This window comes from Methylobacterium sp. Gmos3 (assembly GCF_056430985.1).
Genome location: NZ_JBWJYL010000005.1, coordinates 168,343 through 224,242 on the forward strand (window position 1 = coordinate 168,343; position 55,900 = coordinate 224,242).

General features: G+C 70.6%; 52 protein-coding genes (2 of these 52 running past the window's edge). 21 read left to right on the forward strand and 31 right to left on the reverse strand.

Annotated elements, in window-relative coordinates:
* Positions 1–265 carry the 5' portion of an urease accessory protein UreD gene (locus ACS5Q7_RS12000; RefSeq protein WP_478339538.1) on the reverse strand. 584 nt of this gene lie to the left of the window's left edge, so only the first 265 of its 849 coding nucleotides appear in the window; its start codon is at positions 263–265; its stop codon lies off the left edge, out of view.
* Between the two features lie 5 nt (positions 266–270).
* Entirely contained in the window at positions 271–1,236 is a 966-nt protein-coding gene (gene rocF, locus ACS5Q7_RS12005) for an arginase (RefSeq protein WP_478339539.1), read from the reverse strand.
* 172 nt (positions 1,237–1,408) lie between these two features.
* On the opposite strand from rocF, the gene urtA reads away from it, so the two are divergent.
* The 6 genes from urtA (at position 1,409) to ACS5Q7_RS12035 (ending at position 9,766) form a co-directional block, all read left to right on the forward strand.
* A complete protein-coding gene (urtA, locus tag ACS5Q7_RS12010) occupies positions 1,409–2,704 on the forward strand; it encodes an urea ABC transporter substrate-binding protein (RefSeq protein ID WP_478339540.1) in 1,296 nt (431 codons plus the stop codon).
* A 251-nt stretch (positions 2,705–2,955) separates the two neighbouring features.
* Positions 2,956–4,530 (forward strand): urea ABC transporter permease subunit UrtB, encoded by a 1,575-nt coding sequence (urtB, locus tag ACS5Q7_RS12015; RefSeq protein ID WP_478339541.1) that lies wholly within the window; start codon positions 2,956–2,958, stop codon positions 4,528–4,530.
* Between the two features lie 196 nt (positions 4,531–4,726).
* Positions 4,727–5,872, forward strand: coding sequence for an urea ABC transporter permease subunit UrtC (urtC, locus tag ACS5Q7_RS12020; RefSeq protein WP_478339542.1), 1,146 nt, complete (start codon positions 4,727–4,729; stop codon positions 5,870–5,872).
* A gap of 14 nt (positions 5,873–5,886) precedes the next feature.
* Entirely contained in the window at positions 5,887–6,672 is a 786-nt protein-coding gene (gene urtD / locus ACS5Q7_RS12025) for an urea ABC transporter ATP-binding protein UrtD (RefSeq protein ID WP_478339752.1), read from the forward strand.
* A gap of 139 nt (positions 6,673–6,811) precedes the next feature.
* Positions 6,812–7,507 carry an urea ABC transporter ATP-binding subunit UrtE gene (urtE, locus tag ACS5Q7_RS12030; RefSeq protein WP_478339543.1) on the forward strand — a complete coding sequence of 232 codons (696 nt, stop codon included), beginning with the start codon at positions 6,812–6,814 and terminating at the stop codon, positions 7,505–7,507.
* A gap of 102 nt (positions 7,508–7,609) precedes the next feature.
* Positions 7,610–9,766 (forward strand): methyl-accepting chemotaxis protein, encoded by a 2,157-nt coding sequence (locus tag ACS5Q7_RS12035; RefSeq protein ID WP_478339544.1) that lies wholly within the window; start codon positions 7,610–7,612, stop codon positions 9,764–9,766.
* Positions 9,767–10,114: 348 nt separating this feature from the next.
* Here the strand turns inward: ACS5Q7_RS12035 and ACS5Q7_RS12040 are convergent, their stop codons facing one another.
* The 3 genes from ACS5Q7_RS12040 to ACS5Q7_RS12050 all read right to left on the reverse strand — a co-directional run bounded on the left by ACS5Q7_RS12040 (position 10,115) and on the right by ACS5Q7_RS12050 (position 12,903).
* Positions 10,115–10,663 carry a hypothetical protein gene (locus tag ACS5Q7_RS12040; RefSeq protein WP_478339545.1) on the reverse strand — a complete coding sequence of 183 codons (549 nt, stop codon included), beginning with the start codon at positions 10,661–10,663 and terminating at the stop codon, positions 10,115–10,117.
* A gap of 129 nt (positions 10,664–10,792) precedes the next feature.
* Positions 10,793–12,187, reverse strand: a complete 1,395-nt coding sequence (locus tag ACS5Q7_RS12045; RefSeq protein WP_478339546.1) for an ATP-binding protein — start codon at positions 12,185–12,187, stop codon at positions 10,793–10,795.
* Positions 12,184–12,903, reverse strand: a complete 720-nt coding sequence (locus tag ACS5Q7_RS12050; RefSeq protein ID WP_478339547.1) for a response regulator — start codon at positions 12,901–12,903, stop codon at positions 12,184–12,186. The genes ACS5Q7_RS12045 and ACS5Q7_RS12050 overlap by 4 nt, the downstream gene beginning before the upstream one ends.
* Before the next feature lie 137 nt (positions 12,904–13,040).
* On the opposite strand from ACS5Q7_RS12050, the gene ACS5Q7_RS12055 reads away from it, so the two are divergent.
* The 3 genes from ACS5Q7_RS12055 to ACS5Q7_RS12065 all read left to right on the forward strand — a co-directional run bounded on the left by ACS5Q7_RS12055 (position 13,041) and on the right by ACS5Q7_RS12065 (position 18,118).
* A complete protein-coding gene (locus ACS5Q7_RS12055; protein ID WP_478339548.1) occupies positions 13,041–14,267 on the forward strand; it encodes an acyl-CoA dehydrogenase family protein in 1,227 nt (408 codons plus the stop codon).
* A 108-nt stretch (positions 14,268–14,375) separates the two neighbouring features.
* Positions 14,376–16,244 (forward strand): glycoside hydrolase family 15 protein, encoded by a 1,869-nt coding sequence (locus ACS5Q7_RS12060; RefSeq protein ID WP_478339549.1) that lies wholly within the window; start codon positions 14,376–14,378, stop codon positions 16,242–16,244.
* Between the two features lie 182 nt (positions 16,245–16,426).
* Positions 16,427–18,118, forward strand: a complete 1,692-nt coding sequence (locus ACS5Q7_RS12065) for a methyl-accepting chemotaxis protein (protein ID WP_478339550.1) — start codon at positions 16,427–16,429, stop codon at positions 18,116–18,118.
* A gap of 313 nt (positions 18,119–18,431) precedes the next feature.
* Here ACS5Q7_RS12065 and ACS5Q7_RS12070 read toward each other — a convergent pair whose 3' ends face one another.
* The 4 genes from ACS5Q7_RS12070 to ACS5Q7_RS12085 form a co-directional block, all read right to left on the reverse strand.
* Positions 18,432–19,910, reverse strand: coding sequence for a DUF2336 domain-containing protein (locus tag ACS5Q7_RS12070; protein WP_478339551.1), 1,479 nt, complete (start codon positions 19,908–19,910; stop codon positions 18,432–18,434).
* Positions 19,907–21,001: a lytic transglycosylase domain-containing protein gene (locus ACS5Q7_RS12075; protein WP_478339552.1), complete on the reverse strand. Its 1,095-nt coding sequence runs from the start codon at positions 20,999–21,001 to the stop codon at positions 19,907–19,909. Before ACS5Q7_RS12075 ends, ACS5Q7_RS12070 begins: the two co-directional genes overlap by 4 nt.
* 95 nt (positions 21,002–21,096) lie before the next feature.
* Positions 21,097–21,726: a flavin reductase family protein gene (locus tag ACS5Q7_RS12080; protein ID WP_478339553.1), complete on the reverse strand. Its 630-nt coding sequence runs from the start codon at positions 21,724–21,726 to the stop codon at positions 21,097–21,099.
* Between the two features lie 7 nt (positions 21,727–21,733).
* Positions 21,734–22,297 carry a nitroreductase family protein gene (locus ACS5Q7_RS12085; protein WP_478339554.1) on the reverse strand — a complete coding sequence of 188 codons (564 nt, stop codon included), beginning with the start codon at positions 22,295–22,297 and terminating at the stop codon, positions 21,734–21,736.
* Between the two features lie 131 nt (positions 22,298–22,428).
* On the opposite strand from ACS5Q7_RS12085, the gene ACS5Q7_RS12090 reads away from it, so the two are divergent.
* Together ACS5Q7_RS12090 and ACS5Q7_RS12095 are read left to right on the forward strand one after the other, a co-directional pair.
* On the forward strand, positions 22,429–23,385 hold the full coding sequence (locus tag ACS5Q7_RS12090) for a hypothetical protein (RefSeq protein ID WP_478339753.1): 957 nt from the start codon (positions 22,429–22,431) through the stop codon (positions 23,383–23,385).
* Between the two features lie 165 nt (positions 23,386–23,550).
* A complete protein-coding gene (locus ACS5Q7_RS12095) occupies positions 23,551–23,955 on the forward strand; it encodes a PRC-barrel domain-containing protein (RefSeq protein ID WP_478339555.1) in 405 nt (134 codons plus the stop codon).
* A 156-nt stretch (positions 23,956–24,111) separates the two neighbouring features.
* Here ACS5Q7_RS12095 and ACS5Q7_RS12100 read toward each other — a convergent pair whose 3' ends face one another.
* The 8 genes from ACS5Q7_RS12100 to ACS5Q7_RS12135 form a co-directional block, all read right to left on the reverse strand.
* Complete coding sequence (locus tag ACS5Q7_RS12100; RefSeq protein WP_478339556.1) at positions 24,112–25,131, reverse strand: YcjF family protein; 1,020 nt, start codon at positions 25,129–25,131, stop codon at positions 24,112–24,114.
* A 19-nt stretch (positions 25,132–25,150) separates the two neighbouring features.
* A complete protein-coding gene (locus tag ACS5Q7_RS12105) occupies positions 25,151–26,590 on the reverse strand; it encodes a YcjX family GTP-binding protein (protein ID WP_478339557.1) in 1,440 nt (479 codons plus the stop codon).
* A 216-nt stretch (positions 26,591–26,806) separates the two neighbouring features.
* Positions 26,807–27,916, reverse strand: a complete 1,110-nt coding sequence (locus ACS5Q7_RS12110; protein ID WP_478339558.1) for a hypothetical protein — start codon at positions 27,914–27,916, stop codon at positions 26,807–26,809.
* Between the two features lie 31 nt (positions 27,917–27,947).
* Positions 27,948–28,736: a histidinol-phosphatase gene (gene hisN, locus ACS5Q7_RS12115; RefSeq protein ID WP_478339559.1), complete on the reverse strand. Its 789-nt coding sequence runs from the start codon at positions 28,734–28,736 to the stop codon at positions 27,948–27,950.
* A 68-nt stretch (positions 28,737–28,804) separates the two neighbouring features.
* Positions 28,805–30,847 (reverse strand): AI-2E family transporter, encoded by a 2,043-nt coding sequence (locus ACS5Q7_RS12120; protein WP_478339560.1) that lies wholly within the window; start codon positions 30,845–30,847, stop codon positions 28,805–28,807.
* Positions 30,848–30,974: 127 nt separating this feature from the next.
* Positions 30,975–32,432, reverse strand: coding sequence for an MmgE/PrpD family protein (locus ACS5Q7_RS12125; RefSeq protein WP_478339561.1), 1,458 nt, complete (start codon positions 32,430–32,432; stop codon positions 30,975–30,977).
* A 66-nt stretch (positions 32,433–32,498) separates the two neighbouring features.
* Positions 32,499–33,794, reverse strand: coding sequence for a nicotinate phosphoribosyltransferase (locus tag ACS5Q7_RS12130; RefSeq protein ID WP_478339562.1), 1,296 nt, complete (start codon positions 33,792–33,794; stop codon positions 32,499–32,501).
* Between the two features lie 263 nt (positions 33,795–34,057).
* The gene (locus ACS5Q7_RS12135) at positions 34,058–34,558 is read right to left on the reverse strand and encodes a pyridoxamine 5'-phosphate oxidase family protein (protein ID WP_478339563.1); all 501 of its coding nucleotides are present in this window, start codon (positions 34,556–34,558) and stop codon (positions 34,058–34,060) included.
* A gap of 157 nt (positions 34,559–34,715) precedes the next feature.
* Here ACS5Q7_RS12135 and apbC point away from each other — a divergent pair, with 157 nt between their 5' ends.
* A complete protein-coding gene (gene apbC / locus ACS5Q7_RS12140; protein WP_478339564.1) occupies positions 34,716–35,864 on the forward strand; it encodes an iron-sulfur cluster carrier protein ApbC in 1,149 nt (382 codons plus the stop codon).
* 239 nt (positions 35,865–36,103) lie between these two features.
* Positions 36,104–36,712, forward strand: coding sequence for a molybdenum cofactor guanylyltransferase MobA (gene mobA / locus ACS5Q7_RS12145; RefSeq protein ID WP_478339754.1), 609 nt, complete (start codon positions 36,104–36,106; stop codon positions 36,710–36,712).
* Between the two features lie 41 nt (positions 36,713–36,753).
* Here mobA and ACS5Q7_RS12150 read toward each other — a convergent pair whose 3' ends face one another.
* The 6 genes from ACS5Q7_RS12150 to ACS5Q7_RS12175 form a co-directional block, all read right to left on the reverse strand.
* The gene (locus ACS5Q7_RS12150; RefSeq protein WP_342165504.1) at positions 36,754–37,215 is read right to left on the reverse strand and encodes a peptidylprolyl isomerase; all 462 of its coding nucleotides are present in this window, start codon (positions 37,213–37,215) and stop codon (positions 36,754–36,756) included.
* Positions 37,216–37,260: 45 nt separating this feature from the next.
* Entirely contained in the window at positions 37,261–37,761 is a 501-nt protein-coding gene (locus ACS5Q7_RS12155; RefSeq protein WP_478339565.1) for a hypothetical protein, read from the reverse strand.
* Positions 37,758–38,303: a peptidylprolyl isomerase gene (locus ACS5Q7_RS12160; RefSeq protein ID WP_478339566.1), complete on the reverse strand. Its 546-nt coding sequence runs from the start codon at positions 38,301–38,303 to the stop codon at positions 37,758–37,760. Before ACS5Q7_RS12160 ends, ACS5Q7_RS12155 begins: the two co-directional genes overlap by 4 nt.
* 30 nt (positions 38,304–38,333) lie before the next feature.
* A complete protein-coding gene (gene coaD, locus ACS5Q7_RS12165) occupies positions 38,334–38,834 on the reverse strand; it encodes a pantetheine-phosphate adenylyltransferase (RefSeq protein ID WP_478339567.1) in 501 nt (166 codons plus the stop codon).
* A gap of 253 nt (positions 38,835–39,087) precedes the next feature.
* A complete protein-coding gene (gene thrS, locus ACS5Q7_RS12170) occupies positions 39,088–41,115 on the reverse strand; it encodes a threonine--tRNA ligase (protein WP_478339568.1) in 2,028 nt (675 codons plus the stop codon).
* A gap of 266 nt (positions 41,116–41,381) precedes the next feature.
* Positions 41,382–42,725, reverse strand: a complete 1,344-nt coding sequence (locus ACS5Q7_RS12175) for an RsmB/NOP family class I SAM-dependent RNA methyltransferase (protein WP_478339569.1) — start codon at positions 42,723–42,725, stop codon at positions 41,382–41,384.
* A 56-nt stretch (positions 42,726–42,781) separates the two neighbouring features.
* Between ACS5Q7_RS12175 and ACS5Q7_RS12180 the strand changes: the two genes are divergently transcribed.
* A complete protein-coding gene (locus ACS5Q7_RS12180; RefSeq protein WP_478339570.1) occupies positions 42,782–43,000 on the forward strand; it encodes a DUF1674 domain-containing protein in 219 nt (72 codons plus the stop codon).
* A 66-nt stretch (positions 43,001–43,066) separates the two neighbouring features.
* On the forward strand, positions 43,067–43,375 hold the full coding sequence (locus ACS5Q7_RS12185; RefSeq protein ID WP_478339571.1) for a cupin domain-containing protein: 309 nt from the start codon (positions 43,067–43,069) through the stop codon (positions 43,373–43,375).
* Between the two features lie 7 nt (positions 43,376–43,382).
* Here ACS5Q7_RS12185 and ACS5Q7_RS12190 read toward each other — a convergent pair whose 3' ends face one another.
* The 3 genes from ACS5Q7_RS12190 to bluB all read right to left on the reverse strand — a co-directional run bounded on the left by ACS5Q7_RS12190 (position 43,383) and on the right by bluB (position 45,673).
* On the reverse strand, positions 43,383–44,240 hold the full coding sequence (locus ACS5Q7_RS12190) for a DMT family transporter (protein ID WP_478339572.1): 858 nt from the start codon (positions 44,238–44,240) through the stop codon (positions 43,383–43,385).
* 113 nt (positions 44,241–44,353) lie between these two features.
* Complete coding sequence (locus tag ACS5Q7_RS12195; protein ID WP_478339573.1) at positions 44,354–44,851, reverse strand: L,D-transpeptidase; 498 nt, start codon at positions 44,849–44,851, stop codon at positions 44,354–44,356.
* 177 nt (positions 44,852–45,028) lie between these two features.
* Positions 45,029–45,673 carry a 5,6-dimethylbenzimidazole synthase gene (gene bluB / locus ACS5Q7_RS12200; RefSeq protein ID WP_478339574.1) on the reverse strand — a complete coding sequence of 215 codons (645 nt, stop codon included), beginning with the start codon at positions 45,671–45,673 and terminating at the stop codon, positions 45,029–45,031.
* Positions 45,674–46,041: 368 nt separating this feature from the next.
* On the opposite strand from bluB, the gene ACS5Q7_RS12205 reads away from it, so the two are divergent.
* Positions 46,042–46,416, forward strand: a complete 375-nt coding sequence (locus ACS5Q7_RS12205; RefSeq protein WP_243953229.1) for a DUF2794 domain-containing protein — start codon at positions 46,042–46,044, stop codon at positions 46,414–46,416.
* Between the two features lie 9 nt (positions 46,417–46,425).
* Here the strand turns inward: ACS5Q7_RS12205 and ACS5Q7_RS12210 are convergent, their stop codons facing one another.
* The 4 genes from ACS5Q7_RS12210 to ACS5Q7_RS12225 all read right to left on the reverse strand — a co-directional run bounded on the left by ACS5Q7_RS12210 (position 46,426) and on the right by ACS5Q7_RS12225 (position 51,920).
* Complete coding sequence (locus ACS5Q7_RS12210; protein WP_478339575.1) at positions 46,426–47,301, reverse strand: dihydrodipicolinate synthase family protein; 876 nt, start codon at positions 47,299–47,301, stop codon at positions 46,426–46,428.
* 156 nt (positions 47,302–47,457) lie between these two features.
* The gene (locus ACS5Q7_RS12215; protein WP_478339576.1) at positions 47,458–48,231 is read right to left on the reverse strand and encodes a Bax inhibitor-1/YccA family protein; all 774 of its coding nucleotides are present in this window, start codon (positions 48,229–48,231) and stop codon (positions 47,458–47,460) included.
* A 247-nt stretch (positions 48,232–48,478) separates the two neighbouring features.
* Positions 48,479–51,046, reverse strand: coding sequence for an ABC transporter permease (locus ACS5Q7_RS12220; protein WP_478339577.1), 2,568 nt, complete (start codon positions 51,044–51,046; stop codon positions 48,479–48,481).
* A gap of 172 nt (positions 51,047–51,218) precedes the next feature.
* Positions 51,219–51,920, reverse strand: a complete 702-nt coding sequence (locus ACS5Q7_RS12225; RefSeq protein ID WP_478339578.1) for an ABC transporter ATP-binding protein — start codon at positions 51,918–51,920, stop codon at positions 51,219–51,221.
* Positions 51,921–52,064: 144 nt separating this feature from the next.
* On the opposite strand from ACS5Q7_RS12225, the gene ACS5Q7_RS12230 reads away from it, so the two are divergent.
* Both ACS5Q7_RS12230 and thpR read left to right on the forward strand, forming a co-directional pair.
* Positions 52,065–52,688 (forward strand): arylesterase, encoded by a 624-nt coding sequence (locus ACS5Q7_RS12230; RefSeq protein WP_478339579.1) that lies wholly within the window; start codon positions 52,065–52,067, stop codon positions 52,686–52,688.
* Positions 52,688–53,227, forward strand: a complete 540-nt coding sequence (gene thpR, locus ACS5Q7_RS12235; RefSeq protein WP_478339580.1) for an RNA 2',3'-cyclic phosphodiesterase — start codon at positions 52,688–52,690, stop codon at positions 53,225–53,227. Before ACS5Q7_RS12230 ends, thpR begins: the two co-directional genes overlap by 1 nt.
* A 5-nt stretch (positions 53,228–53,232) precedes the next feature.
* Here the strand turns inward: thpR and ACS5Q7_RS12240 are convergent, their stop codons facing one another.
* Positions 53,233–54,693, reverse strand: coding sequence for a methyl-accepting chemotaxis protein (locus ACS5Q7_RS12240; protein WP_478339581.1), 1,461 nt, complete (start codon positions 54,691–54,693; stop codon positions 53,233–53,235).
* 327 nt (positions 54,694–55,020) lie between these two features.
* On the opposite strand from ACS5Q7_RS12240, the gene ACS5Q7_RS12245 reads away from it, so the two are divergent.
* The 3 genes from ACS5Q7_RS12245 to ACS5Q7_RS12255 all read left to right on the forward strand — a co-directional run.
* Entirely contained in the window at positions 55,021–55,440 is a 420-nt protein-coding gene (locus tag ACS5Q7_RS12245) for a hypothetical protein (protein ID WP_478339582.1), read from the forward strand.
* A 156-nt stretch (positions 55,441–55,596) separates the two neighbouring features.
* Positions 55,597–55,752, forward strand: coding sequence for a hypothetical protein (locus tag ACS5Q7_RS12250; RefSeq protein ID WP_478339583.1), 156 nt, complete (start codon positions 55,597–55,599; stop codon positions 55,750–55,752).
* A 118-nt stretch (positions 55,753–55,870) separates the two neighbouring features.
* Positions 55,871–55,900, forward strand: partial view of an ABC transporter permease gene (locus ACS5Q7_RS12255; RefSeq protein WP_478339584.1) — the start only. It continues 774 nt past the right edge of the window; the window shows 30 of its 804 coding nt (coding positions 1–30); it begins with the start codon at positions 55,871–55,873; the stop codon falls past the right edge of the window.

The window sequence follows — 55,900 nt, forward strand, 5'->3', positions numbered from 1 at the left end:
CCGTGGTGGTGAAGACGAGGTCGCTCCCGGCGGCGAGGTCGAGCGCGACGTGGAAGACGTCGCCGCAGGCGATGCCGCCCGCCGTGTTGACCAGAACCGCCTCCGGCGCGCCCGCGACGCGGGGGAAGCGCAGGCGCGACGGGCCGGATTCCGACAGGTCGCGGATGCGCGTCGCACCGCCCTCCCCGCTCGGCCCCACGACGAGACGGATCGTGCCCACGGAGCGCTGCCGCCCGGCGACGCCGCCTGCCTGTTCCGTGTGCATCACCCTCACCCGCGCGTTGCCTGTTCCGTAGGCAATGCCTCCGTCGAGGATGGCCTGTCGAGGATGCGGCGGCCGAACAGGCTCGCCACCAGTTCGACGAGCACCCGCGCCGAGCGCCCGCGCTCGTCCAGGAACGGATTGAGTTCGACCACGTCGAGGGAGCGCACCAGCCCGCAATCGTGCAGCATCTCCATGATGAGATGCGCCTCGCGGAAGGTCGCCCCGCCCGGCACCGCCGTGCCGACGGCCGGCGCGATGGAGGGGTCGAGGAAGTCGATATCGAAGCTGACATGGAGATGGGCCTCCACCTCGGCCGCCCGTTGGAGCACCCGGCGCAGGGGCGCCACGACGCCGAACTCGTCGATCTCCCGCATGTCGGTCACGCCGACCTTCCGGGCGCGGACCAGGGCGCGTTCCCCGGCATCCACCGAGCGCAGGCCGAAGAGATGGACAAGGCGCGGGTCGAGCGGCGGCGGCGCCGGCTGACGGAACAGGCCGGCGAAGCCCGGCTCGCCGCAGAGCGCCGCCAGCGGCATCCCGTGGACATTGCCCGAGGGGGAGGTCTCCGGCGTGTTGAAATCGGCATGGGCGTCGAGCCACAGCACCATGAGGGGTCGCCCCGTGCGGGCGCAGTGGCGCATCGCCCCATCGACGGAGCCGAGCGACAGGCTGTGGTCGCCCCCGGCGGCCAGCGGCATCGCCCCTTCGTCGAGCGCCGCCTCGACGGCCTCCGAGAGCGCCTGGGCCCAGGCGGCCACCGCCGGCAGGCCCGTGGCGCCGGGCGCGAGATCGGCGGGCGCGACATCGCCTCTATCCTCGACCTCGTGGCCGAGATCCCGCAGCGTGCGCACGATCCCGGCGGTGCGCAGGGCCGCCGGACCCATGAGCGCCCCCGGCTCGTGGGTGCCGACCTCGATCGGCGCGCCGATCAGGGCGATGCGCTGCGGGGCCGCGTCGGACTCAGGCGTCATCGATCTCTCCGGGCTTTCGTGCCGGGGCTTAGCAGGGACCGGACCGCACCGTGATGACGGCTTCGGCCGTGCGCGTCATCGCCTCCGGCCTTGGAGGATCGTTTTTGCCCAAAAAACTGGCATGACCATTGCCTGGGCTGGGGCGTCGCGCGCAGACGACAAGGGGACGATCGTGAAGACTTGGAAGACCTGGAGTTCGGCCGCCGCGCTGGCCGCCGGCCTTGCCCTGGGCCCGCTCTCGACGGGCGCCGCACGGGCCGAAGAGACCATCAAGGTCGGCATCCTCCACTCGCTGTCGGGCACGATGGCGATCTCGGAGACGACCCTCAAGGACGTCATGCTGATGCTGATCGCCGAGCAGAACGCCAAGGGCGGCGTGCTCGGCAAGAAGCTGGAGCCGGTGGTGGTCGATCCAGCCTCGAACTGGCCGCTCTTCGCCGAGAAGGCCCGCGAGCTGATCAGCAAGGACAAGGTTTCGGCCGTGTTCGGCTGCTGGACCAGCGTGTCGCGCAAGTCGGTGCTGCCGGTGTTCAAGGAACTCGACAACATCCTGTTCTACCCCGTCCAGTATGAGGGCGAGGAGAGCGAGCGCAACGTGTTCTACACCGGCGCCGCCCCGAACCAGCAGGCGATCCCGGCGGTGGATTACCTGATGTCCGAGGATGGCGGCGGCGCCAAGCGCTGGGTGCTGGAAGGCACCGATTACGTCTATCCCCGCACCACCAACAAGATCCTCGAAGCCTACCTCAAGTCCAAGGGGGTCGCGGCCGAGGACATCATGATCAACTATACGCCCTTCGGCTTCTCCGATTGGCAGACCGAGGTCTCGAAGATCAAGGCGTTCGGCTCTGCCGGCAAGAAGACCGCCGTGGTCTCGACCATCAACGGCGACGCCAACGTGCCGTTCTACAAGGAACTCGGCAACCAGGGCATCAAGGCCACCGACATCCCGGTCGTGGCCTTCTCGGTGGGCGAGGAGGAACTCGCCGGCATCGACGCGAAGCCGCTGGTCGGCCACCTCGCGGCCTGGAACTACTTCGAGTCGATCAAGACGCCGGAGAACGAGGAGTTCATCAAGAAGTGGCAGGCGTTCAAGAAGAACCCCAAGGCCACCACCAACGACCCGATGGAGGCGAGCTACATCGGCTTCAACATGTGGGTGAAGGCGGTCGAGAAGGCCGGCACGACGGATCCTGACAAGGTCATCGCCGCCCTGCCGGGCACCGAGCAGAAGAACCTCACCGGCGGCACGGCGACCATGCTGCCGAACCACCACATCACCAAGCCGGTCTTCATCGGCGAGATCGAAGGCAACGGCCAGTTCGACGTGGTGTGGAAGACCGACAAGCTGATCCCCGGCGAGGCGTGGTCGAAGCAGCTCGAGGGCTCGAAGGACCTCGAGGCCGATTGGGTGAAGCTCAATTGCGGCAACTACAACACCAAGACCAAGAAGTGCGGCGGGGCGTGAGTGGGATCCCTCTCCCCGCCAGCGGGGAGAGGGCTTCGGCGACCTCGTCGTCGCCGAAGCGAGGCGGCAGCCGGGGGTGAGGGGGCGGGACGGACGAGACTCATCCGTCGAGCCCCCTCACCGCCGCTCCGGCTTCGCCTGCGCTTCCCACGGACACGACACGGTGTCCGTGGGCCTCTCCCCGCAGGCGGGGAGAGGGGTACCGGTGCCCTGTCCTGAGAGGGCGTCGGCTCATCCGAGATGACAAACGCATGATCCGCCTTCTCACCCTCCTGTTCCTGCTCCTCGCCGGCCCGGCGCTCGCCCAGGCGCCCGACCCCTACGCGCAGCTCGCGGGCGACGGCTATGCCGAGATCGAGGCCGGCGTCGCGGGGCTCGCGGCGAGCGGCGATCCGCGGGCGGGGGCGATCCTCTCGGCCCTGTCGGACGGGCGGCTGCTGGCGCGGCCCTCGGACAAGGCGCTGTTCATCCGCCAGGGCAACGCGCTGACCGACGCGAGGACCGGCGCCGCCGCGCCCGACGATTCCTCCCTCAAGCCCGTGCGCGCCAACAACCGCGTCCGCCGGGGCATCGAGGCGGCCCAGGGTCAGCTGAACCTCGTGAGCCCCGATCCGGCCAAGCGCCGGGAGGCGGCCGATGCCGTGTTCAAGGCCCGCGACGCCGCCGCCCTCCCCGCCCTCGACACGGCGCTCGCGCGGGAGAAGGATGCGGGCGTCAAGCAGGTGATGAGCGAGGCCCGCGCCGCTGTCCTCCTGGCCAAGCCCGGCACGTCCGAGCCCGAGAGGCTTGCCGCAATCCCCATCATCCAGGCGCGGGGCGACGGCGACGCGATGGGCATCCTGCGCGGCCTCAACGCCGATCCGAGCGAGGCGGTGCGCGCCGCCGCGAACCGGGGCATCGCCGCCATCGAGACCCGCCTCGCCATCCTCGGGGCGCTGCAGAACGTCTGGTACGGGATTTCGCTCGGCTCGGTGCTGCTGCTGGCGGCGATCGGGCTGGCCATCACCTTCGGCGTGATGGGCATCATCAACATGGCCCACGGCGAGATGGTGATGCTCGGGGCCTACACGACCTACCTCGTGCAGGAGGCAATCCGCACCAAGGCGCCGGCCCTGTTCCCGTGGTCGCTCGCCATCAGCATCCCCTGCGCCTTCCTCGTCGCCGGGCTCGTCGGTGTGCTGATCGAGCGGTTCATCATCCGCTTCCTCTACGGGCGGCCGCTGGAGACCCTGCTCGCCACCTTCGGCGTCAGCCTCGTGTTGCAGCAGGCGGTGCGCTCGATCTTCGGGCCGACCAACCGCGAGGTTGGCGCCCCGGCCTTCATGAGCGGCGCCGTCGATGTGTTTGGCCTCGCCGTCACCTGGGGCCGGATGTGGATCATCCTGTTCTCGCTGGCCGTGTTCCTCGGCCTGCTGTTCGTCCTGCGGAAGACATCGTTCGGGCTGAAGACCCGCGCCGTCACCCAGAACCGGCGGATGGCCGCCGCGATGGGCATCCGCACCCCCTATGTCGACGCCCTCACCTTCGGGCTGGGCTCCGGCATCGCCGGCATCGCCGGGGTGGCCCTGTCGCAGATCGACAACGTGTCGCCGAATCTCGGCCAGGGCTACATCATCGATTCGTTCCTCGTGGTGGTGTTCGGGGGTGTCGGGAACCTCTGGGGCACGCTCGTCGCGGCGCTCACCCTCGGCGTCGTGAACAAGCTCGCCGAGCCCTATGTCGGCGCCGTACTCGCCAAGATCGGGCTTTTGATCTTCATCATCCTGTTCATCCAGAAGCGCCCGCGCGGATTGTTCGCGCTCAAGGGCCGGGGGGTGGAATCGTGAGGTACGCGACCGCACTCCCCTCCCCCCTCTGCGGGGGTGGGTGGCCCCCGAAGGGGGTCGGGAGAGGGGAGCGACGCTGGCGGATGGATCGCGCCGCGCGCTCATCCGGCACCGTCGCTCCCCTCTCCCCCCCTGCTCCGCAGGGTACCCTCCCCCGCAGAGGGGGGAGGGAGATGTGCGCGCGAGGAGCCGCCCTATGACCCGCCTCATCGACCTCAAGGGCGCGATCTTCCTCGGCGTGCTGGCGGCCTTCTGCCTCGCCGTATCGGTGTTGAACCTCGCCGTGCCGGAGGGCTCCGGGCTGCATCTGCCGACTTATCTCGTCTCGCTGTTCGGCAAGTATCTCGCCTATGCCCTGCTGGCCGTCAGCCTCGATCTCGTCTGGGGCTATTGCGGCATCCTCTCCCTCGGCCACGGGGCGTTCTTCGCCCTCGGCGGCTACGCGATGGGGATGTACCTGATGCGCCAGATCGGTGCCCGAGGCGTCTACGGCAATCCGGTCCTGCCCGACTTCATGGTGTTCCTGAACTACAAGGAACTGCCCTGGTACTGGCTCGGCTTCGATCACTTCGCCTTCGCCGCCGTGATGGTGCTGCTCGTGCCGGGGCTGCTCGCCTTCGTGTTCGGCTGGCTCGCCTTCCGCTCGCGGGTGACGGGGGTCTACCTCTCGATCATCACCCAGGCGATGACCTACGCCCTGATGCTTGCCTTCTTCCGCAACGACATGGGCCTCGGGGGCAACAACGGCCTCACCGACTTCAAGGATCTTTTGGGATTCAACGTCCAGGCTCAGAATTTCCGCGTCGGCATCTTCGTCGCGACGGGGATCGCGCTGGCGCTGGGCTACCTGATCGCCCGGGTGATGACGGTCTCGGCCTACGGCAAGATCCTGATCGCCGTGCGCGACGCCGAGAGCCGCACGCGGTTCCTCGGCTACCGGCCCGAGCACTTCAAGACGCTGGCCTTCACCGTGTCGGCGATGATGGCGGGCGTGGCCGGCGCCCTCTACGTGCCGCAGGTCGGCATCATCAATCCCGGCGAGTTCGCGCCCGGCAACTCCATCGAGGCGGTGATCTGGGTCGCGGTCGGCGGACGCGGGACGCTGGTGGGCGCGGCGCTCGGCGCGGTGATCGTCAACTACGCCAAGACCATCCTGACCGGGGCGATGCCCGATGCGTGGCTCTTCGCGCTCGGCGCCCTGTTCGTGGTGGTGACGCTGTTCATGCCGCGCGGCATCGTCGGGACGCTCATGGAGAAATTCGGCAGCCGCCGGGCGGCGGCGAAACTCCCGCCGGAGCCCGAGATCGCCCCGAAACTCGCGGAAGAGGGACAGGGCTCGTGAGCGACACCGCCGTGATGGACCGGCCCGCGACCGCCGCCGGCCCGGCCAACAAGACGAAGGTGACGGGGGCGCTGCTCTACGTCGACGACCTGCGCGTGACCTTCGATGGCTACAAGGCCCTGCGCGGCCTGTCGCTGACGCTGCTGCCGGGGGAGATGCGGGCGATCATCGGCCCGAACGGCGCCGGCAAGACCACGATGATGGATTGCATCACCGGCAAGACCAAGCCCGACAGCGGCGTCGCCCTGTTCGACGGCAAGCACGACCTGCTCGCCCTGGACGAGCCGGCCATCGCCGACCTCGGCATCGGCCGCAAGTTCCAGAAGCCGACCGTGTTCGAGAGCCACACGGTGGCCGACAACATCCTGCTGGCGCTGAAGGGGCCGCGCGCGGCGGCCGCCTCCCTGTTCGGCTGGCGCAACCGGGTGGCGGCGGAGCGCATCGACGCGATCCTGACGACGGTCGGCCTCATCGCCCACCGCGCCCGTCCGGCGGCCGACCTCAGCCACGGGCAGAAGCAGTGGCTGGAGATCGGGATGCTGCTGGCGCAGGACCCGAAGCTCCTCCTCGTGGACGAGCCCGTCGCGGGCATGACCGACGCCGAAACCGCCCAGACCGCCGAACTCCTGCGCCGGATCGCGGGGGACCACGCCGTGGTGGTGGTGGAGCACGACATGCACTTCGTGCGGGCGCTGCAATGCCGCGTCACCTGCCTGCACGAGGGCGCGGTCCTGGCCGAGGGCTCCATCGATGCGGTCTCGGCCGACCCGAAGGTGGTCGAAGTGTATCTGGGGCGGTGATGACGTGTCGCCGCGTCATTGCGAGCGCAGCGAAGCAACCCAGGGCAGCGGGACGCCTCCGACCGTGGCGGATCCCTGGATTGCTTCGCTCCGCTCGCAATGACGGAGTGGGGCTTCAACCGTCAGTGAGAGTGACATCATGCTGAGCGTCGAGGGCATCGACCTGTATTACGGCGCGGCGCAGGCCCTGCGCGGCGTCTCGCTGAAAGCCGAGGCCGGGCGGGTGACGACCGTGCTCGGCCGCAACGGCGTCGGCAAGACCTCCCTGCTCCGGGCCATCGTCGGGCAGCAGCCGGTCAAGGGCGGGGCGATCCGCCTCGACGGCCGCGAGATCCAGGGGCTCGCCCCCTACGACCGGGCGCGGGCGGGCATCGCCTTCGTGCCCCAGGGGCGGGAGATCTTCCCCCTGCTCACGGTCAGGGAGAACCTGGAGACCGGATTCGCGCCCCTGAAGCGGCGGGACAGGCACGTCCCGGCCGAGATCTACGACCTGTTCCCGGTCCTGAAGGACATGCTGCACCGGCGCGGCGGCGACCTCTCCGGCGGGCAGCAGCAGCAGCTCGCCATCGGCCGCGCCCTCGTCACCCGCCCGAAGCTCCTCGTCCTCGACGAGCCGACGGAGGGCATCCAGCCCTCGATCATCAAGGATATCGGCCGCGCCATCACCTACCTGCGCGGCAAGGGCGAGATGGCGATCGTGCTGGTCGAGCAGTATTTCGAATGGGCACGCGACCTCTGCGACAGCTACGCGGTGATGGATCGCGGGCAGGTCGTGCTGTCCGGCCCGCGCGCGGCGATGGACGAGGCCGAGGTCCTGAAGCGCATGTCGGTGTGAGCGAAATTCGCTCACCGCTTCGCCGCTACGTTGAGGTGATTAAAGCTCTCTCAAGACCGAGCATATAGCGTCGCGGACAGTTGTCGCTTGCAGGTTTCTGTCATGATTCTGTCCTCCCGGCTGAGTGCGCGCCTTCCAGCGATGACGATCGGGCTCGCGCTGATGAGTGCCGCGACCATGGGGGGCATGAGCTGGTACTCGGCACGGACGAGCCTGCTGAAGGCGGCGGGCGAGCGGCTTCACCTCGCCGCGTCGGCCCGGCGGGATAGCATCGAACTCACCGCCGACCGGATGCAGGCGGATTTCGTCGCGGTGGCGGCGCATCCGCAGGTGGTGTCGAACTTCCCCGACCTGATCGAGACCCTGGACCCCACCAAGCCCGATACGGCCGCGATCGTGGACGCGTTCCGCGCCCCGAAGACCGTGGCCGAGCGCATCGCCCTCGATGGCGGCCCGGCCACGGGCATGTATGGGCGCCGCCACGGCAAGGTGCAGGAGGTGGCGCGCAAGCTCGTGGCCCAGCCGGGCTATGCCGATCTGATGTTCCTCGATGAGGCCGGCCGCATCGTCTACACGACGACCAAGGGCGAGGATTTTTCGGGCACCGTCGCGGACGGCCCCTTGAAGGAGACGGGCCTCGCCCGCCTCGTGGAGCGCCTGAAGGCCGCCGAGCCGAGCGCGGTCCTGTACGAGGATTTCGCGCCCTACCCCGTCGGCGGCGGCACCTCGGCCTTCGTCGGCCGGGCGATGGCGAAGCGCGCCAACGTCGCAATGGGCACCTCGCAGGCGGTGGAGCGCATCGGCTTCGTCGTCATGCGCGTGACGCCGGCCCTGTTCGATCAGGTGCTCGCCAAGCGCACCGGCCTCGGCGAGACCGGGCAGGTGCTGGCCGCCGGGCCGGACGGAGCCTTGCGCAGCAACCCGCCCCTGAGCACGCAGGCGAAGGCCGGCTCGCCCGTGACCGGTCTCGGCATCAAGACCGCCGGCCTCACCGGCCGCGAGGGCTTCACCTATGAATCCGCCGACGGGCCGCATATGGGGGCCGCCGCGACGGTCTCGGTCCTGGGCGCGCCCTGGACCGTGATCGCCGAGCAGTCGCAGGCCGAGGCCATCGAGGACGCGCAGGCGCTCTCGCGCACCCTGGTGATGATCGGCCTGATCGTGCTCGCGGCGACGGCCGCGCTCGGGCTGTGGCTCGCCCGCTCCATCGTGCGCCCGCTGGGCGCCCTCACCCGCGCCCTGAAGGCGCTCGCCGCCCGCGAGGATCTGGCCGAGGTGCCGGGCAGCCGCCGGGCCGACGAGATCGGCGACATCGCCCGCGCCGTCGTGACCATTCGCGACATGACGCTGGAGGAGGCCGCGCAGCAACTCAAGACCACCGAGGCCGCGCGCCTTCGGGAAGAGCAGGCCCGCCGGGCGATGCTGACGGACCTCGCGGACCGCTTCGAGCAATCGGTGGTCGGCATCGTCGGCGAGGTGACGGGCGCGGTGTCGAGCCTGGAGGGCACGTCGGGCACCATGCGCCACGCGGTCGGGGAGACGTCGAGCCGCTCGGCCAACGTCGCCAGCGCCGCCCACCAGACCGCCGGCAGCGTCACCACGGTCGCGGCGGCGGCGGAGGAACTCGGCGCCACGGTGGCCGAGATCAGCCGTCAGGTGGAGCAGGCGGCCGGCATGTCGGACGCGGCGGTGCACGAAGCGCAGCGCGCCGGGCAGACGGTGGCGGACCTCTCCGCCGCCGCCACCCGCATCGGCGACGTGGTGCGGATCGTCTCGGCCATCGCCGGCCAGACCAACCTGCTGGCGCTGAACGCGACCATCGAGGCCGCCCGCGCGGGCGAAGCGGGCCGCGGCTTCGCCGTCGTGGCGAACGAGGTGAAGGAACTCGCTGCCCAGACCTCGCGTGCCACGGACGAGATCGGCCAGCAGATCGCCTCGATCCAGACCGCCAGCGGCGGCGCCTCGGAGGCGATTCACTCCATCGCCGCGCAGATCGAGGCCATGAACCGCACCACCACCGGCATCGCCGTCGCGGTGGAGCAGCAGGGGGCGACGACGCAGGAGATCGTGCGCAGCATGGGCCAGGCGTCGCAGGGCACCAGCGCCATGACCTCGGACATCGCCGAGGTCGCCCGCGTCGCCGACGAGGCCGGCCGGGCCGCGGCATCGGTGGCCGCCGTGACGGGGCAGCTCTCCGCCCAATCCGAGCGTCTGCGGGCCGAGGTCGCGCAGTTCCTGCAGAACGTCCGGGCGGCCTGAGGGCCATGGCTGGAGGGGCGGATCGCCCCTCCGCCCGCACCCACCCTCCACCTCATCCCGAATGTCTCGGCCGAGAGACGAATACCGCCCCCGTCCTTGCGAGCGCAGCGAAGCAATCCAGGGTTCCGCCAACGTCGTGAGACGTCCCGCTGCCCTGGATTGCTTCGCTTACGCTCGCAAGGACAGGGCGGGAGGGAGGGGCCGCTCAGGCTCTCCGGGAGGACGAGGGTGGGTTTGGGGTAGGGATCGGAGAACGCTACAATCCGCACCGGCGTAGAGAGGGGACAACAAAACTAAGTAGAGGAATGACCGCAAGCCAAAAAGAAGTTTCGACGATGAAAAATTCAATTACTCAGATTGGCGATTTAAATCAGCTCGAATTCGCTCTTCTTTCAGCAATTTATTAATTTTTAATCTCTCAAAAATCGATACCGACCTTTGATCAATCTTCATATACGGCTCGAACAATATCGGCATTATAGTATGAAACTCGGAAACTCTTATTAAATGCTTCCGTCTCCCCTCGATATGTTTTGGATCATAGGGTGGGCCGTCCTTCATCATGGCAGTATGAACGCTCAGCTGAGCTATTGCTTTAGTAATCTCGTCGAATTCCGTCACAACCTCCTTACCAAATAAAAATCTTGCTTTATCATAACTAATCTTAAATTTAATGATGTTCTCGGCTTCGGCTCGGCCTTCTCGCAGTACTGGAGCTAAAGCAATTCTTGCATTTTCATATAAATCGTATCTACGATCAAATAAATCTATTTGCAACTTTCTAATCGCCGCCCTCCATTGTTGATACGCAATCCAAGAAGCAACCAACCCCAGCACTACTGCCGGAACAGCCTGAAGAATAGCAATATACAATTTATATTCAGCATCATGAAGCATTAAAATATAATCCGTTCAAAAATGCGATGAGGCGCAAAATGATTTTATCAATTTTATATTATCGAAAAGTGCCGCCGCACGCTTTTTAAGCCTCTGCAATGCGCTCACTATCACTTGGAAATAGCTGTGCTATGCCGCCTCGGCGGGCCGTCGTTCCGCTTCATGAAGTGTCTTGCCCGCGAATTCGCGGGCGGCCAGCGGCAGCTCGATGGCCGCGCAGAGGCCGCCCTCGGGACGGTTCTCCAGGATCAGGCGCCCGTCATGGGCCTCCACGATGGCCTGGACGATGGACAGGCCGAGGCCGAAGCCGCTCGCCGCGTTGAGGTTGCGCGCCCGGTCGCCGCGCACGAAGGGCTGGAGCATCGTCTCCCGCTCGGCATCGGGGATGCCCGGCCCCGGATCGATCACGCAGACCCTGACCCCGCGCGGAGACCCCTCCATGGCGAGGCGCGCCTGACCGCCGTACTTCACGGCGTTGTCCACGAGGTTGGTGATCGCCCGCTGCAACTCGTCGGGCTGGCCGCGCACGAGGACGTGGCGGCTCTTGTCCACGCTCACCGGGGCGCCGATATCGGCGAAGCCGTCGCAGACCGTCTGCACCACCGAGGCGAGGTCCACGAGGCTGTGGCTCCCCGCATCCCGCTGCTGCCCGTCGCGGACGAAGGACAGGGCCGCCTCCACGAGGCCGTTCATCTGGTCGAGGTCGCGCAGGGTCGCGGCCCGCGCCCCCTCGTCCTCGATGAATTCGGCCCGCAGGCGCAGCCGGGTGATCGGCGTGCGCAGGTCGTGGCTGATGGCGGCCAGCATCTGCGTGCGGTCGTCGATGAGGCGGCGCACGCGGGAGCGCATCCGGTCGAGCGCGCTCGAGACCGCCAGAACCTCCTGCGGCCCGGCCTGCGGCAGGGCGACGTAATCGTCGCGCGCGCCGAAGCCTTCCGCCGCGCTGGCGAGCCGGGCGAGCGGCGCCGTAAGCGCCCGCGTGGCCCAGACGCAGAGCAGGGCCAGCGTCAGCGCCAGGAACACGACGGTGAAGATCAATGCACCCTGCCGCGGCGGGCGCAGGGGGTCGTCGGCGAGCGTCGCGCGGAACATCGCGCCGTTGCCGGTGGCGATGCCGACATGCAGGTAATCGCTGTCCTCGGACGGCTTCAGGCTCGTCACCGTCACCGGGCGCCCGGCGGCGGCGCGCAGGCGGCGGATCACGGCCCGATCCGGCGCGGGCCTGGCCCCCTGCGGCGCCACCCCGTCCCAGGGCTCGACATCGACGAGCGGCAGGGAGCGTGCCCCCGCCGCGATCAGCGCGGGCCGGGCGGAGGGCTCGGCCACGTCGAGGAGGCGGGCCAGCACGCCGACCCGCGCCGCCGCGACGCCGGGCAGCGCATCCGGGTTCTGCGGCTCGTGCAGCAGGAAGAACGAGGCCGTGGCGACCACGTGCGCCACCGCGATGCCGGCCACCACGAGAAGCGCGATCTGCCCCGCGATGCTGCGTGGGCGCAGGCTGGCGCGAAGGCTCCCGAGGGTCATGACCGCGTGACCTCCGGCGTGAACAGGTAGCCGCCGGAGCGGATGGTGCGGATGTATTCCGGGTTGCGCGTATCCACCTCGATCTTCTGGCGGATGCGCGAGACCAGCACGTCGATGCTGCGCTCGAACGGACCCGCCGCCCGCCCCTGCGTCAGGTCGAGGAGCTGGTCGCGGGAGAGCACACGCCCTGGCCGCAGGCAGAGGGCGTGGAGAAGGTCGAACTCGGCGCCGGTGATCGCCACCCGCGCGCCCTCGGGGCTGAGGAGCTGGCGCAGGGAGACGTCGAGCGTCCAGCCGGCGAAGTGCAGGCGCTTGCGCTCGTCCTGCTCCGGCGCCTCGGCCGAGACCCGGCGCAGGATCGCGCGGATGCGGGCCAGCAACTCGCGCGGGTTGAACGGCTTGGCGAGGTAATCGTCCGCCCCGAGTTCGAGGCCGAGGATGCGGTCGACCTCCTCCGACTTGGCGGTGAGCATCAGGATCGGGACCTGCGAGGTCTCGCGCAGGCGGCGGCACAGGCTGAACCCGTCCTCGCCCGGCAGCATCAGGTCGAGGACGATGAGGTCGATCCGCGCCTCGGCGAGCGCCCGGTCCATTTCGCGGCCGTCGCCGGCCAGCGTCACGCGGCAGTCGTTGCCGCGCAGGTAGCGCGCCACGAGGGCGGAGATCTCGCGGTCGTCTTCCACCACAAGGATGTGGGGCGTGGCGGGAGCGGTCATCGCGCGGGATTCTAGGAGTGGATCGGCGAGCGTCATCCCCCGATTATGGACCGCCCGCGCCGATATTCGAAGATCGCGCAGGGAACCATTTTGTAAACCGGTGTTTCCGACCCCGCGAGATCAATCGGGGACCGTCCATGACAGGGACCGCACGCATCGAACCGCGCCCGCCGGAACTGGCCTCTCCGTGGCGGACGCAGGCCCGCGCCGCGCTCCAGGCCGAGGCCCGCGCCTTCGCCCGCGACACCGTGCTGCCGATGGCCGACGAACTCGACCGCCAGAAGGCCGAGATGCCGCGCTCGCTGATCGCGGCCATGGCCGACAGGGGCTGGTTCGGCATCACCATCCCCAAGGAGCATGGCGGGCTGGGGCTCGGGGTGTTCGAGTATTGCCTCGTCTCCGAGGAATTGGCCCGGTCGTGGCTGTCGGTCGGCTCGATCCTGGCGCGCGGCCAGGGGCTCGGCACCCAGACCCTCGACCCCGACCGCCGCGCCGACCTGATGCGCCGCTCGGCGCGGGGCGAGTGGATCGGCTCGATCTCCCTGTCCGAGCCCAATGCCGGCTCGGACCTCGCGGGCGTGACGACCAAGGCCGTACGCGAGGGCGACACCTGGGTGCTCACCGGCCGCAAGCGCTGGGCGGGCTTCGCCAAGGGGGCGCATTTCATCGAGGTCCTGGCCCGCACCCGCGAGCCGGCGCCCGGCGAATCGCGCTCGGCGGGGCTGGAGCCCTTCCTCGTGGTGAAGGAGCCCGGCACCTTCCCTGAGAACATGACCGGCCGGGTGATCGACAAGATCGGCTATCACGGCTTCGAGACCTTCGAGCTCGATCTCGACGGCGTGCGGGTGCCGGAGAGCGACCGCCTCACCGGCCTCTACGGCGACCAGGGGGCGGATGCCGATTCCGGCGGGTTCGCCGCCGTGCAGCGGGGCCTCAACATCGCCCGGGTCCACACCGCCGCGCGGGCGGTGGGCGTGGCGCGGGCGGCGGTGGAGGATTGCCAGCTCTACCTGCAGGAGCGCGAGCAGTTCGGCCACCCGATCGGCGACTTCCAGGCGCTGCGCTTCGCCCTTGCCGACATGGCCGCCGAGGTGACGCAAGCCCGCGCCTTCTGGCAGCAGGTGGCCCACCTCCTCGATGAGGGCGAGCCGGCCGAATCGGAATCCGCGATGGTGAAGCTCACCTGCACCGAGATGGCGGTGAAGGTGACGAACCAAGCGATGCAGTTGCACGGCGGCAACGGCTACACCACCGAGCGCCGGGTGGAGCGCTACTGGCGCGATGCCCGCCTCACCACGATCTTCGAAGGCACCAGCGAGATCCAGCGCCGGATCGTCAGCGACCGGATGCTGCCGCGCCCCTGAGTCCATGCGGCGAATCGTCGAGCCGGACTCCTCACCACCCCGCTGCCGGCTACCTGAGCAGCGGGGGATGTCATCCGCTGCCCGTGCGGCGGCCCAGCCGGAATTCCAGTGTCCAAGCCCATCAGCGATTACGCCCTCGTCGGCGATACCCATTCCTGTGCGCTGATCGCCCGTGACGGCTCGGTCGACTGGCTGTGCTGGCCGCGCCACGATTCCCCCGCCCTGTTCCTGAAGCTCCTCGACGACGAGAAGGGCGGCTCCTGCGCCATCGCGCTCGACGGGCTCGACCGGACCGATCGCCGCTACCGGCCCGAGACCAACATCCTCGAGACGACCTTCGAGACGCGCACCGGCCGCGCCCTCCTCACCGACGCGATGCCCGTGAGCCCGCCCGCCCCCGAGCCGGACGAAGGCCCGGACGGCGAGGGCGAGAGCCGGCTGATCCGCCTCCTCACCTGCGAGGAGGGCACGATCGAGGGCCGCTTCACCGTGCGCCCGACCTTCGATTACGCCCGCCGGGCCTGCGAGCCGATGGAGGACCGGGGCTCGGTGCTGTTCGAGGCGGGGGATTGGCGCCTGCGGGTCAACGCCTCGCCGGCCCCGCGCATCGCGGACGAAACCGCCGTCGTGACGTTCCGCCTGAAGGCGGGCGAGACCGCCTACCTCGTCCTCACCCATGGCGAGGACGACGAGGGCGCCGGCATCGAGGATTTCGCCGGGGCGGAACGGCGGATCGCGGTCACGGAGGAATATTGGCACCGCTGGAGCGCCCGCTGCACCTATCGCGGCCCCTACCGGGACACGGTGCTGCGTTCGGCGCTGTGCCTGAAGCTCCTCACCTATTCGCCCTCCGGCGGCATCGTCGCGGCGGCGACCGCCGGCCTGCCCGAGGCGGTGCCCGGCAACCGCAACTTCGACTACCGGTTCACCTGGATGCGCGACGCCGCCTTCACGGTGACGGCCTTCGTGATGCTCGGCTATGTCCGCGAGGCCTCCGAATTCCTGCGCTTCCTGCGCGAGCGCGACCCCACCTACGGCCGGGACACGAGGCTCATGTACGGGGTCTGCGACACGATCCCGCCGGAGGAGGCGCTGACCCATCTCTCCGGCTGGAACGGCATCGGGCCGGTGCTCATCGGCAACGCCGCCGAGGATCAGGACCAGCACGACATCTACGGCGAGTTGCTGCGCGCCCTCTGCGTCTTCCTCGAAGCGGTGGATTACGACCCGCCGGAGAAGGTCCACGACCGCCTGCCGAAGGTGCTCGACAACCTCACCGCGCGGGCGATCCGCCATCGGCACGATGCCGACAACGGCATCTGGGAATTGCGCACCGGGCCGCGCCAGCAACTCCACACCAAGGCGATGCTCTGGGTGGCGCTGACCGACGCCGCCCGCATCGGCCGCCACATCCGGGGCGTGCCGGAAGACAGAATCGCCGAATGGGAGCGGGTCGCCGCCGAGATCCGCGCCGAGTATCTCGAGAAGGGCTGGAGCGAGGAGCAGGGCGCGTTCACGGGCGCCTACGGCTCGCACCATCTCGACGCGGCGGTTCTGCGCGTCGCCCTGTTCGGGGCCATCGACCCCTCCGACCCGCGCCTGCGCTCCACCCTCGCGGCGGTCGAGCGGGAACTCGGCGTCGGCGACCTGATCTACCGCTACCGGATGGAGGACGGGTTCGAGGGCGACGAGGGCGCCTTCACCGCCTGCGCCTTCTGGCGGGTCGGCTGCCTCGCCCTCGACGGGCGGACCGGCGAGGCCAAGGCCGCCTTCGAGCGGCTGGTCGCGCGCGGCAACGATGTCGGCCTGTTCGCGGAGGAGATCGACCCCGCCACCGGCGAGCAGCGGGGCAATACTCCGCAGGGCTTCTCCCACATGGCGCTCATCAACGCCGCCCTGCGGCTCGATGCGTCCATCGCCAAGTTCGGACTGCCCGGCGACGGGGCCGCCGAGCCGGAGCGGCGCGCGGCGGAATAGCCGAATACAACTTTAGATTGTGGATACCACAACCGCATCGGTCATCGGCAATTCATCAACAACCCGTGAGCGATTGTGCGAATGAAACGATTCTGATCATCGCGAACTCTGTTCTGAACACCGGATCATCTTGTCTTTAATTTTTACCGCTCACCGTCGCGGAAGGAAATTGGAGACTGAAAATGCTTCGGCTGGCCGATTTGAAGGTTTTGACCAAGCTCACGGGCGTGATCGGGATGATCGCCGTGATCGTCGGTGGCTGCATCTGGTACGCGCAGGGGCGCATGGCCCAGATCGACGACGCCTATAGCACGTTCGTCGAGCAGGAAGCGGAGGCCGCCGCCGTGGCGCGGCGCGCCAACCGGATGATCTTCGAACTGAACTACTGGGTCTACCGGGTGATCGCCGAGACCGAGGACGGCCAGATGCAGGCCGCCGGCCGTGGCTTCGAGTCCGCCCTGCGCCCGATGAAGGAGACGATGGCCGAACTGCGGTCGAAGGCGCCGACCTTCGGCGCCCGCATCGATGCCCAGAATGCCCGCGTCGAGCGCTTTTTGCAGGACGTCGGCGAGGTCCGCGATCTCGGCATGGCCAACCACAATGCCGAGGCCATCGAGGTCGTCCACCGCAAGATCGACCCGACCTTCAGCGCGATGGTCGAGGAGGGCAACAAGCTCGGCGACGACCTCAGTGCGTATGTACGCCAGGGTTCGTCCGACCTCACCAACCAGACGAACGCCACCCGCCACAGCCTGATGGCCTTCAGCGGCCTCGGGATCCTGGCCGGGTTCCTCGTCGCGGTCCTCGTCTCCGTCTACGGCATCACCCGCCCCCTCGGCAGCCTCGTCACGGTGCTGCAGCGCATGGCGCAGGGCGAGATCGACGCGCAAATCGCCGAGGCCAAGCGCGGCGACGAGATCGGCGCCGTCGGCAAGGCGGTCGAGGGCATCAAGGCCATGGTCGCCCGCAAGGCGTTGGAAGAGGCCGAGATGAAGCGTCTCGCCGACGAAGCCGCCGCCGCCGAGCGCAAGCGCACCATGATCGAGCTGGCGGACGGGTTCGAGGCCGCCGTCGGCGGCATCGTCGGGATGGTCTCGTCCTCGGCCACCGAGTTGCAGGCCACCGCCCAGCAGATGAGTTCCGCTGCCGCCGAAACCGCCGCGCAGTCGACCACCGTCGCGACGGCCGCCGAGGAAGCCGCCTCGAACGTCGGCACCGTCGCGGCGGCGGCGGAGGAACTCGGCACCTCGGTGCAGGAGATCGGCCGGCAGGTGCAGGGCTCGGCCACGCTGGCCCAGGCCGCCGTGGGCGAGGCCGACCAGACCGCAGCCCTGGTCCAGGCCCTGCGCCAGACCTCGGCGCGGATCGGCGACATGGTCGGGCTGATCTCGAACATCGCGAGCCAGACCAACCTGCTCGCGCTGAACGCCACCATCGAGGCTGCCCGCGCGGGCGAGGCGGGCCGCGGCTTCGCCGTGGTCGCGGCGGAGGTGAAGGAGTTGGCCAACCAGACCGCCAAGGCCACCGACGAGATCGGCAGCCAGATCGGCGAGATCCAGGGCGTGACGGACCAGGCGGTCTCGGCGATCGGCGCGATCACGGGCCGGATCCGCGAGATCAACAGCGTGGCGACGTCGATCGCGGCGGCGGTGGAGCAGCAGGGCGCGGCGACGCAGGAGATCGTGCGCAACGTCGCCCAGGCCTCGACGGGCACGTCGGAGGTGACGAGCAACATCGTGGGCGTGGCCCGCGCCTCCGAGGATACCGGCGCGGCGGCGCAGCAGGTCCTGTCGGCCTCGGGCGAATTGTCCCGCCAGTCCGAGCACCTGACGGCCGAGGTCGCGCGCTTCCTCAACACCGTCCGCGCGGCGTGAGCGGGACGAACAGAAGCGCCCGGTCATAATGACCGCGCGCGTTTCGCATCCCCAACCTCGTCCAGCGTGTCTGGCCGAGAAGCCTGAGCGGCCCCTCCCTCCCGCCCCGTCTTTGCGAGCGCAGCGAAGCAATCCAGGGCAGCGGGCCGTCTCAAGACGGTGGCGGATCCCTGGATTGCTTCGCTGCGCTCGCAAAGACGAGGGTGGTCTTCGCCTGTCCGGTTAGGCTCCAAGGTGCCCTCCTTCGAGGCGGCTGAAGCCGCACCTCAGGATGAGGATGGTGGTGGGAGGAAGCCGGATTGGGCTCGGACGCTCACGCCGCGATGGCGATGCCATCCTTGACCGGGGCGATGCGGCTCGCGCGGAACTCCGCGATGAGCGCGGCATCGAGGTCGGAGAGCACCGTTTCCGGCACGGCTTCGACCGTGGTCCGGTCCCGCCCGCTGCGGAACCACTCCAGGATCTGCTCCGGCAGCGAGTCGAGGATCGCGCCGACCGGGTCGGTGCGGCCCTCCCCGGCGGCGGGCGGCTCCACGGCCGGGGCCTCGGTGCCGGATTCGGCGCGGCGATGGGCCTCCAATGCCTCGCGCCACGCGGCGTCGGCGGCGATCCGGCGGCGCTCGGCGGCCTCGCGGGCCGTCGCCTGGGCGAGGATGGCGCGGGTCGTCTCGCGCGCCTCGTCGCGGGCGGCCTCGGCCTCGAAGCGGGTGAGCAGGGTGACGACGCTGCGGATCTCCGGGCTCTCCCAGCCCTCGCAGGCCGCGATGGCGTGCTCGATCATCCGACGCGACAGGCCCGCGCCTTTCGCGCCGCCCGCCGATGTGGGGGCGGTCTCCCGCCACGCCGCGAGCACCGCGTGCATCGCCGGCAGGAGCGGCGCGGGCAGGCCCGCCTTCTCGTGCAGGTCCGCGACGGCGCGGGGATCGCGCATGGCGCGGGCGACGCTTGCATGGTCGAGGCCCGACAGGTCGGCGAAGGCGGTCTGGGCGAACTCGATCCGGCCGGACAGGATCGCCCGCAGGATCAGCCCGGCATTGAGCTGGTGGCTCGCGCGCAGGTAGCTCACGAGGCGGGAGGTCGCCGCCGCGCCGGCCCCGGCGCTGAGGTCGAGGGCCGACCGCTCCGCGACCTCGCGGTTCATGCGCTCGCAGCGCGCCGCGCCGAGCCAGCCGCGCTCGGTGGCGAAGGCCGACAGGCTGCGGGCCAGGGCGACGGCCACGGCGTGGCGCACCTCCGGCGGCAGGTCGTGGCGGGCGAGCAGCGCCTCGCGCAGATCGGCCTCGTGGCCGAAGCGCTCGATCATCCGCAGGAGCCGCCCCCCGGTGATGCGCGCGGTCGGGTTGCCGGCGAGCGCCACGAGGGTCGGCAGGTCGGCGATCTCGGCCAGCGCCCCCGAGACGGCGGGGGTGAGGTGATGGCGCCGGGCGATGGCGGCCCGCGCCTCCTCGTCGCCGAGCGCCGCCGCCTCCACGAGGTCGGCCTCGGTGAGGACGGGGGAGCGCGAGAGGATCGGCTCGGCCACGGCGAAGGCGTCGCAGGACAGGGCGACCACGATGGGGCGCGGGCTGCGGGCGGAATCGGCGCAGACCTCCGCGAGCGCCCGGCGCACCGAGGGGGCCGGGTCGTCGAGGAGGCTGAGCAGCGCCGTCTTGGCTTCCCAGCGGGCGTCGGCGTCGAGGTCGCCGTAGAGATAGGCCCGCGCCAGCGCCGCCCCGCCCTGCGCCCGGCGGTCGGCCGGGGCGTTCAGGGTCAGCGCCAGGAATTGGCGGATGATCATGGACTTCTTGATCATGGGCCTCTCCGGGGCGCGAACAGGGAATTCGGAAGGGGCGCCGCGCCGAACTCCGCCGGGCGGCGGGGCGGCAGGGGCGCATGGACGAGGGCCGGGCCGGGCGGCACCGCCATGTCCGGCAGGGCGCCCGTCGTCACCGGGACATCCTCGGGATCGGCCGAGGCGAGCCGCGCCGCCGGGGCGGAATTCGGCCCGTCGTCGGAGCGCGGGAAGTAGGAGGGCGCCGGCCGCGCCGTGGCGGTGCCGGAACTGCGCCCCTGCCAGAGCTTGGCGGCGGCGTCGGTGGCGGTGACGCGGCGGTCGGTCTGGAACAGGCTGCGCAGGTCCGATCCGCCGCCGAAGGCGGTCGCCGTCATGGCGTAGGCGGTGGCGGAGGCGGGCACCTCACCCCCCTCCGGGCGGGACACCACCACGACGGGGTTGGTCCCCTGCGCGGCGCCCTGAGCGGCGGCCGACAGGCTGGCATAGAGCTCGGCGGCCGTGCGCGGGCGGCCGGTGCGGTCGTAGAACAGGGCGCGGTTGGCGGCGGCGGCCTCGGGCAGGTCGAGGGCGGCGGCCCGCTCCGGGAAGGTCTGGGCGGTGGCGATGAGGCTCGCCGCACCCTTCGCCCCGAGCACGTGGGCGGCGTAGAGATCCCCCGGCGTCGGCTCACGGCCCATGGCGGCCTGGAGCGCCTGCGCGTTCTTCTGGGTCAGCGCGCCGGCCAGCACCGCGGCGACCTTCGGGTCGCGCCGCAGGTCGAGGATCGCCTGCTTCTGATTGGGGTCGGCGACGGCGTAGGTGCCGTCGGATTGGCGGGAGATGGCATCCGCCTCGGCCTGCAAGCCGAGCTGCGGGCCGGCGTTCTTCATCGTCCCGAGCCAGGTCTGCTCGATGAACTGGAACAGCCCCGTGGCCGAGGAGGTCGGCGCCTTGGCCGAGGGGTCGAGGGCCGATTCGCGGCGGGCGGTGGCGAGGAGGTAGTCGAACCCGACCCCCGTGGCGCTCGCCCCGTCGCGGATCGCCTGCACGACCGGGGCCGGCGCCCGGCGCACGAGGGCCGGGGGCGTCGGGATCTCCGGGGGGCTGGCCGTGGTGGTGAACAGGAACATCCGGCGTCGGCCAGTCTGGTGGGACCGGCCGACCCTGCTCCCGCTATGGTAAACAAAGCCTCAAGGATGACGGGGACTTAACGGGGCCGGAAGCCCTAACGCTCGGTGAACTCCGCCGCCCCCTTCGGTCGCCGCATGGTGAAGCGGGTCTCGGCCGTGGCGTGGAAATAGTCGAAATAGCCTCCGCGCATGATCGGATGCATCGCGCCGGTATCGACCATGCCGTCCGTGACGAAGCGGTCCTCGACATAGATCGAGACCACCTGCCCGATCACGAGGAAGTTCTCGGCCTCGCCGCCGTCGAGGGGCACCAGCGGCACGGTCTGAAGCCAGCGGCATTCGAGGGCGGCGGGCGAGGCGGCCACGCGCGGCGGGCGGACCTTCTGCGAGGGCGCCGTCTCCAGCTTCGCGAAGGCGAACTCGCTCTCCCCGCGCGGCAGCGGCGCGGAGGAATCGTTCATCCCGTCGCGCAGGTCCCAGGTGGCGAGGCTGCACACGAACTCGCCCCCCTCCTCCGCGAAGGTCAGGGCGTCCTTCCGCCCCGTCGAGGAGAAGGCCACCATGGCATCGCCCACCGCATTGAAGAACGAGTACGGCGCGAGGTTCAGGCGGCCCTGCTTGTCCATGGCGCTGATCCAGCCGATGGGCCGGGGCGCGACGATGGCCTTCAGCGGGTTGTGCGGCAGGCTGCGGGCGTCGCGGGGCAGGTCGAAATCGTAATGCACGAAGGCCTCACAGGGTGGTGACGATGTCGGCGAGCGCCGGCCGGGGCCGGTCCGAGGGGATCTCCCGCCCCTTCCCGATATGCACGTAACCCGCGAGACGTTCCTGCGGCGCGAGGCCCAGCGCGTCGAGCACCCGGCGGTCGTAGGCGTGCCACTCGGTGAGCCAGGAGGTGGCGTAGCCCATGGCGTTGGCGGCGACGACGAGGTTCATCGAGACCGCCCCCGCCGAGAGCACCTGCTCCCATTCCGGGATCTTCACATGCGGCCCCGCCCGCGACACGACGGCGACCACGACCGGCGCGTGCTGCAGGCGGCGGCGCTCCTGCTCGAGCCTGTCCGGCCCGGCCTCGGGGTTGTCGGCGGCGAAGGCGGCGGCGATGATCTCGCCGACCCGCGCCCGCGCCTCGCCCGCGATGACGATGAACCGCCAGGGGGCGAGCTTGCCGTGGTCCGGCACCCGCGCGGCGAGGGTGAGCAGGGTCTGCAACTCGTCCGCGGAGGGACCCGGCCCGTCGAGGAGGGGCGGCGGCACCGAGCGGCGGGTGCGCAGGAGGTCGAGGGTCTCGGTCATGGCTCCCATCCGGAGGCGGTCGCGGCGTCTCCGGCGGGTGTCGCACGGGGCGCGGGCGGGCGAAAGGTGCGGCCTTGCCGCCGCCACGGTCGCGCGGCACAGGATCGGCGGCGGACGAGAGGATGAGCGGGATGGGCGCGGGACGGCGGACGAGGCGGGGCGTGGTGCCGGCGGCTCTGGCGATGGCGCTCGTGCCCGCCCTGGCGCTCGCGCAGCAGAACCTCGTGCCCGGCACGGGCACGCCGCTGCTGACGCCCTCCATCACCAGCCCCGCGCTGCCGCCCGCCCTCCCCCCGGCCGAGCCCGACGCGCAACTCACCCTGTCGGCGATCTTCACCGGCAGCGGCACGCCCCTGCGCGACGGCCTCGCGTGGCGGATCCTCGATGACCGGGGCGAGGGCACGCGGCCGGCGATCATCGCCCGCTCGACCGAGGCCGAACCGCATTTCACCCTGCCGCCGGGGGCCTACGTCGCCACCGTCACCTACGGCTTCGCCAGCGCCTCGAAGCGCATCGTCCTCGGCGGGCAGGCCGCCAGCGACACGCTGCGGATCGCGGCCGGGGCCCTGAAGCTGTCCGGCGCGGTGGGCGACACCAAGATCCCGCAGGATCAGGTGACCTTCTCAGTCTTCGTGCCGGTGGGGACGAACTCGGAAGGGCGCCTCGTGCGCTCCGGCATCCATACCGGCGAAGTCCTGCGCCTGCCCGAGGGCACCTACCACGTGGTCTCGACCTACGGGGAATCGAACGCGATCCAGCGCGCCGACCTGAAGGTCGAGAACGGCAAGGTCACGGAGGCGACCCTCAACCACAGGGCGGCGACCGTCACCCTGAAGCTCGTGACCACGCCGGGAGCAGAGGCCTTCGCGGGCACCGCCTTCTCGGTGCTCACGCCCGGCGGCGACACGATCCGCGAGGCGATCGGCGCCTTCCCGCAGGTGACGCTGGCCGAGGGCGATTACGTCCTCATCGCCCGCCACGACGGGCAGGTCTTCACCCGCGAGTTCAAGGTGGAAAGCGGCCTCGACCGGGACATCGAGGTGCTGGCCAAGGCGGAACCGAGGCCGGAGCCCGCTGCGGCGAATTGAACAGGAACGCGATCCGGGCGTGATTGGGAAAGGACCTCCCCATCGCGCCACCCGAAGCCCGGTTCGGTTCCATGTTCCGGCCATTAACATTTCTGGCCGGGGCGCGGAACGATGTGCGGGAGCAGGCCATTTCCTGCCGCCCCTTATGGGCGGTTGGAGAATATCATGCGTCGTCTCGTCCTTGCCACGCTCGCAGCCGCGCTGCTCGCCGGTCCCGCCCTGGCCGCCGAAAAGAATGCCGCCCCGCCGACCGTGGCGCCCAAGTTCGTCAACGTCCCGCAGGACGCGGTGCTCAGCTACAACCTGATCGGCCTGAATGTCACCGACGCGCAGAACAACACCGTCGGCGAGATCAAGGACCTCGTGATCGAGAACCAGAAGCTCGCGGGCTACATCCTGTCCGTCGGCGGCTTCCTCGGCATGGGCGAGCACTACGTCGTCGTGTCGCCCGACTCGGTCGCCCTCGGCTACGATGCCGACGCCAAGAAGTGGAAGGCGATCATCGGCGCCAGCAAGGATCAGCTGAAGTCCGCGCCGGAGTTCAAGTACGACGGCAAGTTCAAGCGCTGATCCCACGCAGTCCCCCTTGCGGGGACTGCCGCCCTGACATCCTCACCGTCATTGCGAGCGAAAGCGAAGCAATCCAGCCGGCGCCGCCTCGTCCGGACAAGGCGCGCTCTGGATTGCTTCGGCTCCGCCTCGCAATGACGGGGTGAGCCGGTGTCCCTATTTCTCCTCGCCCGAGCGCAGCAATTCCCCGGCGACATCGGTGAGGCGCGGCGGCTCCAGGCGCACGAAGGGCAGCGGGCGGCACACGGCGAGCGCCGCGAGCCCGAACCGGGCGGTCATCAGGCCGTTCAGCACCCCCTCCCCGAGCTTGGCCGAGACGCGGGCCGCGAGGCCGAGCCCCAGCACCTGCTGCATCACGCTCTCGCCGACCGCCATGCCGCCGGTCACGGTGAGATGCGCCAGCGCCGAGCGCGCGAGCCGCAGGAAGCCGAGGAAGCCGGGCCGCCCGCCGTAGATCGTCGCGATCCGGCGCAGCAGCCGCACGCCTGCGAACAGCACGAAGGCCACATCCACGATGGCGCGGGGGCTCAGCGCCGTCACCGCCGAGACCTGCTTGGCCGTCGTCGCGATGGCGTTGCGGGCCTGCCGGTCGAGATCGGTCAGCAATTCCCGCTCGGCGAGGCCGATCCGATCATCCACGTCGAGGATCGCATCCGCCGAGGCATCGAGCCGGGCGCGGGCGGGGCTCAGCCGCTCCCGCTCCGCGTAGAGGCCGGAAACCTCCTTCACCACGGCGAGCGCCCCGGAATGGTCGCGGGTGGCAATGGCGTCGATGGCCGATTGGCGCAGGCGCTCGATCCGCTTCTCCCGCCGCAGGCCGGCGAGTTCGCGCCCGAGGATGACGGCAAGCGCCAGTAGCGCGAGGCCGAGCAGGGCGAGCGCCACCCAGCCGAGCCAGGGCGCGGCCTGGAACAGGTCGGCGATCATCCGCTCGAGGGAGAGGCCGATCCCGAGGGAGACGAGGCCGCCCGCCGCCGACCAGAACAGCGCCCCCCAGGGTGACCGGCTCTTCGGCGCCACGGGCACTGGCACGCCGTCGGCGGCGTCGACGATCTCGAAGGGCTCCTCCACGATCACCGGGGCGGGGGCGGTGCGCTCCGGCGGCGGCGCGAAGCCGGGGCCGGGCGGCGGCTCGGGGGACAGGCGGAAGGCGCGGGGTTTCTGGCCTGAGGTCATCGCGAGGGATCCGAGAGGGTCAGGCGAGCCGGTCGCCGATCAGGAACTGCATCGCCCGGTCGAGGCGGATCTGCGGCAGGTGGCCGGGCCGGCCGAGATGGTCCGGCCGGATGAGCGGCGGGCGGAAGCGCGGGAAGCGCAGGGAGCCGGGCGCGACGGCCCCCTCCAGCACCGCCTCCGGCCGGGCCGGCAACTCGCCGGGAAACACCGCCGCCTCGCTCTGGCCGTCGAAGGTCTCGTCGCCGACCACTTCCCCGGCCTCGGGCGTGCCCGCCACCGCGCGCAGCACCTCGCCGTCGTCGTGGACGGTGGTCTCGCGGGTCGCCCGCACGGAGGCCAGCGCCACCGTGCCGACGCGGGCGCCTGCGGCTTCCGTGCGGCGCATGGCGCGGGAGACGAGGAGGCGCAGCAGCGCGTCGAGCCGGTCGTGGCTGGTCTGGTGGAGGTGGTCGGCCTTGGTGGCGGCGAACAGCACCCGGTCGGCGCGGGGGGCGAAGAAGCGCGACAGGATCGAGTTGCGGCCGATGTTGAGGCTGAGCAGCACCGCGTCGATGGCCTCTTCCAGCTCGGCGAGCGCCGTCGGGCCGGCATCCACCGCCGAGAGGACGTCCACCAGCACGATCTGCCGGTCCACCCGCTGGAAATGGTCGCGGAAGAAGGGCGTCACGACCTTCGCCTTGTACGCCTCGAACCGGCGCTGCATCAGCCCGGCGAGGCTGTCCGGGTCGATGGTGTCGGGCAGGCGGTCGAGGGGGGCGAAGGTCAGCGCCGGGGAGCCCGCGAGGTCGCCGGGCATCAGGAACCGCCCCGGCGGGGTGGTGGCCACCGCCTCCGGCCCGGCCCGCAGCGCCGAGAGGTAGGCCTTGAACGCGTCGCTCGCCCGCTCGGCGGCGATCTCGTCCAGGGGCGAGGCCGGATCGAAGCCCTGGAGGGCGGCGAGCCACGGGGCGGCGATGGCGGCGCGGCCGGGCCGCCGCGTGCCCGCGATGGTCGAGCGCGACCACGCCACGTAATCGGTCTCGATCAGGGCGAGGTCGAGGAGCCATTCGCCGGGGTAATCGACCACATCGAGCATCAGCGTCGCCGGGCCGGAGCGCCAGCCGGCGGCGCGCTCGTAGGCGATTTCCAGGCGGAACTGGCTGATCCGGTCGGTGGAGCGCGGCCAGGCGCGGGCCTCGGTGAGGGTCGCGAAATGCTCCTCGAAGGGAAAGCGCGGCACGTCGTCGTCGGGCTGGGGCACGAGGCGGGCGCGGCGCAGGCGGCCCTCCTGCGCGGCGGCGAAGGCCGGCAGGGCGTGGGTCTCCACCAGATGGTGGATCAGCGCCGTGGTGAACACCGTCTTGCCCGAGCGGGCGAGACCGGTGACGCCGAGGCGGAGCGTCGGCTGGACGAGGAGGTCCTGGGACGCCTCGGCGAAGGCACGCAGGGCCGAGCCGGCGCGGGAGGTGAAGTCGGTCAAGGGAGGGGACACGGGCCGGCGACGGTTGGAATGGGGCGGGCGTCAGGTGGCGCGGGACAGGCGCGGCTGCAAGGGTGTGCCGCTACCCCTCGTGCTCCCGCAACGTCATTGCGAGCGAAAGCGAAGCAATCCAGGGCAGCGGGACGCCTCAGGACGTGGTGCATCCCTGGATTGCTTCGCTTTCGCTCGCAATGACGGCGAGGATTGCGAGATCCGTTATTCCTTCGCCGCGCTCTCCCGCGCCTGTCCCTCCTGCGCGAGCCGCCCGATGGCTCCGGCGACGAGGTCCGGCCCGGCGCGGAGGGTGCCGAGTTCCACCGCCGACATGACGAGCATCACGGCGGCGAGGTTCGGCAGGGGCGATCCGTCCGGCGCGAACAGGTGCAGGTCGTCGCCGGGCTTCACACCGACGCTGCCCGCGATCCGCGCGGCATAGGCAGCGATGCGCACCTCGTCGCCGGCGCAGATCGGGGCCGGCAGGCGCAGATCGAGCAACGGGAGACCGGCGGCGATGGCCGGGAGCAGGGCCGATTCCGCCACCATCCTGTCAGCGCTCGGCACCCGCCCGCCCGACAGCAGCGCGGAGGGGTCCGCGACAGGGCGCGGGGCGGGCGTCGCCCTGGCTCCGATCCCGGAGGCGATGTCGGCCACCGGACGGGGCGCGGCGATCCGGGCGCGGGGGCGACCGCCGAGGCGCGCGAGGGGCGACCAGGGCTGGACCCGCAGGCCCCCCGCCGGCGCGCGCCGCGCCGCCGCGACGCGGGGGGCGCCGCCCGGCCGGTGGCGGGCGAGGAAGCGGGCGCGCAGGGTCTTGCCAAGCCCGCGCGGCGCCAGCGCCGCCGAGACGGCGGGCGTCGCGACGGCGGTTCGGCCCGCGCTCGGGGCGGCGATGCGGCATTCGGAGGGCGCCCAGCGGCGCACGATGGCGAGCGCGCTGCGCCGGTCGTAGTCGCGGTAATAGCGGCGCAGGAGCCGCGCGGCGGCGTCCGCCCCGTCGGCCAGGGTGGCGAAGGCCGTGTGCCCCTCCCCGTCCGCGCCGATCTCGCCGGGCCAGCGGGCGGACTTGATGCACCAGCCGTTGTTGAGCCGCACGCAGCGGGCGACGTAGGGCGGATCCTTGCTGAGGCTCGCCGTGAGGGCCAGCGCCCGGGGCCGCAGGGACTCGGCCGTCTGCGCGTGCCAGTTCGACACCGCCCGCGTGGCCGGGTCGAAGCGCGGCGCCTCGGCCGGAGCCGGACTCGCCGGCAGCAGGAGGGGCCGCGACGGCAGGGCGGCGTGCAGGCTCCCCCACAGGCTCGCGGTGGCGAGGAGGAGGCTCAGCAGCACGGGCCGCCCATCGGCCCCCCCTTGGCACCCCTCATGGGTTCAGCACCTTGAGGGCCGCCTCGTGCAGCCGGGGATCGCCCGCCGCGACCACCCTGCCCCCCTTGGCGGCGGAACCGCCGTCCCAGGCGGTGACGCGCCCGCCCGCCCCCTCGATGATCGGGATCAGCGCGCAGATGTCGTAGGGCTTCAGCCCGGCCTCGACCACGAGGTCGACCTGCCCCGCCGCCACCATGCAATAGGCGTAGCAATCGGCGCCGTAGCGGGAGAGGCGCACCCGGCCCTCCAGGGAACGGAAGCGCTCCGCCTCCTCGCCATCCGCGAACAGGCGCGGGTCGGTGGTGGCCATCAGCGCCTGGGCGAGGTCGGCGCAGCGGCGGGTGCGCAGGGTGCGCTCCCCGGCCGGGCCGCGCAGGCGCGCCGTGCGCCCGTCCCCGGTGAAGATCTCGTTCAGGTAGGGCTGGTGCATCAGGCCACGCACCGGCACCCCGTGGCGGGTGAGGCCGATCAGCGTGCCCCAGGTCGGCAGGCCGGCAATGAAGGCGCGGGTGCCGTCGATGGGATCGAGCACCCAGACGCATTCCGCATCCTCCCGCTCGGTGCCGAACTCCTCGCCGAGGATGCCGTGGCCGGGAAAGGCCTTGCCGATCATCGCCCGCAAGACGACCTCCGCCGCCCGGTCGGCCTCCGTGACCGGATCGAACGGCGCGCCGCCCCGCGCCTTGTCCTCCAGGGCGAATTGCGCCCGGAAGAACGGCAGGATCGCCTTGCCCGAGGCGTGGGCGAGGTCTTCCATGAACCGGCCGAGTTCGACGACGCTCATGCGGTGACTGCTCCGACGGGCCGGCTTTCCGCCGACGGTCAGACGAAGGCTGGCGAGGGGGGTCGGCGTCAAGCCCCAACTTCCACGGCGCCCTGCCCCACGACTCCGGGGGCCGGAGCCGCCGGGACGGGAGCGTCCTGCCGGGACCGTGCGACGGGCACCGCGTCGGCCTCCGCAGCCTCGAGCACCGCCTCCACCGCCTCGTGCAGGGAGCCGGCGGTGATGTCGGCGTCGAGGGTGAAGATCGGGCGCCGCTCCTCCTGCCCGGCGAGCCACAGCCCGGCGAGGACCGGTACGGCGGGCATGTGCCGCCGCAGCCGGGCGATGAGCCGGTTCAGGTGCTGCGGCTCGCCGCCATGGGCGATGGAGACGACGCAGGCGATCCGCGCCGGCCCCGGATCGAGCCGGGCGAGGCGGGCCGAGGCGGTCTCGGCGAAGGGCAACGTTCGTGCGCCGATCCCGCGCTTGGCGAGGATCTGCGCCAGGATCGCCACGGCGGCGGCATCCAGGAACCCCCGGCCGGAGATGCACAGCACCGCGCCCTCGCGCGTCCAGGCCTCCGGCAATGCGCTCGGGATCGAATGGGCGGGAAGCGGGCTGCAGGCGCCCTGCGCCTCGCACGCATCGGCCGCCTCCTTGTCCTTGCGGGCGCCCTCGACGGGGCCGTCCGCGCGGTCGGCGAGGTCGTCGATGAGTTCGGCCAACGTGCTCCGCATGGCGCTCTTCTGCGCGGGGGTGAGGACGCCGCGCGCCGCGTCGCGGGCGGCGAGTTCGAGCGCCTTCAGCACCACATCCTCGTAGTACGAGGAGAGCGAGCAATGCTGCAGGATCAGCTCGGCATGGCCCAGCACCTCCTCGGAATCGCCCGCGAGGATGCGCTGGTAGAAGTTCTGCACGGGTGTCAGCGCGGGCCTGTCGCCGAACAGCACGTCGAGGAATTCGAGATGCTCGGCGTGGCGCCCGAGCACCACGAGGCAGACGGTGAGCGGCGTCGAGAGCAGCAGCCCGACCGGCCCCCACAGCCACGTCCAGAACAGCGCCGAGACCAGCACGGCGGTGGGCGAGAGGCCGGTCGACTGGCCGTAGAGCATCGGCTCGATCACCTGCCCGGTGATCGGTTCGAGGATCAGGAACAGGATCGCGGTGGCGATGGTCATGTTCCAGCCGGGCTCGATCGCGGCGGCCAGCAGCATCGGCAGCAGGGCCGAGAGGAAGGCACCGAGATAGGGCACGAAGCGCATCAGCGCCGAGACGATCCCGCACAGGACCGGATTCGGCACGCCGATCAGGTAGAGCCCAACGCCGATCACCACGCCGAAGGCGGTGTTGAGGGCGAGCTGGGCCACGAAGTAGCGCGAGAGCCGCTTGGCGGCGTCGTCCATCGCCACCGTGGTGCGATGGAGGTCGCGCGAGCCCGCCAGCCGGATCAGCCGGTCGCGCAGGTCCTCGCGCTGCATCAGCACGAAGAGCAGCACCACGAAGACGATGCCGGTGGTGGCCAGCGGCTGCATCACCGGCGACAGCAGCGTGCTCGCCGTCTCCAGCGGGCTCGGCGGGGTCGCCGTCATCTCCACCAGCATCGGCTTGCGCTCGGGCTGGGGCGGCCCCTCCGAGGAGGGCGGCGAGGGCTTCGGTTTCGGCGGCGCCTCGGCGGCGTTGCCGGCGTTGTGGATCGCCCGCCCGATATTGGCGACGTAATCGGTGATCCGGCCGGCGGGGCTGCTGCGCAGGCTGTCGAGCTTGTGCTCGATCGTGGCGCGGTAGCGCGGCACGTCGCCCGCGAGATCGGCGACCTGGATGCCGATCAGCGTCCCGAGCGCCCCGACAATCCCCAGCGTCATCAGGACGGTGAGTCCCACGGCGACGAGGCGCGGCAGGCGCCAGCGGCGCAGGTAATTCACCAGCGGCCCGAGGACGAAGGACAGCAAAAGCGCGATGGCGATCGGGATGAAGATCTCGCGGCCGAAATACAGCCCGGCCACGAGGATGGCCCCGATCACCAGCGGCGAGGCGAGCGCCGCCTTGGGCCGCTCGGCGGCGGCGACGCGCGTTGGGCGGGGCCGGATCGACGCAGCGTCCACGCCGACTCCCCCGGTGCTCCTGTTGACCATCGACGACCCGCGAGCCCCCACGACGCCACACGAGGCGCCGACCGGGGCCGGGGCGCCTCTCGCACGGGGAACGGGCCGGGAGGGAAAAACGATCCCGCCCGGATGAAGCTCAGCCGTCAGGCGCGGCTCACGCCCCCTGCACCCCCGCCCTGGCGACGTCGCCCGCGTCCTTCAGGTCGGGCAGGGAGCGGCAGAGGGCGAGCACGCGGTTCGCCTGCGTGGCGGGGAGGATGCCGTCCGCGAGATCCTTGAACTTCGCGTCGAGCTGGGCGTCGGTCATCGGCTTCTCGACGCTGCCGATGGCGTGGTCGATGTGGCGGTGGATCGTGCGGCCGTCGTTCAGCGTCACGGTCATGTCCACCTGCGCCGGGTCGACGCCGGGCGTGACCACCGGGTTCACCTTGCCGCGCAGCGCCACGACGCGGGGGTCGTTCACCGCCCGGTCGCTGAACTGCTTCTCGCCGCCCGCGCCCTCCACGAAGGCCACCGCCACCGCGTGGTAGATGCTGAACTTGCCCTCCAGGCCCGTCTTCGGCGCGGTCTTGCCCGTGAGCTCCAGCACCAGCGGATGGACCTTGAGATCCACCGACTTGATGTCCTCCGGCTTCACGTGGTCCTCGTCGCGGATCTGGATTGCCGCGTCGATGGCCGGATGCATGACGATGCCGCAGGCGAAGGGCTTGTAGGTGTTGAGCGCGCTCTCGTAGCGGCTCCCGAGCCCGTCGGTGATCTGCGACCAGTCCTGCTTGGTGGAGATGGTCTGCGCCCAGCCCCGGCGGACCTCGATCATCTTCTCGGACGAGGTGAAGCCCTTCGCGGCCAGGATCGCGGCGAACAGGCCGTTGGCGGCGGCGCGCCCGGGGTTGAAGCTCTTGTTCATGGAGCCGAACGACTCGCGCAGGCCCACCGGCTGCGAGGCGGCGAGGCCGAGCGCATAGATCGTCTGCTCCTCGCTCAGCCCCATCAGCTTCGATGCGGCGGCGGCGGCGCCGAACGGCCCGCAGGTGCCGGTGATGTGCCAGCCGGCATCGTAATGGTTCGGATAGACCATGTTGCCGATGCGGCACTCGACCTCGATGCCCACCACCAGCGCGTCGAGGAAATCCTTGCCGGAGACGGGCTTCATCTCGGCATAGGCCAGGATCGCCGAGGCGACCGGCCCGGCCGGATGGATGATCGTCTTCAGGTGGGTGTCGTCGAAGTCGAAGATGTGGCTCGACACGCCGTTGAGGAAGGCGGCGTTCATGATGTCGAACCGCTCGGTACGGCCGAACAGGCTGGCCTGCGGCGGCCCGGAGAAGGGCTGCAGCGCCGAGACCGCGATGTCGAGGGTCTCGTGGTGCGAGCCGCCGATGGCGACGCCCACCCAGTTCACGAAGCTGCGCACGCCCTCCCGGCGGACGTTCTCCGGCAGGCCATCATAGGTGGAGCCGCGGATGAACTCCGCGAGAATCTTCGTCACGGGCGGAGGTGGCGGGGCCTTGACCGCCGGGGCGGGGGTCTCAGCCGCCTGCGCCGCGTTCAGGGCCGGCGCGCCCAATGCGAGGCCGGCGGCGCCGAGGAGCGAGCGGCGGTTCATACCCATCAGATTGTCCTCCCGCGCGGGCCGTCTCGGGCCCGTCGTGGTCGACGTTATACCCGCCGCGTGCGCTCAGACCAGAACGGGCAAGGCGGCCTGTTCGCCCACCCCGAACACGCGGCGGTAGCGGGCGACCTCGTCGGCGGGACCCTGCGCCTTGGTCGGGTTGTCGGAGAGCTTCACCGTGGGGTGGCCGTTCGCGTCGATGACCTTGCAGACGACGGAGATCGGATCGAGCCGCCCGTCCGGCATCAGGCCCCGGAAATCGTTGGTGAGCAGGGTGCCCCAGCCGTAGCCGATGCGCATCCGCCCGTGGAAGCGGGCATGGATGCGCTCGATCTCGGCGATGTCGAGCCCGTCGGAGAAGATCGCGAGCTTGTCGCGGGGGTCGCGCCCGTGCTCCTGCCAGAAGCGGATCGCCTCCTCCCCGCCCTCGATGGGATCCTTGGAATCAATGCGGATGCCGGTCCAGTCCGCCACCCAATCGGGGGCGTTGGCGAGGAAGCCGGTGGTGCCGTAGGTGTCGGGCAGGACGATGCGGAGGTTGCCCGCGTAATCCTCCTGCCAGTCGGCGAGCACCGCGTAGGGCGCCGCCGCCAGCGCGGCGTCGTCGGTGGCCAGCGCGGCGTAGACCATCGGCAATTCGTGGGCGTTGGTGCCCACCGGCTCGACCTCGCGCTTGGCGGCGATGAGGCAGTTCGAGGTGCCGAGGAAGCGCGGCTCGCCCAAGCCCTCGGCCATGGCCTGCACGCACCAATCCTGCCACAGGAAACCGTGGCGCCGCCGCGTGCCGAAATCGGCGATGGAGAGGTCGGGCAGGCGCTGAAGCCGCTCGATCTTCTCCCAGACCCGCGTCATCGCGCGGGCATAGAGCACCTGAAGGGCGAGCTTGCCCATGCCGCGCAGCACCGCCCGCGCCCGCAACTCATTGAGGATGGCGAGCGCCGGCACCTCCCACATCGTGGTCTCGACCCAGGGGCCGTGGAAGGTCAGTTCGTATTGCCCGTCGCGGGTGGCGAGCTCGTAATCCGGCAGGCGGAAGTTCTCGAACCACGCCACGAAGTCGGGCTCGAGGATGCGGCCCTGGCCCCGGAACACGTTGCCCCGCAGCCACGTCACCTCGCCCTTCGAGAGGCGCAGGGAGCGGGCATGGTCGAGCTGCTCCCGCAGCAGTCCCTCATCGACCTCGTCGGCGATGCGGACCCGGGCGGTGCGGTTGGCGATGCCGAAGGTCGTCTCCACCTGCGGGTGCCGGCGCAGGATCGTCTGCGCCATCAGCAGCTTGTAGAAATCCGTATCCAGCAGCGACCGCACGATCGGATCGATGCGGAAGCTGTGGTCGTACACCCGCTTCGCCAGATCGAGCATTTTTTCGGGACTTCGGGTCGCGCCGGGGGAGAGGGAGGGCGCATGGATTCGGGCGTGGCGTCAACCGAGCCGGGCCGGGGTCACCCCTCTTTTCCAGCGCCAACCCGTCATTGCGAGCGAAAGCGAAGCAATCCAGGGAGGCGCCGACGCCTGGGACGTCCCGCTGCCCTGGATTGCTTCGCTGCGCTCGCAATGACGGTGGAGGGTGTGACGACGGGCGGCGGCCGTGCCCGGCCTGCCGCCCTCTCTGACGTTCAGCAGTCTTACGACAGCCCGACCTTCTTGGTCTCGGTCTTCGGGCTCTCGCCGGTGAGGGCGGCCTTCACGGTGCCGTAGAGGTGCAGCATCGTGGCGTTCGGGCTGTCCCAGTACTCGCCCTTCTCGGGGCAGACGCGGATCAGGGCGACCTCGGGGTCGTCCTTGCCGTTGGGAAACCACGTCTTCAGGCTGGGATTCCACTTCTCGTCGATGAGCGCCTGATCGCGCACCACCTCGGCCTTGCCGGCGACCGACACGTAGTTCTGGCTCGACGGGTCCGAGTAGGCGAGGTTCACCTGGTTGTCGCGGCTGATCTCGGCCGTCTTCGGCGAGTGGAGCTTGGTGAAGAACCACAGGTCGCCGTTCTGGTCGATGTCGTTGTTCCACATCGGGCGGCTGTTCAGCGTGCCGTCGGTATCGACGGTGGTCATCATCGCGACCTTCACGTCCTTGATGAGTTCGAACAGCTTCTCGGCGCCCTCGTGGTCGCGATGGTTCTGGTGCACGGCGTGACTCCTGCCTCGGCGAGGGCCAGCCTGAGGGGGCCGGCCCGGATTCGCGTCTTCAACGGGCGAGGCTCCGGTTGGTTCAGGCCGCGCGCCAGGGTGGTGTTTCGCTCGGGCGCGTATAGATGGAGACAAACGAGTTCCGGAGCCCCTGACCTTGGCCATCACCCGCGACGACGTGCTGCGCGCCCTGCAATCGGTGACGATCGACGCCGCCGGCACCACCCTGCCCGGCTCCGGCCGCCTCTCCCAGGTCGTGGTCGATCCGACCAACCGGGTCATGTTCTCGATCCTCGTGGACGCCTCCGAGGCCGAGAAGTTCGAGCCGGTGCGGCGTCAGGCGGAGGGCCGCGTCCTGCAGATGCCGGGCGTCTCCGGCGTGTTCGCGAGCCTCACCTCCGAGCGCGACGCGAGCCATCCGGCCCAGAGCAGCGCCGCCCCGCGCCCGGTGAGCCCGCCCCCCGTCGCCCCGCCCCGGCCCGGCGCCCCGCCGCAGCAAGGGCCGAAACTGCCGGGCGTGCGCCACATCGTGGCGGTGGCCTCCGGCAAGGGCGGCGTCGGCAAGTCCACCACCGCCTGCAACCTCGCCCTCGCCCTCCAGGCGCAGGGGCTGAAGGTCGGCCTGCTCGATGCCGACATCTACGGCCCCTCGGTGCCGAAGCTGTTCGGCCTCACCGGCAAGCCCACCGTGGTCGACAACAAGGCGATGGAGCCGATGGTCGGCTACGGCCTGAAGGTGATGTCGATCGGCTTCCTGATCGAGCCCGAGGCGGCGATGATCTGGCGCGGCCCGATGGTCCAGTCGGCGATCACGCAGATGCTGCGCGACGTGCTCTGGGGCGAACTCGACGTGCTCCTCGTGGACATGCCCCCCGGCACGGGCGACGCGCAGCTCACCATGGCGCAGGCGACGCCCCTCTCGGGCGCGGTGATCGTCTCGACCCCTCAGGACCTCGCACTCATCGACGCCCGGCGCGGGGTGACGATGTTCAAGAAGGTCGCGGTGCCGATCCTCGGCATCGTCGAGAACATGGCGACCTTCGTCTGCCCGAATTGCGGCCATGCCTCGCACATCTTCGGCCATGGCGGCGCGCGCAACGAGGCGCAGCGCCTGGGCGTGCCGTTCCTCGGCGAGGTGCCCCTGAACATGACGATCCGCGAGACCTCGGATGCCGGCCGTCCGGTGGTGGCGACCGATCCCGAGGGGCCGCAGGCCAAGGTCTACCGCGAGATCGCCGCTTCGCTCTGGGCGAACCTCTCCGGCGCGGGCCCCGCCCGCACGGCGCCGAAGATCGTCTTCGAGTAGCTGGAACGGAGATGATCAGGCGCGCGCCTTCCCCTCTCCCCGCCTGCGGGGAGAGGCCCGCCGACACCCTGTCGTGTCGGCGGGAAGCGGAGGCGAAGCCGAAGCGATGGTGAGGGGGCTCGCAGGATGAGGCTTCTCCGCCAAGCCCCCCTCACCCCCGGCTGCCGCCTTGCCGCGCCGACGACGGGGTCGTCGCGGCCCTCTCCCCGCAGGCGGGGAGAGGGGATGCGCGATGGGGCCTGCCGGTGGCGCTGATCCTCGGCCTGATCCTCGCAGGCGGCCTCGGGCGGCGGATGGGCGGGGTCGACAAGACCCTGCTGCCCCTCGGGGGACGGCCCCTCCTGGCGCGGATCGCGGAGCGCGTGGTGCCGCAATGCCCCGCCGGGCTGGCGCTCAGCGCCAACGGCGATCCGGCGCGGTTCGCGGGCGTGTTCGATGGGCCGGTCCTGCCCGATCCCGTGCCGGGCGCCGTGGGGCCGCTGGCGGGCATCCTGGCCGGGCTGGAACACGGCGCGGGCCTGCCCGGCGTGACGCATGTGCTGAGCGTGCCGGGCGATGCCCCGTTCCTGCCGGAGGATCTCGTCGCGCGGCTCGCCGCCTCCCTCGGTGCGGGCGCCATCGCGGTGGCGGCCTCGGGCGGGCGGGAGCATTACACGGCGGCGCTCTGGCCCGTCGCCCTGCGGGACGACCTGCGGGCATGGCTCGCGTCCGGCGAGCGCCGGGTCGGCGGCTTCATCGCCCGCCACGGGAGTGCGGTGGTGGAATGGCCGGTGGAGCCGGTCGATCCGTTCCTCAACCTCAACGCCCCGGAGGATGTGTCCCGGGCGGAGGATTGGCTCAGGGCCTGAAGGGTCCCTCCCCCCGCCGGGCGGGGGGAGGAGCCGGTCCCTTACGCGGCCGCGCCCACGGTGGCCTTCACGATCTTGTCCGGCGAGCGCGGCGGCTCGCCCTTGTTGATCGTGTCGACCACGTCCATGCCTTCCACGACCTTGCCCCACACGGTGTACTGCTTGTCGAGGAAGCGGGCGTCCTCGAAGCAGATGAAGAACTGCGAGTTCGCCGAGTGTGGGAAGTTCGTGCGGGCCATCGAGCAGGTGCCGCGCACATGCGGCTCGGCGTTGAACTCGGCCTTCAGGTCGGGGAGGTCGGAGCCGCCCGAGCCGGTGCCGGTCGGGTCGCCGGTCTGGGCCATGAAGCCGTCGATGACGCGGTGGAACAGCACGCCGTCGTAGAAGCCCTGGGAGGCCAGCGCCTTGATCCGCTCGACATGGTTCGGCGCGAGGTCGGGGCGCAGCCCGATGACGACGCGGCCCTTGGTGGTCTCGAGGACGATGGTTTCGTTGTCCGCCATGATCGGTTCTCCGTTGGTCGGGTGGGGGATGGGGTCGCCGGCCGGTCAGGCCGGGGGATGATAGACGAAGCGCAGGGCCAGCGGGCGGCCGGCGATGGCCCGGCCGAGGCCGGGCGTGAGACGCGCCGGGGTGCAGCGCCCGAGGGCCGCGAGGGTGGCGCGGGTGAGCGTGGTGCGGTCCCCGCCCGAGACGCCCGCCGCGTAGGTGATGCGCGGGGTGCCGATCACGCTGCCGTCGCGCCGAAGCGAGAACCGGGCCGTTACCTGCACGTCTGGCCCCTGCGGGGTGGCGGTGAAATGGGGCGGGCTCCAGCAGGCGGCGAGCGCCGGGAAGAGCTGCCGCAGCGTGTCCGCCGCGCCCGGCGGCCTGCCGGCCAGCGGCACGGCGATCGTGGCTGCCAGGGTCTCCGGCAGGGCCAGGGAATAGCCGCCGCCGGGCTCGTAGACGTAACCGGAATAGAAGTGGCCCCCGTCATAGGCGCGCGCCGGCAGCGCCGCGCCGAGGACGAGGGCGCCCCAGAGGACGGGCCGGACGGCCCGCCTCACTGAGCCTTCCCGGCCAGGGTCATGCGCACGATCTTGTCGGGATCCTGCACCGCGCCGCCGGGGGCGCCGGGGGCCGCCTTCTTGATCTTGTCGAGGACGTCGAGCCCGTCCGTGACGTTGCCGACGATCGTGTACTGGCCGTTCAGGAACGGCGCGTCGCCGAGGCAGATGAAGAACTGCGAGTTGGCCGAGTTCGGGTTGCCCGAGCGGGCCATGCCCACCGTGCCGCGCTTGAACTGGGCGGTCTGCGAGAACTCGGCCGGGATGTCGGGCAGGTCCGAGCCGCCGGTGCCGTTGCCCTTCGGATCGCCGGTCTGGGCCATGAAGCCGTCGATCACCCGGTGGAACTTCAGCCCGTCGTAGAAGCCGCGCGAGACCAGCGTCTTGATCTGCTTCACGTGCTTGGGCGCGAGGTCGGGGCGCAGCTCGATGGTGATGCGGCCGTCCTTGGTCTGCAGGTAGACGGTGTTCGAATCGGCGGCGAAGGCCGGCGCGGTGAGCCCGACGGAGAGGGCGAGCGCGAGGAGCGTGCGGCGTTTCATGGCTCTCTGGGATCCTTCTGGTCGTGTGGGTCAGGCCGGCGCGAAGCGCGCCTTGAGCCGGGCGGCGACCTCGGCGGGCACGAAGGGCGAGACGTCGCCCCCCATGCCGGCGATCTGCCGCACAAGGGTCGCGGTGATCGGCCGCGCGCTGGTCGAGGCCGGGAGGAACACGGTCTGGACCTCCGGCGCCATGGCGCCGTTCATGCCGGCGAGCTGCATCTCGTAATCGAGATCGGTCCCGTCGCGCAGGCCCCGGATGAACACCGTGGCGCCGCAGCGCCGGGCCGCCGAGACGGCGAGGTCGTCGAAGGTCACGACGTCGAGGGTCGCCCCCTCGGCGCTCGCCACGGGCGCGCAGGTGAGGCGCAGCAGCTCGGACCGCTCCTCGGCGGAGAAGAGCGGCGCCTTGCCGGGATGCACGCCGATGGCGATCACGAGCCGGTCCACCAGGCGGCAGGCCTGGCGCACGACGTCGAGATGGCCGTTCGTGACCGGATCGAACGAGCCGGCATAGAGGGCTATACGGGTCATCGCCGGTTGCCCTAGCCTGTTTTGGAGCAGGACGGAACCTATCGAGACAAGTTGCCCCTCTCCCCGCATGCGGGGAGAGGGCTGCGGCGACCTCGTCGTCGCCGCGGCGAGGCGGCAGCCGGGGGTGAGGGGGCGTGCCGGGCGAGCCCCATTCGTGAAACCCCCTCACCATCGCCCTTCGGGCTCGCCTCGCCCCCGGCAAGGGGGGCTCGGCCCTCTCCCCGCAGGCGGGGAGAGGGGAATGCCGATACCCCTACGGAACCGGGCTCTCCTCGTGGTGCGAATCGAGCACCGTGTCGCTGGTCGGGACAGTCTCGGCCACCGCGTCGGCGCGGCGGCGGTCCGGGCTGGTGGCTTCCTCCACGAAGCTCGCCACGGCCTCGGCCAGCGGCAGGGTCCGGGTCTGCTGGCTGCCGAGCCGGCGGATCGAGACCGTGCCCTCCTCCGCCTCGCGCTTGCCCAGCGCCAGCAGCACCGGCACCTTCGCCAGGGAATGCTCGCGGACCTTGTAGTTGATCTTTTCGTTGCGCAGGTCCGCCTCCACGCGCAGGCCCGCCTTCTCCAGCGCCCGCACGACCTTGGCGGCGTAGGCGTCGGCCTCGCCGGTGATGGTGGCGACCACCACCTGCACCGGGGCGAGCCAGAGCGGGAAATGCCCGGCGAAATGCTCGATCAGGATGCCGGTGAATCGCTCCATCGAGCCGCAGATCGCCCGGTGGACCATGACCGGCGGCTTCTTCTGCCCGTCCGCATCGACGTAGAACGCGCCGAACCGCTCGGGCAGGTTGAAGTCCACCTGCGTCGTCCCGCATTGCCAGTCGCGGCCGATGGCGTCGCGCAGGACGTACTCGAATTTCGGCCCGTAGAAGGCGCCCTCTCCGGGGTTGATGGCGGTCTTGATCCGCCCGCCCGACTGCTCCTCGATCTGCGCCAGCACCCGCGTCATCACGCTCTCGGCGTGATCCCACAGGGCGTCCGAGCCGACGCGCTTCTCCGGCCGGGTCGAGAGCTTCACGACGATCTCGCCGAAGCCGAAATCGGCATAGGTCGAGAGGATCAGGTCGTTGATCTTCAGGCACTCGTCGGCGAGCTGGTCCTCGGTGCAGAAGATGTGCGCGTCGTCCTGGGTGAAGCCGCGCACCCGCATCAACCCGTGCATGGCGCCCGACGGCTCGTAGCGGTGCACCACGCCGAATTCCGCCATTCGCAGAGGCAGATCGCGATAGCTCTTCAAGCCGTGCTTGAAGATCTGCACGTGGCCCGGGCAGTTCATCGGCTTGAGGGCGAACCAGCGCTTGTCCTCGGCCTCCTCGCCCGCCGATTGCGCGGCGAACATGTTCTCGCGGTACCAGCCCCAGTGGCCGGAGGTCTCCCACAGGGCCTTGTCGAGGATCTGCGGGGCGTTCACCTCGGCGTAGTCGCCCCGCAGGCGGCGGCGCATGTAGGCGATCAGCTCCTGGAAGATCGTCCAGCCCTTGGCGTGCCAGAACACGACGCCCGGCCCCTCCTCCTGGAAGTGGAACAGGTCCATCTCCCGGCCGAGCCGGCGGTGGTCGCGGCGCTCGGCCTCCTCCAGGCGGTGGATGTAGGCGTCGAGGTCTTCCTTCGTGGCCCAGGCGGTGCCGTAGATGCGGGTCAGCATCGGGTTGTTGGAATCACCCCGCCAATAGGCGCCCGCGACCTTCATCAGCTTGAAGGCGGTGCCGACCTTGCCGGTCGAGGTCATGTGCGGCCCGCGGCAGAGGTCGAACCACTCGCCCTGGCGGTAGATCTTCAGATCCTCCCCCGGCGGGATGGCATCGACCAATTCGACCTTGAAGCCTTCCTTCTTCTCCGCGAACAGGTTGCGCACGTCCTCGCGCTTCCAGACCTCCCGGGTGAAGGGCGCGTCCTTCGCGATGATCTCGCGCATCCGCGCCTCGATCTTCGGAAAGTCCTCCGGCGTGAACGGGGCCTCGCGGTGGAAGTCGTAATAGAAGCCGTTCTCGATGACCGGGCCGATGGTCACCTGCGTCTCCGGCCAGAGCGACTGCACCGCCTCGGCGAGCACGTGGGCGCAATCGTGCCGGATCAGTTCCAGGGCGCGGGGGTCGGCGCGGTCGAGGAACTCGATCCGGGCGTCCCGGTCGATCTCGTCATCGAGGTCGCGGACGGTGCCGTCGAGGGCCATGGCCACGGTGCGCTTGGCGAGCGACTTCGCGATGCCCTCGACCACGCTGCGGCCGGTGGTGCCGGCGGCGACCTCTCGTGTGTTGCCATCGGGAAAGGTCAGGACGGGCATGGTCTGTCTCCTGGCTCACTCCTGCGAACGGGGCAGGTAAGCGGGTGGTCGGGTATCGCGACGAGGCCGGCCGTTTAGACCGTTTCGTGGCGGGAGGGAATGCAGAAGGGGCGCCACCCCCTCTTTCCGCCCACCCGCCAACCTCATCCTGAGGTGCGGCGAAGCCGCCTCGAAGGAGGGCTCCAGAGATCGCGGAGCCTTCTGGAGCCCTCCTTCGAGGCCCGCTCACGCGGTCACCTCAGGATGAGGGGATTTGTTGGAATCATCTACGCCGTCCGTACCAGCCGGCTCGCGAAGAAGCCGTCGAGGCCCTGGCTCGGCAGGGTGCGCAGGTCCCCCTCCCCGTCGATCAATTCGATGCGACCGCCGACCTCCTCCGGTCGCAGGGGCACACGGGCGAATCGGGCGTCGCGGGCGAGGAAGGCGGCGACCTGCGCCTCGCCCTCGGCCCGCTCCAGGGAACAGGTGCAGTAGACGAGCCGCCCGCCCGGCCGCACCAGATTCGCCGCCCGGTCGAGGAGCTTGCCCTGCAACTGGGAGAGGCGGACGATGTCGGACTCGTCCTTGGTCCAGGCGACGTCGGGGTGGCGGCGGATCGTGCCCGTGGCCGAGCAGGGCGCATCGAGGAGCACCGCGTCGAAGGGCTCGGCTTGGTAGGTCGTCGCGTCGCCCACCGCGATCTCAGCCTCAAGGCCCAGGCGCGCGAGGTTTTCACGAAGACGCTCCAGGCGAGGGGCCGAGCGGTCCAGCGCCGTCACACGTGCGCCCCGGCTCGCGAGCTGCATCGTCTTGCCGCCCGGCGCGGCGCAGAGGTCGAGCACGCGCTCGCCCTCCCCGACGCCGAGCAGCCGCGCGGGGATCGCGGCGGCGGCGTCCTGCACCCACCACGCGGCCTCGCGGAAGCCCGGCAGGTCGGGAATCGCCGCCCCGTCCGGCGGCATCCGCAGGGAGCCCGTCGGCAGCATGGTGGCGCCGAGGCGTTCCGCCCAGGCCTGCCCCTCGCCCTCGTTCCGCAGGGTAAGATCGATGGGCGCGCTGGTGAGATGCGCGCGGGCGATCTCGGCCGCCCGCTCCGGCCCGTAGGCCGAGACCCAGCGGCGGGCGAGCCAGTCGGGGGTGTTGTCGCGCAGCGGTTCGGCCGCCGCGAGGATCGCCTCGCGCTCCCGCGCCACCCGGCGCAGCACCGCATTGACCATGCCCGCGAAGCCGGCGGTGCGGTGGTCGGCCTTGGCGAGGCGCACCGCGAGGTCGACGGCGGCGTGGTCCGGCACGGACAGGTCGAGGATCTGGGCCGTGCCGGTGGCCAGCAGCGAGAGCAAACGGGGCTTGCCCTCCGGCAGGCCCTTGTCGAGGCGCTCGGCCAGCACCCGGCGGATCTGGCCGAGGCGGCGGAAGGTCGCCACCGCGATGGCCCGTGCGAGCGCGGCATCGCCCGATTCGAGGCGTTCGGCACGCAGGGCGGCGGCCAGCGCCTCGTCGAGGGCGGGGGGGCGCTCCTGCCCGATCAGCTCGGCCACGGCCTGCGCCGCCGCCCGCCTCGCGCCGAGCCCCGCCGCCTCCTGACCCGTTTCACTCTCCGCCGCGTTGCGGACCTTGCCCCGAGATGCCACGTCTAGCCTTGAAAACCCTGTCGATCCCGACACGACCTCACACCCGAGCGAGTTCGATGCAAGACCATCGCGACGATTCCGCCCCCGAGCCGGTGCGTGAGCGCGCCCTCACGCCTGCCGCCGAGCGCGCTTTGGCCGAGGCCGCCGAACGCCGCGCCGCCATCGACGCCCGCGCCGCCGCGATCCAGGCGCGCCCCGAGCGCCAGGGCCGGGGCGGCCTCGAGCCGGTGCGCTACGAGGATTGGGAGGTGAAGGGTCTCGCGGTGGATTTCTGACGCGGGCTCCTCGCGGAACAGGGCCGCGCCGCCCCCGGTTGCCCCGCCATTCACGGGAGAGCGACCATGGTGACGACGGTTTCGGCGAAGCAGGCGGTGACGGGTCCGCACGGGGAGATCGGCCTCGCCCAGGGCGAGCGCATCGGCATGCGGATGTGGCGCAACGAGGAGCCGAACGCCGACAAGCCCATGACCCGCTCGGAGCACGAGACGGTGGGCTACGTGGTGAGCGGCCGCGCCGAATTGATCGTCGGCGGCGAGACGGTGACGCTCTCCCCCGGCGATTCCTATCTCGTCCCGGCCGGGGCGGAGCACACCTACCGCATCCTCGAGACCTTCACCGCCGTCGAGGCGACCTCGCCCCCGGCGAAGTAGGCACGCCTCACGCGAAGCGCCGTGCACCGGCGACGCAGAGGACCACCGCCGCGCTGACGGCGAGCATCGTCCCCGAGACGGGCTCGCCGACGATCAGCGCGGCCAGGGCAAGGCCGAAGAAGGGCTGGAGCAGCTGCAACTGCCCCACGCTCGCGATGCCGCCGAGGGCGAGACCCCGGTACCAGAACACGAACCCTACCAGCATGCTGAAGACCGAGACATAGGCGAGGCCGCTCCAGGCCGGCGCGCCGATGCCGTCCCACCGCGCCGGCCATGTGGCGCAGGCGAGGATCGCCATGGCGGGGAGCGCCAGCAGCAGCGCCCAGGAGATCACCTGCCAACCGCCGAGGCGCCGCGACAGGGCCGCCCCCTCCGCATAGCCGAGGCCGCAGAGCAGGATCGCCGCCAACATCAGCAGGTTCGCGCCCACGCCCGCCGCCCCGCCTTGCGACAGGGCGAAGCCCGCCACGGCGGCGCTGCCGAGCACCGAGAACAGCCAGAAGGCCGGGCGGGGGCGCTCGCCGCCGCGCAGCACCCCGAACAGGGCGGTGGCGAGCGGCAGCATCCCGACGAAGACGATGGCCTGCGCCGAGGTCATGCCCCGAAGCGCCAGCGCCGTCAGCAGGGGGAAGCCCACCACGACGCCGAGGGAGACGAGGGCGAGGGCCGCGAGGTCGCCCCGCGCCGGGCGCGTCTGGCGCAGGAGCCAGAGCAGCGCGCCGCCGAGGAGCGCGGCGATCACCGCCCGCGCGGCCGTGAGGAACAGCGGCGCGAAACCCGACACCGCCAGCCGCGTCGCGGGCAGCGACCCGCTGAAGATCAGGACTCCGAGGAGCCCGCTGCCAAACCCTGCCTTCGCCCGCATGATCCACCTGCCTTCGCGGCGGCTGGCTTACGGCGCGCGGGAGAATGGGGACACGGACGGAACCGGACGGTCAGGACGAACTGTACCGCTCGCCCGGCCGGGACGGAGGCCCGTCAGTGCGTCATCAGCACCGGCGTGCCGACATCGACCCGCTGGTACAGGTCGACCACGTCCTGATTGTACATGCGGATGCAGCCATAGGACGCCCAGGTGCCGATGGAGCTCGGGCGGTTCGTGCCGTGGATCGCGTATTGGCCGCCGGCCAGGGTCATCGCGGCGGCGCCCATCGGGTTGTGCGGCGAGCCCCCGGCGATGACGTTCGGCAGGCGGGGGTTGTCGCGCTTCACCTCCCACGGGGGCGACCAGGCGGGGGCGACGTACTTGCCGTCGATCTGCGCCGTGCCGAACCATTGCTTGCCCGGCTTGCCCACCGCCACGGGGTAGCGGATCGCCGTGCCGTCGCCGTTCACGAGGTAGAGCTTGCGCTGCGACACACTGATCACGATCGTGCCCGCCGAGCCCTCCCCGAAGGGCACCACCTCCCGCGCCGAGGCCGACCCGGCCGCGAGCAGGGCGGCCAATCCCAACACAACCGACACCCGACCCGACATCACCGCGACTCCTCAAGCGTGAGTGTATGCGGGCAATCAATTCACGGCTGCGCGGTGCCGTTCCAGTGAAAGCTATGGTTGATCCGTGGCGAACCACTGAAACTCAAGATGACGGTAAAGAGGATCGGTGAACCGGCATCGTGAATGCGGAGTATTACGCAGAGGGACGAGTCACGCTCACCGCTCGTAGAGTTCCGCGCCCCTGCGGTCCTCCTCCTGCCAGCCGTGGCGTTCGAGCTCCGGATCGGGATGCTCCTCCTGCGGCAGGCCGAGGCAGAGATAGGCGATGAGATGCCAGCCGGGCGGCACGGCGAGGATGTCCGTCACCGCGCAGGGATCGAGGATCGAGACCCAGCCGAGGCCGATGCCCCGGGCGCGGGCGGCGAGCCACAGGCATTGCACCGCGCCGACCACCGAATAGGCCAGCGTCTCCGGCATCGTCGCCCGGCCGAGGCCGAGCCCGGAACCCGTCCCGGTGTCGCAGAAGACGGCGAGGTGGACCGGCGCCTCGTTCAGCCCGGCGAGCTTGAGCGCTCGGTAGCGGGCGGCGCGCTCGTCGCCGTAGGCGGCGGCGGCCTGCGCGTTGCAATGCCCGAAGCTCTCCGCCACCGCCGCCCGCCGGGCCGGGTCCGAGACGCGCACGAAGCGCCAGGGCCGGCTGTTGCCGACCGAGGGCGCCCGGTGGGCCGCCGCGAGGCAGGCGCGCAGGGCCGCCTCGTCCAGCGGATCGGGGCGGAAGCGGCGCACGTCCCGGCGCCACGCGAAGAGCGTGTCCAAGCGATGCGCGAAGGCATCGTCGAAGGCGGGCGGGTCCGTGGTCACGCCAGGGGCATATCCTGTCGGAGGCGCGGACGGCAAAAGCAAAAAGAGGCCGCCCGGGAAGGGCGGCCTCAAGTCCCTTGGGTCTCGAAACCTCGGAGTGCCGGCGCAAGCCGTGATGGACGTCGGCCGAGGCTGGGGAGCACGGGTTCGGCAGACGGCCGGACAGGATCCGGCGAGGTTCGAGCCCTGTTGTCGGGCTGCAACACGGCTCGCGAAAGGCGCCAATGGGGCGAAAGCGTGGAAATTGTCACTTGGATGTGTCTCAACCATCACGCGCCTGTCAGCGCCGGGGCTTCCCTCTCTCCCCTTGCGGGCGGCCCGTGCGGAGACCATCATCCCCGGCTAAGGACAGTGCGCCAGGAGCGACGATGAGCGAATGGACAGGTGCCGGGTCGCGGCCCGACGAGTCGGCAGGGCATGTGATCCCCTTCCCGTCCCGTGCGGAGCCCCCGCAGATCGCCTTCCAGCGCGACGAATTGCGGGTGATCTTCAACCTGTATGGGCGTCAGGTCGCCCAGGGCGAGTGGCGCGATTACGCCCTCGACTTCCGGCGGGACAAGGCGGTGTTCTCGATCTACCGCCGCGCCTCGGAGATGCCCCTCTACCGGATCGAGAAGGATCCGAAGCTCGCCCGCCGTCAGGGCGCCTACGCGGTGATCGCCGCCGACGGGCGGGTGCTCAAGCGGGGCACCGACCTCGCGCGGGTCATCACCGTGCTGGAGCCCGGCCCTCGGGCGGTGTGAGGCCGGGGCTCAGGCGAGCCCCATCTCGCGGATCGTCGAAAGCGCCCGCGCCCTCACCTCCTCCGGCAGGGGCAGGATCGGGCGCGGCGGCACGGCGCCGGCGAGCGCGTGCACGATCCGCAGGGACGAGTGGGCCTTGAACAGGTCCCAGAGCGGGGCCATCGCCCCGTCGAGGGCACGCGCGCGGGCCGCGTCCCCGGCCTGAACGGCGCGGACGATGGCGAGGCAGGGCTTCGGGAACAGGCCGGCGGCGACGCTGTACCACGCGCCCCCGCCCGCGATCAGCGCCTCGGTGGCGTTCCAATCCCCGCTGAAGCCGAGGGGGAAGCCCTCCGGCACGGCGTCCCGCAGTCCAGCGACGGTCTGCGTGGCCTCCTCCGGCGGGGGGCCGGGGCACTTGGCGGCCAACACCCCCGGCAGGCGGGCGAGGCGGCCGATCAGCGCCGGCGTGAAGCGGAAATGGGTGGTGGCCGGGTTGTCATAGATGACGAGCGGCAACCCGCCCTCCTCCGCGACGGCGGCGAAGTGGGCGAAGACCTCGTCCTCGGTGAGCGGCGTGTAGGAGACGGGCGCGAGCAGCCCTGCCGTGGCGCCGGCCGCCTTGGCATCCCGGGCGAGACGGATCGCCTCGTCGGTGCGCAGGGCCCCGATTCCGACGAGCAGCGGCACGCGCCCATCCACCGCCTCGGCGGCGACGGCCACGGCGCGGCGGCGCTCCTCGCGGGCGAGGTAGGCGTAGGTGCCGGTGCTGCCGAGCAACCCGATCGAATCGACCCCGGCCTCGACCAGCGGCGCGAGCAGACGGCGCAGGGCCTCCTCGTCGAGCTGACCAGCGGTGTCGCAAGGGGTGATCGGGAAGGCCGAGAGGCCAGTGAACGCGCTCATGGGGCAGCTCAAACAAAAGGATCCCAAAGGACCCGGTCCTTTGGCGGGTGCAGGGCAGCGCCCTGCGAATCCCAAGGGACCCGGTCCTTCGGGATCGCGCAACAAAAAAGGCCCCGGCGGTCTCCCGCCGGGGCCTTTTTCGTTCAGTCCGGTCGCTTAGCGGCGGTCGCCGACCAGCGAGAGCAGGAACTGGAACATGTTGATGAAGTCGAGGTACAGCGTCAGAGCGCCGTTCACCGACATCTTGGCCGCCATCTCACCGTCGACGCCCGCGTAGAGATACATCTCCTTGAGCTTCTGGGTGTCGTAGGCGGTCAGACCCGCGAAGATCAGCACGCCGAGCACCGAGATCGCGAACTGCATCGCCGACGAGGCAAGGAAGATGTTCACCAGCGAGGCGATGATGATGCCGATGAGGCCCATCATCAGGAACGAGCCCATGCCCGACAGGCTACGGCTGGTCGTGTAGCCGTAGAGGCTCAGGCCGCCGAAGGCCGCCGCCGTGATGAAGAACACCTGCACCACGCTCGCCCCCGTGAACACGAGGAGGAGGGTGGACATCGAAGCGCCCATCACCGCCGCGAAGGCGAAGAACATCGTCCGCGCCGAAGAGGCCGACATGCGGTCCATGCGGAACGAGAAGACGAAGATGAAGGCCAGCGGCGCCAGCATCAGCAGCCACTTGAGGGGGCTGGTGTAGAGCATCGCGCCGAAGGGCGTGAGCACCGGCCGCGTGCCCTGGTAGGCCGCGACAGACGCCATGTTGAGACCCAGCGCCACGAGGCCGGAAATCCCGAGCCCCACGATCATGTTGTTGTAGACGCCGAGCATGAAGGAACGCAGGCCCTGGTCGACTTCGACCTGGGTCCCGGCATAGCCGGTGGCCTGCTGCTGCTGGCCGTACCGGAAGGGGCTGTTATCGAATGCCATGGGAGTGTCCTTGCGGAGGCTCTCTCAGCGTGGTGTTTCGGGCGAGGCCCACGCAGGACCTCTGGCGCCGGATGGCGCCTCGTCCCAGAATATGTTGCGGGACGCCCCCGCGCACAAGGCCCGGCCGAGGTTCCGCGAGCGGTTTTCGGCGCCGCGCGCATGTAAATTTGTCCATGTCGTCAGGGATTAAAACCCGCGACCAATCGGATCGACCGCAAGACGACTGGTAGAGCGATTCACGCAATCCTTATAACTCGCGCAGGTACGGTGCCGGCTTCTGGCCGAGGATTCGCGCGGTGCCCGCGAGCCCGAGCAACACCGCCAGCAGCACCGCCGCACCGGCCGCGAGCAGCGCCCCGGAGAGGTCGAGCCGGAAGTCGAGGTGCATCACCTTGGCGACAATGACCCAGCCCGCGAGGCTCCCCGCGATCAGCCCGAAGACCGCCGTGGCGAGGCCCAGCGCCGCGTATTCCAGGGCGTAGGCCGAGAGCAGCCGCGTCCGACTGGCGCCGAGCACCTTCAGCACCACGGCGTCGTAGAGCCGCGCCCGGTGCCCCGCCGCCACCGCCCCGCCGAGGACGAGGAGGCTCGCGAGGATCGCCACGCCGCTCGCCCCCCGGATCGCCAGGACGAGGCGCCCCACGAGGTCGCCGACCGCGTCGAGGGCGTCCTTCACCCGCACCGACGTGACGGAGGGGAACTCCTTCGCGACGCCGCGCAGGATGCCGTTCTCGAGGCCCGCATCGGTGCCGCCGGGCAGGCTCAGGGTGGCGAGGTCCGAATGCGGCGCCCCCTTGAAGGTGCCGGGCGAGAAGACCATCACGAAGTTGATGCCGAGGTTGCGCCACTCGACCTTGCGCAGGTTGAAGATCGTCGCGGTGACGTCGCGGCCCAGCACGTTGACGGTGACGCTGTCGCCGACCTTGAGGCCGAGCAGCCGGGCGAGGTCGCCCTCGAAGGAGACGAGGTGGCCGGCGCCCTCCCCGGCATCCCACCAGCGCCCCTCCTCGACTTTCGTGCCCTCCGGAACCGAATCCGCGTAGGTGATGCCGCGATCCCCGTCGAGCACCCAGGCGGCGTCCTCCGGCGGACGGATCCGGCGCACCGGCACGCCGTTGAGCGCCACGATGCGTCCGCGCATCATCGGCACGTCCTCGATCTTCGCGGCCGGGGCCTCCGCGTGGAGATAGTCCCGGAACCGGGCCGAGTCGCGGGAGGGGATGTCGAGGAAGAACAGGTTCGGCGCCTTGGCGGGCAGCGTCGCGCTGATCGTGCGGCTGACATTGGCGTCGATGAGGCTCAGCGCCACGAGGAGCGTCACCCCGAGCCCCAGCGACAGCACGATGGTCGGCGTCAGGGCGCCCGGCCGGTGAAGGTTCGCCAGCGCCATCCGGGGCGCGGCCCGCTTCGGGTGCGGCAGGCGCTTGGCGCCGGCCATCAGCCCGAGGGCCACGAGGTGCAGCAGCCCGAAGGCGATGCCGGCGGCCGCGATGAAGATCAGCGCCACCCGCCGGTCGAAGGCGCTCGCCACCGACAGGCCAACGAGGAGCGCCAGCGCCGCCCCGAGCCAGATCCGGTAGCGCCGCCGGGGGGCGACGCGGGCGCGATCCACCGTGTCGCGGAACAGACCCGAGACCGGCACGTCGTGGGCGCGGCCGAGCGGCGTGATCGCGAAGGCGAAGGCGGTCAGGAGGCCGTAGGCGGCGGCGAGCGCCAACTCGCCGGGGGCGAGCGAGGGGTTCAGCGGCAGGGGCAGGCTGTCGGCGAACAGCGCATCCACGAGGAAGGGCAGGCTCGCCCCGGCGGCGAGGCCGATCAGCGTGCCGAGGCCGGCGATGAGCATGACCTGCGTCAGGTACAGGCCAACCACGGTGGAGCCCGGCGCGCCGATGCTCTTCAGCGTGGCGATGGAGCCGCTCTTGCGCTCCACGAAGGCGTGGACGGCGTTCGCCACCCCGACCCCGCCGACGATCAGCGCGGTGAGGCCGACGAGCGTCAGGAACTGCGTGAAGCGCTCGATGCTCTGGGCGAAGCGCGGGTCGGCGTTGGCGCGGCTGCGGACCTGCCAGCCGGCCTCCGGCGCCGCCTGTCGCACCCGCGCCTCGACCGGATCGAGGGCGGTGCCCGTCGGCAACTGCACCCGGTAGCTCCAGCGGCTCAGGCTGCCGGGCTGGACGAGGCCGGTACCGCGCAGAGCCGCCTGCGACACGATCAGCCGCGGTCCGAAACCGATGCCGCCCGCGATCTTGTCGGGCTCGGAGAGGATCGTTCCCCGGAGCACCAGCGGGTGTCCGGCCAGGGTGATCCGGTCCCCGAGCTTGAGGTCGAGGCGGGTCAGGAGCGCGGGGTCGGCCAGGGCGCCGGGCGTACCGTCCCTGTCGGCGAGGAGGTCCGCGAGTTTGCCTGCCGGCTCGGTGACGAGCTCTCCGGCGGCCGGGTAGGTCGCGGGGTCCACGGCCTTGAGTTCCACCAGCGTCGCGTCGCCACCGGGCGCCACCGCCATGGCGCGCAGCGCCGCCACGATGTCGAGCGTGCCCTCGCGGGCGAGGGTGGCGCGTTCCGCCTCCGTCGCCTCGCGGTTGATGAGGCTGTAGCTGAGATCGCCGCCGATGATCCGCCGCCCCTCGCGTCCGAGCCCGTCCGACAGGGAGCGCGACACCGAGGCGATGCCTGCGATGGCCGCGACGCCCAGCGCGATGCAGGCGAGGAACACGCCGAACCCGGACAGCCCGCCGCGCAATTCGCGCAGGGCGAGGCGCAGGATGAGGGGGCTGCGGCGGGGGGCGGGATCGGGGTGGGTCAGGGTGCCGTGCATGATGTCCGACCAGTCATTCGCACCCCATCTTCGGCCTGCGCCGTCATCCCGGGGCGCCGCAGGCGAGCCCGGGATCCAGACACTCCGAAGGCGCAAGGTCCGGCGATGTCGGCGGCTCTGGATCCCGGGCTCCGCTGCGCGGACCCGGGATGACGAAGGTGATGGACCGGCCTCACGCCGCCACCGCCTCCTCGACCACCCCGGAGCGCAGGCGCACCGTGCGGTCGCAGAGGCGGGCGAGGCCGTTGTCGTGGGTCACGAGGACCAGGGTCGCCCCTCGGTCGCGCTTGAGGCGGAACAGCAGGTCCACGATCTGCCGGCCGGTCGTCTCGTCGAGGTTGCCGGTGGGCTCGTCGGCGACGAGGATCGCCGGATCGGGCGCCACCGCGCGGGCGATGGCCACCCGCTGCTGCTCGCCGCCGGAAAGCTGCGCCGGGTAATGGTGCAGCCGGTGCCCGAGGCCGACCGCCTCCAGTTCGGCGCGGGCGCGCTCATGGGCGCCGGGCCGGTCGGCGAGTTCCAGCGGGAGGGCCACGTTCTCCAGCGCCGTCATGGTCGGCACGAGGTGGAAGGACTGGAACACGATGCCAATCCGCCGGCCCCGGAACCGGGCCAGCGCGTCCTCATCGAGGCGCACGAGGTCGGTGTCCTCCACCAGCACCCGGCCGGAATCGGGCCGTTCCAGACCGGCCATCACCATGAGCAGCGTCGACTTGCCCGAGCCCGACGGCCCGACGAGCCCCACCGCCTCGCCCCGCCCCACGGCCATGGAGATGCCCCGCAGCACATGGACGCGGGCAGGCCCCCGCCCGAGACTGAGATCGATGCCGTCGAGACTGATCGCCGGAGGGGCCGATGCCTTGCCGTCGCTCATGGTATGTCCGATCTGTGGGCGATGACGAGCATGACACGCACGGCTCCGCGCCGGATTGGGTTGCGGCGCGATATGGGTGATGCATTGCGGCTCCGCCATGACAGGCGCCGCCGATTCCCCGTCTTCGCCGCGATTGCCGCACTGATGAGCCTGATCTTCGCCGCCCCGGCCCCATCGGCCGCCCAAGCCGCCCCCCGCCCGATCAAGCTGGTGGCCTTCGGCGACAGCCTCACCGCCGGCTACCGGCTGCCGGCCGACGCCGCCTTCCCCGCCGTGCTGGAACGGATGCTGAAGGCCCAGGGCCGGGACGTGCAGATCGCCAATGCCGGCGTCTCCGGCGACACCACGACGGGGGGCCTCGACCGGCTCGACTGGTCGGTGCCGGACGGCACGGACGGGGTGATCCTCGAACTCGGCGCCAACGACATGCTGCGCGGCACCGCGCCGGCCGTGACGCGGCGCAACCTCGCGGCGATGCTCGACGCCCTGAAGGCCCGCCACATCCCCGTGCTGCTGGCCGGGATGCAGGCGGCGCCCAACCTTGGCCCCGATTACTGGACGAAATTCGACGCGATCTTCCCCGACCTCGCGAGGCAGGACGGCGTGATGCTCTACCCGTTCTTCCTCGACGGGATCATCGGCGATGCCGGCCTGCACCTCGATGACGGGATTCATCCGAACGTGAAGGGCGTCGAGGCCATCGCCGCGCGGATGCTGCCGACCGTCGAGCGCTTCCTCGACAGCCTGCCGGCCCAGGCGACCCGCTGATGCCGCGCCTGTTCACCGCGCTGGCCGTCCCGCCCGAGATCGCCGACGCGCTGGCCGTCTACCGGGGCGGGCTCCAGGGTGCCCGCTGGGTCGAGCCCGCCGATTTCCACGTGACGCTGCGCTTCCTCGGCGATGTCGAGCGCCCGGTCGCGGAGGATTTCCTGGACTCTCTCGCCGAGACGCGACTGCGCGGGCCGCTCACCGTGACCCTCGACGGGCTCGGGGCCTTCGGCGGGGCCAAACCCCGCGCGCTCTACGCCGCGATCCACCCCACCGCCGACCTCGCCGACCTGCAGGCCGAGCAGGAGCGCTTCGCCCGCCGGGCGGGCCTCGCGCCGGAGACGCGCAAGTTCACCCCGCACGTCACCCTCGCCCGGCTGCGGCGGGAGGCGAGCGCCGAGGCCGTGGCGATGTACCTGTCTCAAGGACCGGTCTTCACGCCCCTGACCTTCACCGCCGACCGGGTAACGGTCTATTCGGCCCGCGAATCGACCGGCGGCGGCCCCTACATCGCGGAGGCCGCGTTCCCCTTCGCCTGATGGCCTCAGCTCGCCTTCAGGAAGATCTGCATCGTGTTGCCGAGGCCACCGGACTGCTCGGCGAGGCGCTCGGAGATCTCCCGCACCTTCTCGGCGAGCGAGCCGGTCGCCCCGGCCGCCGTCGAGACGCCGGAGATGTTCACGGTCATCTCCTGGGTCGAGGCCGCCTGCTGCTCCACCGCGCCCGCGATGGCCAGGGTGAGCCGCGACAATTCCTCCACCGCGCCGGTGATCGTGCCGATGGCCGAGACGGCCTCGCCGGTGGCCGCCTGGATGGCGTGGATCTGCTGGGTGATGTCGTCCGTGGCCCGCGCCGTCTGGCCCGCGAGTTCCTTCACCTCGGCGGCCACCACGGCGAAGCCGCGCCCGGCCTCGCCCGCCCGGGCCGCCTCGATGGTCGCGTTGAGCGCCAGGAGGTTGGTCTGGTCGGCGATCGACTTGATCATCGCCACCACGGAATCGACCTTGCCGGTCTTCTCCGCGAGCGCCCGCACGGTCATGTCGGTGGCGCCCGCCTGATCGGCGATCTGGTTCGCCCGCTCCGAGACCCGCCCGACCTGGCCGGAGATCTCCTTGACGGTGCTCGCCATCTCCTCGGAGCTGGCGGCCACCGTGGCGGCGAGCCCGCTCGCCTCGTCGGCGGAATGGTTCAGCCCCTCGGCCGATTGGCGCATCTCATCGATCGCCCTGCCCAGGGCATCGACCACCCGCGTCACCTCGTCCGCCACGGCGACCTGCGCCGTCACGACCGCCCAGGTCAGCATCGGGCCGAGGTAGTTGCCCTCCGGATCCTTGATCGCCGAGACCTGCAGATCGAGAATCTCGGGACCGACCTTGATGCGCGTCCGGTGCGGGAGGCGGCTCGCATCGGCCAGCATGTTGCGCTGGTGGCTCGGGTTCTTGTGGAAGATGTCGAAGGAGCGGCCGACCATATCAGCGACCTTCACCGGCAGATGCTGCTCGATGGTGCTGAGCGTCTTGGTGGACGTCCGGTTGAGGTAGTTGATCTTGAACTCGTCGTTGATGTCGGCGGTCATCACCGCCACCGGCATGTCGTCGATCATGGTCAGCAGGCGGCTGACCTCGTTCTTCTTGTCCGTGATGTCGGCCGCGAACTTGATGACCTTGAACGGCTTGCCGTCGTCGCCGAAAACGGGATTGTAGCTCGCCTCCAGCCACACCCGGCGCTTCGTCTTGTCGAGGCGCATGAACTCGCCCGAGACGAACTCGCCGGCGCGGAGCTTGGCCCAGAACTGCTCGTATTCGGGGGCGGCCGCAGCGCCCTCCTCGATGAAGATGCGGTGGTGGCGCCCCTTGATCTCCGAGAGGTCGTAGCCGACCACGGCGAGGAAATTGGCGTTCGCCGTCAGGATCGACCCATCCATTCCGAATTCGATCACGGCCATCGAGCGATCGAGCGCGTCGATCACGAATTTCGAAATGTCGGTCTTCGCGCGCCTGAACATTGCCGAACCATCCCCAACCGGTGCTTGTCGCACTTTGCCGACATAAACTTTAAAAAACTTGACGTACGCTCTTCAGAACTTTGGATGGTTTCGCACATTTCATGCCGAGAATTCTGTCATATCGTTGCGCGAACTGACTTCGCAGCCATAACTTCGTGTATTCGTTTCGGAAATCCTTGGCCTGGGGGCGATTTCCGGCCCGGACCCATCCGGCCCTCGTGATGGATTTCCGGTCGCCCGGCGCTAGTTCGACTGACTCAGGGACGGCCTCCCGGCCCGGCCATGCGGGCGGGGCTCCCTTCGGCAACTCGCGTCTTGAGGATCACAATGGCTCGCATCGCTACGAGCGCCGTCGCGGCCCTTCTCGCCCTCGGCGTGAGCGTGTGTCCGTCCTGGGCGCAGGACGTACAGGCTCCCTCGGCCGGCACGGCGACCGCGACGGCGGCGGACGCAATTCTGCTCACGGTCTTCCTGCGGCACGACCAGTCGCGCCCCCTCGCGGACCTCAACCGGCAACTCGCCAAGCAAGGCTTCTACCGCGCCTTCCCGCCCGCCGGCATGGAGGTCGTGTCGTGGAACGTCGTGATGGGCATCGGACAGGTGATCGTCCTGCGCCTGCCGGCCTCCCGTCTGCGGGAAGTGAACCGCGTGCTCGAGGACACGGCCTGGGGTGCCTACCGAACGGAATTCTACCCGACCTACGATTATCGGTCGATCGGGCTCTCGGAGCACGAGAAGGCGCAGTGAAGCCGGACCACCGCGCCGCACAACGGCGTTCGGACGGCCATCGATGCGATACACGCAGAGGGGGCATCGCGAATCGGGGCTGACGGCCGGGGCGATTCTTCGGCATGATGTTGCGACGCACCATGGCCATCGAGGCCCGGTCGCCGGAGAATCGCCATGACACAGATCGCCAGGACCGTCGCGCGTGGTCTCTCGCTCTCGGCTCCGCGCCTCGCGACCCGGATCGGCCAAGCCCTGACCCGTGCAGCGGCGCATCGTTATGAGGAGCAGCGCGCCCAGGTCGAGCGCACCGGCTGCGGCGGGATGCTCTGATCCCCTCCCCGTTCTGTCGGAACGCCCGGCGGCGACGTAGTTTGGTCGCTTTCCTCCGCCATGTCGCGCGGGCCGGGCCGCGCTTGGTCGGCGGCCGCAAGACGGGACCGTGAGGGCGATGGCGTTAGGCCTGACGATAGAGACGCGC

Coding starts and splice junctions, on each gene's coding strand:
- ACS5Q7_RS12100 (WP_478339556.1), bottom strand. CDS start 25,131: ATGACCTCAGGCCAGAAACCCCGCGCCTTCCGCCTGTCCCCCGAGCCG.
- ACS5Q7_RS12095 (WP_478339555.1), top strand. CDS start 23,551: ATGCGTCGTCTCGTCCTTGCCACGCTCGCAGCCGCGCTGCTCGCCGGT.
- ACS5Q7_RS12150 (WP_342165504.1), bottom strand. CDS start 37,215: ATGGCGGACAACGAAACCATCGTCCTCGAGACCACCAAGGGCCGCGTC.
- ACS5Q7_RS12065 (WP_478339550.1), top strand. CDS start 16,427: ATGCTTCGGCTGGCCGATTTGAAGGTTTTGACCAAGCTCACGGGCGTG.
- ACS5Q7_RS12045 (WP_478339546.1), bottom strand. CDS start 12,187: ATGACCCTCGGGAGCCTTCGCGCCAGCCTGCGCCCACGCAGCATCGCG.
- ACS5Q7_RS12055 (WP_478339548.1), top strand. CDS start 13,041: ATGACAGGGACCGCACGCATCGAACCGCGCCCGCCGGAACTGGCCTCT.
- ACS5Q7_RS12180 (WP_478339570.1), top strand. CDS start 42,782: ATGCAAGACCATCGCGACGATTCCGCCCCCGAGCCGGTGCGTGAGCGC.
- ACS5Q7_RS12125 (WP_478339561.1), bottom strand. CDS start 32,432: ATGGGTATGAACCGCCGCTCGCTCCTCGGCGCCGCCGGCCTCGCATTG.
- ACS5Q7_RS12075 (WP_478339552.1), bottom strand. CDS start 21,001: ATGTTCCTGTTCACCACCACGGCCAGCCCCCCGGAGATCCCGACGCCC.
- urtC (WP_478339542.1), top strand. CDS start 4,727: ATGACCCGCCTCATCGACCTCAAGGGCGCGATCTTCCTCGGCGTGCTG.
- ACS5Q7_RS12035 (WP_478339544.1), top strand. CDS start 7,610: ATGATTCTGTCCTCCCGGCTGAGTGCGCGCCTTCCAGCGATGACGATC.
- thrS (WP_478339568.1), bottom strand. CDS start 41,115: ATGCCCGTCCTGACCTTTCCCGATGGCAACACACGAGAGGTCGCCGCC.
- ACS5Q7_RS12085 (WP_478339554.1), bottom strand. CDS start 22,297: ATGACCGAGACCCTCGACCTCCTGCGCACCCGCCGCTCGGTGCCGCCG.
- ACS5Q7_RS12195 (WP_478339573.1), bottom strand. CDS start 44,851: ATGTCGGGTCGGGTGTCGGTTGTGTTGGGATTGGCCGCCCTGCTCGCG.
- coaD (WP_478339567.1), bottom strand. CDS start 38,834: ATGACCCGTATAGCCCTCTATGCCGGCTCGTTCGATCCGGTCACGAAC.
- ACS5Q7_RS12250 (WP_478339583.1), top strand. CDS start 55,597: ATGACACAGATCGCCAGGACCGTCGCGCGTGGTCTCTCGCTCTCGGCT.
- ACS5Q7_RS12245 (WP_478339582.1), top strand. CDS start 55,021: ATGGCTCGCATCGCTACGAGCGCCGTCGCGGCCCTTCTCGCCCTCGGC.
- urtE (WP_478339543.1), top strand. CDS start 6,812: ATGCTGAGCGTCGAGGGCATCGACCTGTATTACGGCGCGGCGCAGGCC.
- ACS5Q7_RS12070 (WP_478339551.1), bottom strand. CDS start 19,910: ATGATCAAGAAGTCCATGATCATCCGCCAATTCCTGGCGCTGACCCTG.
- ACS5Q7_RS12190 (WP_478339572.1), bottom strand. CDS start 44,240: ATGCGGGCGAAGGCAGGGTTTGGCAGCGGGCTCCTCGGAGTCCTGATC.
- ACS5Q7_RS12225 (WP_478339578.1), bottom strand. CDS start 51,920: ATGAGCGACGGCAAGGCATCGGCCCCTCCGGCGATCAGTCTCGACGGC.
- ACS5Q7_RS12240 (WP_478339581.1), bottom strand. CDS start 54,693: ATGTTCAGGCGCGCGAAGACCGACATTTCGAAATTCGTGATCGACGCG.
- thpR (WP_478339580.1), top strand. CDS start 52,688: ATGCCGCGCCTGTTCACCGCGCTGGCCGTCCCGCCCGAGATCGCCGAC.
- ACS5Q7_RS12050 (WP_478339547.1), bottom strand. CDS start 12,903: ATGACCGCTCCCGCCACGCCCCACATCCTTGTGGTGGAAGACGACCGC.
- ACS5Q7_RS12120 (WP_478339560.1), bottom strand. CDS start 30,847: ATGGTCAACAGGAGCACCGGGGGAGTCGGCGTGGACGCTGCGTCGATC.
- ACS5Q7_RS12090 (WP_478339753.1), top strand. CDS start 22,429: ATGGGCGCGGGACGGCGGACGAGGCGGGGCGTGGTGCCGGCGGCTCTG.
- ACS5Q7_RS12220 (WP_478339577.1), bottom strand. CDS start 51,046: ATGCACGGCACCCTGACCCACCCCGATCCCGCCCCCCGCCGCAGCCCC.
- ACS5Q7_RS12130 (WP_478339562.1), bottom strand. CDS start 33,794: ATGCTCGATCTGGCGAAGCGGGTGTACGACCACAGCTTCCGCATCGAT.
- ACS5Q7_RS12230 (WP_478339579.1), top strand. CDS start 52,065: ATGAGCCTGATCTTCGCCGCCCCGGCCCCATCGGCCGCCCAAGCCGCC.
- ACS5Q7_RS12215 (WP_478339576.1), bottom strand. CDS start 48,231: ATGGCATTCGATAACAGCCCCTTCCGGTACGGCCAGCAGCAGCAGGCC.
- ACS5Q7_RS12185 (WP_478339571.1), top strand. CDS start 43,067: ATGGTGACGACGGTTTCGGCGAAGCAGGCGGTGACGGGTCCGCACGGG.
- ACS5Q7_RS12040 (WP_478339545.1), bottom strand. CDS start 10,663: ATGCTTCATGATGCTGAATATAAATTGTATATTGCTATTCTTCAGGCT.
- ACS5Q7_RS12210 (WP_478339575.1), bottom strand. CDS start 47,301: ATGAGCGCGTTCACTGGCCTCTCGGCCTTCCCGATCACCCCTTGCGAC.
- ACS5Q7_RS12160 (WP_478339566.1), bottom strand. CDS start 38,303: ATGAAACGCCGCACGCTCCTCGCGCTCGCCCTCTCCGTCGGGCTCACC.
- rocF (WP_478339539.1), bottom strand. CDS start 1,236: ATGACGCCTGAGTCCGACGCGGCCCCGCAGCGCATCGCCCTGATCGGC.
- urtB (WP_478339541.1), top strand. CDS start 2,956: ATGATCCGCCTTCTCACCCTCCTGTTCCTGCTCCTCGCCGGCCCGGCG.
- urtD (WP_478339752.1), top strand. CDS start 5,887: ATGGACCGGCCCGCGACCGCCGCCGGCCCGGCCAACAAGACGAAGGTG.
- ACS5Q7_RS12205 (WP_243953229.1), top strand. CDS start 46,042: ATGAGCGAATGGACAGGTGCCGGGTCGCGGCCCGACGAGTCGGCAGGG.
- hisN (WP_478339559.1), bottom strand. CDS start 28,736: ATGAGCGTCGTCGAACTCGGCCGGTTCATGGAAGACCTCGCCCACGCC.